The 57,671-nt window shown below is 68.7% G+C and carries 45 protein-coding genes and 1 pseudogene (2 of these 46 only partly in view); 16 read left to right on the forward strand and 30 right to left on the reverse strand.

Features of this window, described 5'->3' with window-relative positions:
- The 4 genes from eat to HEP73_RS13695 form a co-directional block, all read left to right on the forward strand.
- A protein-coding gene (gene eat, locus HEP73_RS13680) for an ethanolamine permease (RefSeq protein WP_458309622.1) crosses the window boundary here: on the forward strand, nt 1–749 show its 3' portion. It extends 619 nt beyond the left edge of the window; 749 of the gene's 1,368 nt are visible here — the last part of the coding sequence; the start codon falls outside the window, past its left edge; the stop codon is at nt 747–749.
- A gap of 49 nt (nt 750–798) precedes the next feature.
- Nucleotides 799–2,193, forward strand: a complete 1,395-nt coding sequence (locus tag HEP73_RS13685; RefSeq protein WP_185820399.1) for an ethanolamine ammonia-lyase subunit EutB — start codon at nt 799–801, stop codon at nt 2,191–2,193.
- An 11-nt stretch (nt 2,194–2,204) separates the two neighbouring features.
- Nucleotides 2,205–3,032, forward strand: a complete 828-nt coding sequence (eutC, locus tag HEP73_RS13690) for an ethanolamine ammonia-lyase subunit EutC (RefSeq protein WP_185820400.1) — start codon at nt 2,205–2,207, stop codon at nt 3,030–3,032.
- Between the two features lie 525 nt (nt 3,033–3,557).
- Nucleotides 3,558–4,739 carry a putative acyl-CoA thioester hydrolase gene (locus HEP73_RS13695; RefSeq protein ID WP_185820401.1) on the forward strand — a complete coding sequence of 394 codons (1,182 nt, stop codon included), beginning with the start codon at nt 3,558–3,560 and terminating at the stop codon, nt 4,737–4,739.
- A 125-nt stretch (nt 4,740–4,864) separates the two neighbouring features.
- Here the strand turns inward: HEP73_RS13695 and HEP73_RS13700 are convergent, their stop codons facing one another.
- The 6 genes from HEP73_RS13700 to efp form a co-directional block, all read right to left on the reverse strand.
- Nucleotides 4,865–5,566, reverse strand: a complete 702-nt coding sequence (locus tag HEP73_RS13700) for an isoprenoid biosynthesis enzyme family protein (RefSeq protein WP_185820402.1) — start codon at nt 5,564–5,566, stop codon at nt 4,865–4,867.
- A 22-nt stretch (nt 5,567–5,588) separates the two neighbouring features.
- The gene (locus tag HEP73_RS13705) at nt 5,589–6,326 is read right to left on the reverse strand and encodes a phosphoglycolate phosphatase (protein ID WP_185820403.1); all 738 of its coding nucleotides are present in this window, start codon (nt 6,324–6,326) and stop codon (nt 5,589–5,591) included.
- Nucleotides 6,327–6,375: 49 nt separating this feature from the next.
- Entirely contained in the window at nt 6,376–7,095 is a 720-nt protein-coding gene (gene ubiG, locus HEP73_RS13710; RefSeq protein ID WP_185820404.1) for a bifunctional 2-polyprenyl-6-hydroxyphenol methylase/3-demethylubiquinol 3-O-methyltransferase UbiG, read from the reverse strand.
- Nucleotides 7,096–7,147: 52 nt separating this feature from the next.
- Complete coding sequence (locus HEP73_RS13715; RefSeq protein ID WP_185820405.1) at nt 7,148–8,482, reverse strand: TRZ/ATZ family hydrolase; 1,335 nt, start codon at nt 8,480–8,482, stop codon at nt 7,148–7,150.
- A 26-nt stretch (nt 8,483–8,508) separates the two neighbouring features.
- The gene (locus HEP73_RS13720) at nt 8,509–9,156 is read right to left on the reverse strand and encodes a TMEM175 family protein (RefSeq protein WP_185820406.1); all 648 of its coding nucleotides are present in this window, start codon (nt 9,154–9,156) and stop codon (nt 8,509–8,511) included.
- Between the two features lie 176 nt (nt 9,157–9,332).
- A complete protein-coding gene (gene efp / locus HEP73_RS13725; RefSeq protein ID WP_003466096.1) occupies nt 9,333–9,899 on the reverse strand; it encodes an elongation factor P in 567 nt (188 codons plus the stop codon).
- A gap of 91 nt (nt 9,900–9,990) precedes the next feature.
- Between efp and epmB the strand changes: the two are divergent.
- Together epmB and HEP73_RS13735 are read left to right on the forward strand one after the other, a co-directional pair.
- Nucleotides 9,991–11,030, forward strand: a pseudogene (epmB, locus tag HEP73_RS13730) (EF-P beta-lysylation protein EpmB).
- 248 nt (nt 11,031–11,278) lie between these two features.
- The gene (locus HEP73_RS13735; RefSeq protein WP_255423502.1) at nt 11,279–12,298 is read left to right on the forward strand and encodes a glycoside hydrolase family 43 protein; all 1,020 of its coding nucleotides are present in this window, start codon (nt 11,279–11,281) and stop codon (nt 12,296–12,298) included.
- A 117-nt stretch (nt 12,299–12,415) separates the two neighbouring features.
- Here HEP73_RS13735 and HEP73_RS13740 read toward each other — a convergent pair whose 3' ends face one another.
- From HEP73_RS13740 to HEP73_RS13750, 3 genes are all read right to left on the reverse strand, one after another.
- Entirely contained in the window at nt 12,416–14,554 is a 2,139-nt protein-coding gene (locus tag HEP73_RS13740) for a putative bifunctional diguanylate cyclase/phosphodiesterase (RefSeq protein WP_185820408.1), read from the reverse strand.
- Nucleotides 14,551–15,441, reverse strand: coding sequence for a phosphate/phosphite/phosphonate ABC transporter substrate-binding protein (locus HEP73_RS13745; RefSeq protein WP_185816623.1), 891 nt, complete (start codon nt 15,439–15,441; stop codon nt 14,551–14,553). Before HEP73_RS13745 ends, HEP73_RS13740 begins: the two co-directional genes overlap by 4 nt.
- 234 nt (nt 15,442–15,675) lie before the next feature.
- Complete coding sequence (locus HEP73_RS13750) at nt 15,676–16,440, reverse strand: RNA methyltransferase (RefSeq protein ID WP_185820409.1); 765 nt, start codon at nt 16,438–16,440, stop codon at nt 15,676–15,678.
- 115 nt (nt 16,441–16,555) lie between these two features.
- On the opposite strand from HEP73_RS13750, the gene HEP73_RS13755 reads away from it, so the two are divergent.
- Nucleotides 16,556–17,383, forward strand: coding sequence for an inositol monophosphatase family protein (locus tag HEP73_RS13755; RefSeq protein ID WP_185813211.1), 828 nt, complete (start codon nt 16,556–16,558; stop codon nt 17,381–17,383).
- Between the two features lie 168 nt (nt 17,384–17,551).
- Here the strand turns inward: HEP73_RS13755 and secF are convergent, their stop codons facing one another.
- The 7 genes from secF to HEP73_RS13790 form a co-directional block, all read right to left on the reverse strand.
- Nucleotides 17,552–18,517 (reverse strand): protein translocase subunit SecF, encoded by a 966-nt coding sequence (gene secF, locus HEP73_RS13760; protein WP_185820410.1) that lies wholly within the window; start codon nt 18,515–18,517, stop codon nt 17,552–17,554.
- A 171-nt stretch (nt 18,518–18,688) separates the two neighbouring features.
- Nucleotides 18,689–20,533 carry a protein translocase subunit SecD gene (secD, locus tag HEP73_RS13765; RefSeq protein ID WP_185820411.1) on the reverse strand — a complete coding sequence of 615 codons (1,845 nt, stop codon included), beginning with the start codon at nt 20,531–20,533 and terminating at the stop codon, nt 18,689–18,691.
- Nucleotides 20,534–20,589: 56 nt separating this feature from the next.
- Nucleotides 20,590–20,934: a preprotein translocase subunit YajC gene (yajC, locus tag HEP73_RS13770; protein ID WP_145700623.1), complete on the reverse strand. Its 345-nt coding sequence runs from the start codon at nt 20,932–20,934 to the stop codon at nt 20,590–20,592.
- Between the two features lie 486 nt (nt 20,935–21,420).
- Nucleotides 21,421–22,557 (reverse strand): tRNA guanosine(34) transglycosylase Tgt, encoded by a 1,137-nt coding sequence (gene tgt, locus HEP73_RS13775; protein ID WP_185820412.1) that lies wholly within the window; start codon nt 22,555–22,557, stop codon nt 21,421–21,423.
- A gap of 233 nt (nt 22,558–22,790) precedes the next feature.
- A complete protein-coding gene (locus tag HEP73_RS13780) occupies nt 22,791–24,614 on the reverse strand; it encodes a S8/S53 family peptidase (RefSeq protein ID WP_185820413.1) in 1,824 nt (607 codons plus the stop codon).
- A gap of 285 nt (nt 24,615–24,899) precedes the next feature.
- A complete protein-coding gene (gene queA / locus HEP73_RS13785; protein ID WP_185813216.1) occupies nt 24,900–25,961 on the reverse strand; it encodes a tRNA preQ1(34) S-adenosylmethionine ribosyltransferase-isomerase QueA in 1,062 nt (353 codons plus the stop codon).
- A gap of 119 nt (nt 25,962–26,080) precedes the next feature.
- Nucleotides 26,081–26,512, reverse strand: coding sequence for an Lrp/AsnC family transcriptional regulator (locus HEP73_RS13790; protein ID WP_053837440.1), 432 nt, complete (start codon nt 26,510–26,512; stop codon nt 26,081–26,083).
- A 128-nt stretch (nt 26,513–26,640) separates the two neighbouring features.
- On the opposite strand from HEP73_RS13790, the gene HEP73_RS13795 reads away from it, so the two are divergent.
- The 5 genes from HEP73_RS13795 (at nt 26,641) to HEP73_RS13815 (ending at nt 30,971) form a co-directional block, all read left to right on the forward strand.
- Entirely contained in the window at nt 26,641–28,137 is a 1,497-nt protein-coding gene (locus HEP73_RS13795; protein WP_185820414.1) for an aminotransferase class III-fold pyridoxal phosphate-dependent enzyme, read from the forward strand.
- Nucleotides 28,138–28,150: 13 nt separating this feature from the next.
- Nucleotides 28,151–28,450 (forward strand): hypothetical protein, encoded by a 300-nt coding sequence (locus HEP73_RS13800; RefSeq protein ID WP_185820415.1) that lies wholly within the window; start codon nt 28,151–28,153, stop codon nt 28,448–28,450.
- 98 nt (nt 28,451–28,548) lie between these two features.
- Nucleotides 28,549–29,478: an alpha/beta hydrolase gene (locus HEP73_RS13805; RefSeq protein ID WP_185820416.1), complete on the forward strand. Its 930-nt coding sequence runs from the start codon at nt 28,549–28,551 to the stop codon at nt 29,476–29,478.
- 123 nt (nt 29,479–29,601) lie between these two features.
- Entirely contained in the window at nt 29,602–30,234 is a 633-nt protein-coding gene (upp, locus tag HEP73_RS13810; RefSeq protein ID WP_185820417.1) for a uracil phosphoribosyltransferase, read from the forward strand.
- A gap of 326 nt (nt 30,235–30,560) precedes the next feature.
- Nucleotides 30,561–30,971 carry a LuxR C-terminal-related transcriptional regulator gene (locus tag HEP73_RS13815; RefSeq protein ID WP_185820418.1) on the forward strand — a complete coding sequence of 137 codons (411 nt, stop codon included), beginning with the start codon at nt 30,561–30,563 and terminating at the stop codon, nt 30,969–30,971.
- 182 nt (nt 30,972–31,153) lie between these two features.
- Here the strand turns inward: HEP73_RS13815 and HEP73_RS13820 are convergent, their stop codons facing one another.
- Nucleotides 31,154–32,239: a hypothetical protein gene (locus HEP73_RS13820; protein WP_185820419.1), complete on the reverse strand. Its 1,086-nt coding sequence runs from the start codon at nt 32,237–32,239 to the stop codon at nt 31,154–31,156.
- Between the two features lie 164 nt (nt 32,240–32,403).
- Between HEP73_RS13820 and HEP73_RS13825 the strand changes: the two genes are divergently transcribed.
- The gene (locus HEP73_RS13825) at nt 32,404–32,859 is read left to right on the forward strand and encodes a hypothetical protein (protein ID WP_185820420.1); all 456 of its coding nucleotides are present in this window, start codon (nt 32,404–32,406) and stop codon (nt 32,857–32,859) included.
- A gap of 153 nt (nt 32,860–33,012) precedes the next feature.
- On the opposite strand, the gene HEP73_RS13830 is transcribed toward HEP73_RS13825, so the two are convergent.
- The 7 genes from HEP73_RS13830 to rsmD all read right to left on the reverse strand — a co-directional run bounded on the left by HEP73_RS13830 (nt 33,013) and on the right by rsmD (nt 39,815).
- Nucleotides 33,013–34,743: a glycoside hydrolase family 9 protein gene (locus HEP73_RS13830; RefSeq protein ID WP_185820421.1), complete on the reverse strand. Its 1,731-nt coding sequence runs from the start codon at nt 34,741–34,743 to the stop codon at nt 33,013–33,015.
- A 114-nt stretch (nt 34,744–34,857) separates the two neighbouring features.
- Nucleotides 34,858–35,748 carry an MBL fold metallo-hydrolase gene (locus HEP73_RS13835; protein ID WP_185820422.1) on the reverse strand — a complete coding sequence of 297 codons (891 nt, stop codon included), beginning with the start codon at nt 35,746–35,748 and terminating at the stop codon, nt 34,858–34,860.
- 54 nt (nt 35,749–35,802) lie between these two features.
- Nucleotides 35,803–37,548, reverse strand: coding sequence for a gamma-glutamyltransferase (ggt, locus tag HEP73_RS13840; RefSeq protein ID WP_185820423.1), 1,746 nt, complete (start codon nt 37,546–37,548; stop codon nt 35,803–35,805).
- Nucleotides 37,545–37,829 (reverse strand): YfhL family 4Fe-4S dicluster ferredoxin, encoded by a 285-nt coding sequence (locus HEP73_RS13845; protein ID WP_179563903.1) that lies wholly within the window; start codon nt 37,827–37,829, stop codon nt 37,545–37,547. Before HEP73_RS13845 ends, ggt begins: the two co-directional genes overlap by 4 nt.
- Nucleotides 37,830–38,174: 345 nt before the next feature.
- A complete protein-coding gene (locus HEP73_RS13850) occupies nt 38,175–38,669 on the reverse strand; it encodes a hypothetical protein (RefSeq protein ID WP_185813226.1) in 495 nt (164 codons plus the stop codon).
- Between the two features lie 37 nt (nt 38,670–38,706).
- Nucleotides 38,707–39,213: a pantetheine-phosphate adenylyltransferase gene (coaD, locus tag HEP73_RS13855; RefSeq protein ID WP_184411109.1), complete on the reverse strand. Its 507-nt coding sequence runs from the start codon at nt 39,211–39,213 to the stop codon at nt 38,707–38,709.
- Nucleotides 39,210–39,815, reverse strand: a complete 606-nt coding sequence (gene rsmD / locus HEP73_RS13860; RefSeq protein WP_185820424.1) for a 16S rRNA (guanine(966)-N(2))-methyltransferase RsmD — start codon at nt 39,813–39,815, stop codon at nt 39,210–39,212. The genes coaD and rsmD overlap by 4 nt, the downstream gene beginning before the upstream one ends.
- Before the next feature lie 213 nt (nt 39,816–40,028).
- Here rsmD and htpG point away from each other — a divergent pair, with 213 nt between their 5' ends.
- Both htpG and HEP73_RS13870 read left to right on the forward strand, forming a co-directional pair.
- On the forward strand, nt 40,029–41,933 hold the full coding sequence (gene htpG / locus HEP73_RS13865) for a molecular chaperone HtpG (RefSeq protein WP_185820425.1): 1,905 nt from the start codon (nt 40,029–40,031) through the stop codon (nt 41,931–41,933).
- Nucleotides 41,934–42,110: 177 nt separating this feature from the next.
- Entirely contained in the window at nt 42,111–43,136 is a 1,026-nt protein-coding gene (locus HEP73_RS13870; RefSeq protein ID WP_185820426.1) for an Ldh family oxidoreductase, read from the forward strand.
- A 422-nt stretch (nt 43,137–43,558) separates the two neighbouring features.
- Here HEP73_RS13870 and HEP73_RS13875 read toward each other — a convergent pair whose 3' ends face one another.
- The 4 genes from HEP73_RS13875 to HEP73_RS13890 all read right to left on the reverse strand — a co-directional run bounded on the left by HEP73_RS13875 (nt 43,559) and on the right by HEP73_RS13890 (nt 54,210).
- Complete coding sequence (locus tag HEP73_RS13875) at nt 43,559–46,447, reverse strand: TonB-dependent receptor (protein WP_185820427.1); 2,889 nt, start codon at nt 46,445–46,447, stop codon at nt 43,559–43,561.
- Between the two features lie 573 nt (nt 46,448–47,020).
- Nucleotides 47,021–48,613, reverse strand: coding sequence for a glycoside hydrolase family 27 protein (locus tag HEP73_RS13880; RefSeq protein ID WP_185820428.1), 1,593 nt, complete (start codon nt 48,611–48,613; stop codon nt 47,021–47,023).
- A 56-nt stretch (nt 48,614–48,669) separates the two neighbouring features.
- Entirely contained in the window at nt 48,670–51,093 is a 2,424-nt protein-coding gene (locus tag HEP73_RS13885) for a glycoside hydrolase family 127 protein (RefSeq protein ID WP_185820429.1), read from the reverse strand.
- A 207-nt stretch (nt 51,094–51,300) separates the two neighbouring features.
- Nucleotides 51,301–54,210 (reverse strand): TonB-dependent receptor plug domain-containing protein, encoded by a 2,910-nt coding sequence (locus HEP73_RS13890; RefSeq protein WP_255423503.1) that lies wholly within the window; start codon nt 54,208–54,210, stop codon nt 51,301–51,303.
- A 91-nt stretch (nt 54,211–54,301) separates the two neighbouring features.
- Here HEP73_RS13890 and HEP73_RS13895 point away from each other — a divergent pair, with 91 nt between their 5' ends.
- The gene (locus tag HEP73_RS13895; protein ID WP_185820430.1) at nt 54,302–54,568 is read left to right on the forward strand and encodes a hypothetical protein; all 267 of its coding nucleotides are present in this window, start codon (nt 54,302–54,304) and stop codon (nt 54,566–54,568) included.
- Nucleotides 54,569–54,652: 84 nt separating this feature from the next.
- Here HEP73_RS13895 and HEP73_RS13900 read toward each other — a convergent pair whose 3' ends face one another.
- Together HEP73_RS13900 and HEP73_RS13905 are read right to left on the reverse strand one after the other, a co-directional pair.
- Nucleotides 54,653–56,974, reverse strand: coding sequence for a S9 family peptidase (locus tag HEP73_RS13900; protein ID WP_185820431.1), 2,322 nt, complete (start codon nt 56,972–56,974; stop codon nt 54,653–54,655).
- A 19-nt stretch (nt 56,975–56,993) separates the two neighbouring features.
- Nucleotides 56,994–57,671, reverse strand: partial view of a family 43 glycosylhydrolase gene (locus HEP73_RS13905; protein WP_185820432.1) — the 3' end only. Its footprint extends 915 nt past the window's final position; 678 of the gene's 1,593 nt are visible here — the last part of the coding sequence; its start codon lies beyond the right edge, outside the window; its stop codon occupies nt 56,994–56,996.

Here is a 57,671-nt window from a genome sequence, read left to right on the forward strand (position 1 = left end):
CGATCGAGGGCGCGGCGATGGCCGCCGAGGAAGCCAAGGATCCCCGGCGCACCATCCCGCGCGCCTACATCGCCGGCATCCTGACCCTGGTGACGCTGGCGTTCGGAGTGATGATCATGGCCGGCGGTGTCGGCGACTGGCGCACCCTGTCCAACATCAACGATCCGCTGCCGCAGGCGATGAAGGCGGTGGTCGGGCACAACTCGACCTGGCTGCACATGCTGGTGTGGATCGGCCTGTTCGGCCTGGTGGCCAGCTTCCACGGCATCATCCTGGGCTATTCGCGGCAGTTCTTCGCGCTGGCGCGCGCCGGCTTCCTGCCGCACGGCCTGGCCAGGCTGTCGCGCTTCCGCACCCCGCACCGGGCGATCCTGGCCGGCGGCGTGGTCGGCGTGGCGGCGATCTACAGCGACGGGCTGGTGCAGGTGCAGGGCATGTCGCTGACCGCGGCGATGATCACCATGTCGGTGTTCGGCGCGATCGTCATGTACATCATGAGCATGCTCAGCCTGTTCAAGCTGCGCCGCGCCGAGCCGCAGCTGGAACGCAGCTACCGCGCGCCGGGCTATCCGCTGGTACCGGCGCTGGCGCTGCTGCTGGCGCTGGTGTGCCTGGCGGCGATGGTGTGGTTCAACGCGCTGCTGGCGCTGGTATTCCTGGGCCTGATGCTGCTCGGTGCCGGCTGCTGCGCGCTGAGCCTGCGCGGCAACGGCGGCATCGCCGCCGCCGAGGCCAGCGGCGAGGCATGATCGAGGACACGGCGCCCGCCGCGCGCGGGCGCCTGCAGGAGAACCCGGTATGAGCGGTTTCGCACATAGCGTCGGCGGCCAAACCTGGCGCTTCGACGACCTCAAGGACCTGCTGGCCAAGGCCACGCCGGCGCGCTCGGGCGACCGCCTGGCCGGGCTGGCCGCGACCAGCGAGCCGCAGCGGGTGGCGGCGCAGATGGCATTGGCCGACTTGCCGCTGCGGCACTTCCTGCACGAGGCGGTGATTCCCTACGAAGACGACGAGGTGACCCGGCTGATCGTCGACAGCCACGACGCGGCCGCGTTCGCGCCGGTGGCGCATCTGACCGTCGGCGGCTTCCGCGACTGGCTGCTCAGCGAAGCGGCCGACGAGGCCGCGCTGGCGGCGCTGGCACCGGGCCTGACCCCGGAGATGGCCGCGGCGGTGTCCAAGCTGATGCGGATCCAGGACCTGGTGCTGGTGGCGCAGAAGATCCGCGTGGTCACCGCGTTCCGCAACACGCTCGGATTGCGTGGGCGCCTGTCCACGCGCCTGCAACCCAACCATCCCACCGACGACCTGGCCGGCATCGCCGCCAGCGTGCTCGACGGGCTGCTGTACGCCAACGGCGATGCGGTGATCGGGATCAACCCGGCCAGCGACAACACCCAGACCATCTGCGAACTGCTGAAGATGCTCGACGCGGTGATCGCCGGCTACCAGATCCCGACCCAGGCCTGCGTGCTGACCCACGTCACCACTTCGATCGAGGCGATCGAACGCGGCGTGCCGCTGGACCTGGTGTTCCAGTCGATCGCCGGCACGCAGAAGGCCAACGCCAGCTTCGGCATCGACCTGGCGCTGCTGCAACAAGGCTACGAGGCCGGGCTGAGCCTCAAGCGCGGCAGCGTCGGCGACAACGTGATGTATTTCGAGACCGGCCAGGGCAGCGCGCTGTCGGCCGACGCGCACCACGGCGTGGACCAGCAGACCTGCGAGGTACGCGCCTACGCGGTGGCGCGCCGCTTCAAGCCGCTGCTGGTCAACACCGTGGTCGGCTTCATCGGCCCCGAATACCTGTACGACGGCAAGCAGATCATCCGCGCCGGCCTGGAAGACCACTTCTGCGGCAAGCTGCTCGGCGTGCCGATGGGCTGCGACATCTGCTACACCAACCATGCCGAAGCCGACCAGGACGACATGGACGTGCTGCTGACCCTGCTCGGCACCGCCGGGATCAACTTCATCATGGGCATCCCCGGCTCCGACGACGTGATGCTCAACTACCAGACCACCTCGTTCCACGATGCGCTGTACGCGCGCCAGGCGCTGGGCCTGCGTCCGGCGCCGGAGTTCGAAGCCTGGCTGGAACGGCTGGACATCCTGCGCCTGGACAACGGCCGCTTCCGCCTCGGCCACGAGCCGCCGGCCGCGTTCCGGCGCGCGCTGGCGCAACTGAACTGAGCCGGCCGCGCATGCACGACGACAGCGACCGCCCTGCCCGCGCCGATCCCTGGGCCGCGCTGCGCCGGCTGACCCCGGCGCGCATCGCCCTGGGCCGCACCGGCACCAGCCTGCCGACCGCGGCGCAGCTGGATTTCCAGTTCGCGCATGCGCAGGCGCGCGACGCGGTGCATCTGCGCTTCGATCCGGCGCCGCTGGCCGCCGCGCTGGACGCACGCGGCCGCGATCACGTCGTGCTGCGCAGTGCCGCGGCCGACCGCCACGTCTACCTGCAGCGCCCCGACCTGGGCCGGCGGCTGAGCGAGGATGCGGCCAGCGAACTGCGCGGCCGCATCGCGATGCAGCGCCGCAGCTACGACCTGGCCGTGGTGGTGGCCGACGGGCTGTCGGCGCTGGCGGCGCATCGCCATGCCACGCCGATGCTGGAACGCATCGACGCGCTGGCCGCGGCCGAAGGCTGGACCCTGGCGCCGGTGGCGCTGGTCGAACAGGGGCGTGTGGCGATCGGCGACGAGATCGGCGAACTGCTGGATGCGCGCATGAGCGTGGTGCTGATCGGCGAGCGCCCCGGCCTCAGTTCGCCGGACAGCCTTGGGCTGTACTTCACCTACGCCCCGCGCGTGGGCCTCAACGACGCCTGCCGCAACTGCATCTCCAATGTGCGCGAGGCCGGCCTGAGCTATGCGCAGGCCGCGCACAAGCTGGCCTGGCTGATGCGCGAGGCGTGCCGGCGGCAGCTGTCGGGCGTGCAATTGAAGGACCAGGCCGACACGCCGGCGCTGTCGGCCACCGACGAGGCGGCGCCCAAGTCGCTGGGCAATTTCCTGATCCCGGAGTGAGCCGCGCCCTGCCCGTCCACGCGATGAGCAGGGCCGGCGCAGACGCATCGGTGCGCGCGCACGCCATATCCAGGCAAGCATCGGCGCTGCGCGCGGCCCGGCTTGCGCAACGCGTCTTCATCGACGCTGCCGGCACCGGCGCCATCCCCCGAATCCTGGCCAGACACCCCTCAGGCGTCGCGCAGCGCCGTGGCGCAACGCAGCAGCCGGAGCGAAGCACTAGCGCTGCCGCCGGCTGACCTGGGATCCGCTTCCGCCCAAGCACAGCAATCCATCACACAAGCTGTGCCGGCGGACCCAATACCTGGAAACGCCTACGGCGCCAAACCGTGATCGCTCCGCCACAACCGCGATTTGGCTGCGGCATCGAACGGCAGCACGCCGAGGCGCGCCTAGCATTCGCGCCGGCCACGCCATGGCCGCCGATCGCCTCCATGCGGCCGTCGAATGACACCGGTATCAATCCGTCGACGACGTTGCAGCCGGGGCGCAGCAGGTCCCATCCCAAACCCGAGAGCACACGCCATGACCGCATCGCGCTGGTTCCAGATTCCCGCCACCCTCGCCCTGGCCGGCGGCGCCATCGCCACCGCCTGGGCGCTGACCGGTACCGCCTCCCGGCCGCAACTGACCAGTTCGGAAGCGGCCAACCAGACCGTCGCCAAGCACCTGGCCCAGGCCGGCACCATCGGCGCACTGACGACCGACAACTGGAACCCCAGCGCCGGCGTCGCCCTGCTCACCGCCGACTACGCGGTCGCCGTCGACGGCTCCACCCGCTACCGCACCGTACAGGCCGCGGTCGATGCCGCGGTCGCGGCTGGCGGCACGATGCGGCGCTACATCAGCGTCAAGCCCGGCACCTACAGGGAAGTGGTCTGCGTGCCCGCGGCGGCGCCGCCGATCACCCTGTTCGGCCTGGGCAGCGCGCCGGCCAACACCACCATCAGCTTCGGCAACGCCAACCCGACGCCGAAACCCAGCGGCAGCGCCACCCATCCCTGCGCCAGCAACGCGTCCAGCACCACCGTCGGCACCTCCGACAGCGGCACCGTCACCGTGCGCGCGGCGCAGTTCCAGGCGCGCAACCTGGCGATCGTCAACAGCTACGTCGAGGACACCTACGCCAGCAGCAACCAGTCGGCGGTGGCGCTGGCGCTGCGCGGCGACAAGGCGGTGCTGGAGAACGTAGTGCTCACCGGCAACCAGGACACTCTGCTGGTCAGCGCCGGCAGCGCCAACGCGGTGATCCGCGCGTTCTTCAAGGGCGGCAGCATCGAGGGCGACACCGACTTCATCTTCGGCTCGGGCGTGGCCGTGTTCTCCGGCAGCACCATCCGCTACACCGCCGTGCGCCGCGGCGCCGGCAACGGCGGGGTGATCTTCGCGCCCAGCACCCGCCCCGGCAGCGGCTACGGTTTCCTGGCCGTGGCCAGCACCTTCGATGCGGTCGGCAGCCCGTCGGCGAACACCGTGTACCTGGGCCGCGCCTGGGACGAGAGCGTCGGCAGCCTGTCCAACTACGTCAACGGCAGCTCGCCCAACGGCAAGGTGGTGATCCGCGAGTCCAGCCTGGGCGCGCATGTGCGCAAGAGCGCGCCATGGAACGCGTCCACGGTCGGCCGCCCTTACTGCAGCAGCGGCTGCACGCAATCGGCCAACCGCTTCTTCGAGTACGCCAACAGCGGCGCCGGCAGCGCCAACTAGGGCGCCGCCGCCGCTCCCGCTCGGGCACGCCACGAACACACCGCAGGAAGCCAACATGCGTCAGCGCCCGGGGACGACGCGGCCCCGGGCGCGCGCAGGAACGCGGCTGCGGCCGTGCCCGGCGCTCAGCCCAGGCCGGCCCACCAGGCGCGCCACAGCGTGGCCATCTGGCTCGGCGGCTTGCGCGCGGCGCGGGCCTGCTGCGCGATCCGCGCACGCGCCAGCGCCGACACGATGCGCCGCGGCCGCGGCCCTTCCACGCGCCGCGGCCAGCGCTGCAGCAAGGTCTGCGCCCAGCGCTGCTGCGCCTGCGCCGCCTCGCCGCCGCGCAGCGACAGCGGCACCGCGGCGATGCCGGCGTCGGCCAGCCGCTGCGCCAGTACCTGCGTGGCCAGCGCCGCCGCCGCGTCGCGCTGTCCCTCGAACAGCGCGCATTCGACCTGCGCCGCGGCCAGCGCGAACGCCTCCAGGCGCTCGTAGGCATGCGCCGGATCGGCCGCGGCCGCGCGCGAGGCGAGCAGCCCCGGCAAGGCCTCGGCCAGTTGCGCCCATGGCGCGGCGACCGGCTCCAGCACCCGTCCCAGCGGATGCCGTGAGCGCTGCCCGGCCCAGCTGCGCAATTCCTCGCCCCACCACGCCAGCTTGGCGTCGGCCGGCAACGGGTCGCCGGCGATGTTGAGGATGTCGTCGAATTCCTGCAGCAGCGCGAACCAGGCCACCGCGCGCGTGCGCTGCTGCTCCGGCACGAAGGTCTCGGCCACCGTCCATTCCGGCCAGCGGCTGCGCCATTTGTCGAGGAAGGCATCCAGGGCGGAGGTACTGCTCATGCGATCGCGGAATTCCGGAAGGTCAGGGGTGTTGCGACGCGCCGGGCCAGGCGCTCGCATCGAACAGGTCGGACGGCGCGGCGACCAGCGCATCGGCGCGCCAGGCCAGCGGATCCTCGCCGTCCAGGCGATAGCCCCACAGCACCGCCACCGAGGCCATGCCGGCGGCGCGCGCAGCGAGGATGTCGCGTTCGTCGTCGCCGACGTAGACGACCTGCTGCGGCGGCACGTCGATGCGCTGCGCGGCGACCTGCAGCGGCAGCGGGTGCGGCTTGCGCTCGGCCAGCGTGTCGCCGCCGATCAGCACCGCGCAACGCCGTTCCCAGCCCAGCTGCGGCAGGATCAGCCGCGCCAGGTATTCGGGCTTGTTGGTGACGATGCCCCAAACGCAGCCGGCGTCCTCCAGCCGCTGCAGCAGCGCCGCGATGCCGTCGAACAGCTGCGAATGCCGGCCGATCAGCATTTCGTACTGGCGCAGGAAATCGGGAATCAGCGCATCGCGCTCCGCGGCCGGCAACTCGGGAAAGGCGACGCCCAGCATCGCCCGCGAGCCCTTGGACACCACCGGACGCAGCTGCTCCAGGGTCAGCGCATCGCGCCCGCGGTCGGCCAGCAGCGCATTGGCCGCGGCCAGCAGATCCGGCGCGCTATCGAGCAGCGTGCCATCCAGGTCGAACAGCACCGCGCGCGGGAAATTCCGCGATGCCGCGGCCTGCGGCGGCTGAGCGCCGCGATCCTGGCTTCGAGAATCGGAAGGCATCACGCGCACGCACACCTGCTGTTGCCAATCCCGAATCCCGACTCCCGAATCACGGCTTCACCGCACACGCCAGGTAATTCACCTCGGTGCGCGTGGACAGCCGCGCGCGGTTGCGCCACGGCTCATACAGCATGCCGCTGACGTCGTGCAGCTGCAGCTCGGCCTGGCGCAGCCAGGCCGCCAGTTCGGCCGGCTTGATGAAATCCTGGTAGCGGTGGGTGCCGGTGGGCAGCAGCCGCGCCACGTACTCGGCGCCGACGATGGCCAGCGCGAACGCGGCCGGGGTGCGGTTGAGCGTGGACAGGAACAACTGGCCGCCGGGCTTGAGCAGGGTCGCGCAGGCGCGCACGATCGCCGCCGGATCGGGCACGTGCTCGAGCATCTCCATGCAGGTGATCGCGTCGAAGCTGCCCGGGCGCTCGGCGGCCAGGTCCTCGACCGACTGCACGCGGTAGTCGACCTCTACCCCGGATTCGAACTGGTGCAGCCGCGCCACCTTGACCAGTTCCGGCGACAGGTCGATCGCGGTGACCTGCGCGCCCTCCTTGGCCAGCGCCTCGCTGAGCAGGCCGCCGCCGCAGCCCACGTCGAGCACGCTGGCGCCGCGCAGCCGCAGCCGCTCGGCGACGTAGCGCAGGCGCACCGGGTTCAGCGCGTGCAGTGGTTTCTGCGGGCCGTCGGCGTCCCACCAGCGGGTGGCCAGCGCGCCGAATTTGTCCAGTTCGGCCTGATCGAAATTGGCGGACGTATTGGAAGCGGAAGCGGTCATAACGGCGTCTCGGTTGGGCCGCGCGCGGATCGCGGCACGGCAGTAAAGCGGATCAGGCGTGCACGCTGCGGATGCGTTCGCGCCATTGCCGCGCGTTGGCGACCAGCGCGTCGGTATCCATGTCCACCAGCACGCGCTGCTCGAGCTTGCGCTGGCCGGCGATCCACACATCGCTGACCTGCTGCCGGCCGGCCGCATAGACCAGTTGCGACAGCACGTTGTGCAGCGGCTGGGTCTCCAGCGCCGACAGGTCCACGCAGATCAGGTCGGCCTGCTTGCCGACCTCGATCGAACCGATCTTCTCGCCGAAGCCGAGCGCGCGCGCGCCGCCCAGCGTAGCCGCGCGCAGCGTGGTGGCCGCGTCCAGCGCGGTGGCGTCGTTGGCCACCGCCTTGGCCAGGATCGCTGCGGTGCGGTTCTCGCTGAACATGTCCAGGTCGTTGTTGCTGGCGCAGCCGTCGGTGCCGATCGCCAGGTTCACGCCCGCGCGCTGCAGCGCGCAGGCCGGGCAGAAACCGGAGGCCAGCTTGAGATTGGATTCGGGGCAATGCACCACGCTGACCCCGCGCTCGGCGCACAGGTGGATCTCGGCGTCGGTGAGCTGGGTCATGTGCACCGCGATCAGGCGGTCGTTGACCAGGCCCAGCCGGTCCAGCCGCGCCAGCGGGCGCTGGCCGTACTGCTTGAGCGAATCGGCGATTTCCTGCGCGGTCTCGTGGGTGTGCAGGTGCACCGGCACGTCGAGCTGGTCGGACAGCATCCGCACCCGCTCGAAGTTGGCGTCGTTGACCGTGTACGGCGCGTGCGGGGCGAAGGCGATGCCGATCAGCGGATCGTCGCGCCACTGGTCGTGCACCTCGCAGGCGCGTTCGAAGTATTCGTCGGAGGTCTTGGCCCAGGCGGTCGGGAAGTCGATGATCACCGTGCCTACCCGCGCGCGGAAACCGTGCTGCTTGTACACCGCGGCCTGCACGTCGGAGAAGAAGTAGTTCTCGTTGGCGCAGGTGGTGCCGCCGCGCAGCATCTCGGCGATCGCCAGCGCGGTGCCGTCGGCGACGAACTCCGGGCCGATCACCGCGGTCTCCACCGGCCAGATGTGCTGCTGCAGCCACACCATCAGCGGCAGGTCGTCGGCGATGCCGCGCAACAGCGTCATCGGGTTGTGGGTGTGCGCGTTGACCAGGCCCGGCAGCAGCGCCGCGTCCGGGCGCGACACGGTGCGCGCGGCGGAAAAGCGCGCCCGCGCCTCGGCGATCGGCAGCACCGCGACGATCTCGCTGCCGCGCACCGCCACCGCGTGGTCTTCCAGCACCACCGCATGCGGCTCGATCGGTACCACGTAGCCGGCTTCGATCAGCAGGTCGCAGGATTCGGGGATGGAGGTCATCGCAATGCTCTGGGGAAAGGAAAGAATCAAGTCGCCGCGGCGGCCTGCAGGATGCGCCGCCGGTACACGCGCATCACCACCCACTGCAGCACGAACACCGCCACGAAGCCCAGCCGCCCGAGTACCGGAGCGACCATCGCCAGCGGGATGCACAGCGCGAACACCACCGGCGCGACCGCCACGCGCAGCGTCATCGCCCGCGCCTGCAGCGCGCCCAGCCGCTGCACCAGGCCCTCCTTGCGCACCGCGTAGGCATGCATCAGGAAGGCGGCCACGCCGATCGCGGCAAGATGCGCGCAATACACCGCGAACGCCTGGTGGCTGCCGAAATAGTCCGAATACAGCGCGGTTGAAAACGGCAGCAGGCCGATCAGTAGCAGCTGCAGCACGTTGAGCCAGATCAGCCGGTCGTCGAACTGGCGGATATGCCGGCACAGCTGCAGGTGCGACTTCCAGAACAACGCGGTGACCAGGAAGCTGACCGCGAAGCCGATGAACAGCGGCAGCATCTGGTCCAGCGCGGCCAGGATGCCGCCGGCGGCCTCGACCTGAGCATGCCCCGGCACCTTGATCTCCACCGCCAGCAAGGTAATGGCGATGGCGAACACCGCATCGCTGAAGAACACGACGCGGTCGTGCGGGTACTTGGCATCGGCGCTGTCGGCGTGGCTCATGGTCGCGGGAATTCCTGGAAACGGAACGGATCGGCCGCGATCGCCGCACGGCGATTCGGCATTGCATGGGTGTGGCGGCCGCACGCGGCGAACGCATGCGACCGGTGCCGTCCACCGCAGCCGCTGGCGGCTGCCGGCGGGCGGCCACGTGCCGCCCGGCCGCGCGGGCCGTCGGCTTACTTGACGCGCGAGAAGTACTCGCCCGAGCGCGTATCGACCTTGATGATTTCGTCCTGGCCGACGAACAGCGGCACCCGCACCACGGCGCCGGTTTCCAGCGTGGCCGGCTTGCCGCCGCCGCCGGAGGTGTCGCCGCGCACGCCGGGGTCGGTCTCGACGATCTTCAGTTCGACGAAGTTCGGCGGGGTGACCTGGATCGGGGTGCCGTTCCACAGCGTCACCACGCAATCCTCCTCGCCCTTGATCCACTTGGCGGCGTCGCCGACGCCGGTCTTGTCGGCCTGCACCTGCTCGAAGGTTTCCTGCTGCATGAAGTGCCAGTACTCGCCGTCGGTGTACAGGTACTGCATGTTGGTGTCGACCACGTCGGCCGCTTCCAGGCTGTCGGTCGCCTTCATGGTCAGTTCGACCACGCGCCCGGACTTGATGAAGCGGTACTTGATGCGGGTGAAGGCCTGGCCCTTGCCCGGCTTGACGTATTCGGTATCGGTGATGATCGCGGGCTCGCTGTTGACCAGGATCTTCATCCCGTTCTTGACGTCGTTCATGCCGTAGCTGGCCATCTGAAACTCCTCGGGTAAGGCAAACCCGCCGCGTTCGGCGGCCGGCCGGATAGAATGGAAAGCCCCGCCGCAACCGGCGGGCACTCGTTTTATGACCGCATATGATAACCGCAGCCCCCGCCCGATGCAGCCGTCCCCGTCCCCGCCGTCCTGGCCGCGCCGCGCTGGCAGCAGCTGTGGCGCGATGCCGTGCGCGACCCGCGCGAGTTGCTGGCGCTGCTGGGGCTGGACCCGCAGGCGCTCGGCGTCTCCGAACAGGCTGCGACGCAGTTCGCGCTGCGCGTGCCGCGCGGCTTCGTCGCACGCATGCGCCATGGCGACCCGCACGATCCGCTGCTGCGCCAGGTGCTGCCGATCGACGCCGAACTGCGCCGGGTGCCGGGTTTCGCGCTGGACGCGGTCGGCGACGCGGCGGCCAAGAAGGCCGACGGGGTGATCCAGAAATACCGCGGCCGCGCGCTGCTGGTCGCCACCGGCAGCTGCGCGGTGCACTGCCGCTACTGCTTCCGCCGCCACTTCCCGTATGCCGAGGAAACCGCCGCGCGCGACGGCTGGCGCGAGGCGGTGGCGGCGATCGCGGCCGATCCGGACATCGACGAGGCGATCCTGTCCGGCGGCGACCCGCTGTCGCTGGCCACGTCCAAGCTGGTCGAACTGACCGAGGCGCTCGCGGAAGTTCCGCATCTCAAACGCCTGCGCATCCATAGCCGCCTGCCGGTGGTGCTGCCCGAGCGCGTCGATGCGCCGCTGCTGGCCTGGCTGCGCGCGCTGCCGTGGCCGGTGGCGTTCGTGATCCACGCCAACCACGCCAACGAATTCGACGCCAGCGTAGATGCCGCACTGGCGCAGCTGCGCGATGCCGGCGCGCAACTGCTGAACCAGGCGGTGCTGCTGCGCGGGGTCAACGACAGCGTCGCCGCACTGGCCGCCTTGAGCGAGCGCAGCTTCGCCGCCGGCGTGCTGCCCTACTACCTGCACCAATTGGACAAGGTCGAAGGCGTGGCCCATTTCGAAGTGGACGACGCCACCGCGCGTGCGCTGCACCAGGCCCTGGCCGCGCGGCTGTCCGGGTATCTGGTGCCGAAGCTGGTGCGCGAGATCCCTGGCGATACCGGCAAGCGCGCGCTCTGAGGGGCCGGGATTCGGGATTTGGGATTTGGGATTGGGGATTCGGAAAAGCGGGTTCCGGTGCGCGATATCCTGGAAGAGCTGGGATTGGGGATTCGGGATTGGGGATTCGGAAAAGCGGGTTCCAGTGCGCGATAGCCTAAAAGGGCGCAAATGGCGTCTCTAATGGGGGGCTTACCGGCTTTCGCTTCTCCGAATCCCCAATCCCGAATCCCCAAATCCCAGCTCTCAAAGGGACCTCGATGAATGCCTTGACCAAGACCTGGCGCCGCCGGCGCTGCCGTTTCGGACTCGCGGCGCTGCTTGTGGCGGCCGCAAGCGCAGCGGTCGCGGCGGAGCCGACCCCGGCCGCCGGCTCCAACCCGATCGTCCGCGACACCTTCACCGCCGACCCCGCGCCGCTGGTGGTCGGCGACACGCTGTATCTGTACGTCGGCCACGACGAGGCGCAGCGCGACGAGATGTTCACCATGCGCGAGTGGCTGGTGTATTCGACCAAGGACATGAAGACCTGGACCGCCCACGCCCCGATCATGAACGTCAAGGATTTCAAATGGGCCAAGCAGGATGCGTGGGCATCCCAGGCGATAGAAAAGAACGGCAAGTTCTATTTCTACGCGGCGGTGGAGCATGACGCCACGCATCCGGGCAAGGCGATCGCGGTGGCGGTGGCGGACACGCCGACCGGCCCGTTCGTGGACGCGCGCGGCTCGGCGCTGGTCACCAACGAAATGACGCCGAAGGGCACGCACAGCTGGGAAGACATCGACCCGACCGTGCTGACCGACGACGACGGCACCACTTGGATCGCCTGGGGCAACCGCCAGTGCTATCTGGCCAAGCTCAAGCCCAACATGATCGAACTCGACGGGCCGATCCGCGAGATCACCCCGCCGCATTTCGAGGAAGGCCCGTGGCTGCACAAGCGCGGCGATCTGTATTACCTGACCTATGCCTCGCTGGACCGGGCTACACAGCGCGATGAACACGTGTCCTATGCGACCGCGCCCGCCATCACCGGGCCGTGGACCTATCGCGGCGAACTGACCGGTTCGGGCAAGTACAGCTTCACCATCCATCCTGGCATCGTCGAGTTCAAACGGCACTGGTACCTGTTCCTGCACAACGCGACTTTGGCGATCGGCGACTTGAACGGCGCCATCGGCCGGCGTGCGGTGACGGTGGAGTACCTGCATTACAACCCGGACGGCAGCATGCAACCGGTGCGGCAGAGCGAGGCCGGCGTGTCGATTCCAGACGTGATGCGATGATGCACCGCCTTTTGTAGGAGCGGCTTCAGCCGCGACGGGCGTTACTGACGATACCTGTCGCGGCTGAAGCCGCTCCTACAAAAAAAGCGGGCGCGCTCGTGGGAATCGGGACCGCGCCTAGTCGCGCGGCATGCCCTCGTTCGCCAGCAGTTGCCGGAACTCGGCGGCGCTGAGCGGATGGCTGAGCCAGAAGCCCTGCCCCAGTTCGCAGCCGCGCTCGCGCAACAGCTCGAACTGCACTTCCTGCTCGATGCCCTCGGCGACCACGGTGATGCCCAGCGAATGCGCCATGGCGATGATCGCGGTGGTCAGCGCCAGGTCGTCGGGGTCGCGCTGCAGGTCGGCGACGAAGCTCTTGTCGATCTTGACCCCGTCCACCGGCACCTGGCGCAGGTGGCTCAGCCCGGAGAAGCCTGTGCCGAAATCGTCCAGCCACACCTTGACCCCGGTGCGGTGCAGCCGTGCCAGCATGCTCGCGGCCTGCAGCTCGTCGCCGATCACCGCGGTCTCGGTCAGTTCCAGGTGCAGTTGCGCCGCCGGCAGCCCGGATTCGTGCAGGCAGTCGGCGACGATTTCCGGCAGATCGCCGCTGCGCAGCTGCCGCGGCGACACGTTGACCGACACGAACAGGTCGCGGCTGCCGTCGAAGCGCTGCCATTGCGTGGCCTCCATGCAGGCCGCGCGCAGCACCTTGGGGCCGATGCTCTCGATCAGCCCGCTCTGCTCGGCCACGTCGATGAACACCGTCGGCGAGATCGTGCCCAGCGCCGGATGCTGCCAGCGCAGCAGCACCTCCACGCCCACCATGCGCCGGTCCAGGGTGCGGAAGATCGGCTGGTACACCAGCTTCAGTTCGTCGCGGTCCCAGGCGCCGCGCAACTCGTGCTCCATGTGCACGCGCCGCTCCACCGCATAGTCCATCGCGCGACTGTAGAAACGGTGGCAGTTCTTGCCGGCCAGCTTGGCCTGGTACATCGAGATGTCGCCGTTCTTCAACAGCGCCGAAGCGTCCTCGGCATCGCCGGGATAGACGGTGATGCCGATCGAGGTACCCATGAACACCTCGCGGTCCTGGATCCGCAGCGGCTCGCGCAGCTCTTGCACCAAGCGCTCGGCCAGGCCGGTGGCGACCTGCACCACGTGCTCGTCCTCGACCAGGATCACGAACTCGTCGCCGCCGAAGCGCGCCAGAAGCGCGTCGTGCCCACCCAGTTGATCCACCGCCAGCTGGATGCGCCGCGCGAACTGCAGCAGCGCCTCGTCGCCGGCCTCGTGGCCGAGGGTGTCGTTGATCCGCTTGAAGTCGTCGATGTCGGCGAACAGCAGCGCCAGGCGCCGGTGCGAGGCGCGTGCCGACAGCATGCGGTGGTCCAGCGCCTCGCGGAACGCGAGCCGGTTGGTCAGCCCGGTCAGGGCATCGGTATACGCCATGTGGCGCACGTCGCGGTCGTGGCGCGCGATCGCCTCGCTCATGCGCCCGAACGCGCGCAGCAGTTCGCTGACCTCGTCGTGGCGGCCGCTGTCGCGGCGCTCCACCACGTAGTCGCCGGCCTCGATCTGGCGCGCGGCCGCGGCCAGCCAGCGCACCGGCGCCACCAGCGTGCGCTGCACGTAGATCGCCACCATCACCGCGGTCAGCCCCAGCGCCGCCAGCAGCAGCAACAGCCAGCCCAGGTGGCGCTTGCTCAGCGCGTCCAGGCGTTGCGCCAGGTTCTCGCCGGCCTTGCGCTCGTAGACCAGCGCCCGCGTCCAGGACATGCCCACGCGCACCCCGCCCACGCGCTGGTCGCCGATCATGATCGGCATCGACACGTCCAGGATCTCGTCGGACTCCTGCGCCAGCAGGCCGTTGGCCTTGATCGCCGCATCGGCCATCGGGCCGCGCATGCGCTGGCCGTAGCCGGGCAGATCGTCGCTGCCGTCGTGGATCAGGCGCCCTTCGGCGTCGTACACCAGCACGTAGGCCACCGCCACGTAGCCCAGCGCCGCGCGCACCTGGGTGCCGATCGCGTCCAGGTCCGAGTAGTACACCGGATTGGCCAGCGAATCGGACAGCTGCCGCGCCAGGGTTTCGCCGCGGGTACGCATGCTGCGGTCGAACAGGCCGTGGATGACGTTGCCGCTGAGCGTGCGCACCTCGTTCTGCATCGCCGCCTGCCGCTCCAGCATCAACCCCAGGATCGCCATGATCAGCAAAGCGGCCACGCCCATCGCCAGCAGGAACCTGGCCTGCAATCCGAAACGCAGCCTCTTCATTCGACTTCCAGCTTGACCTGCGCAACGCCGGCACGCAGTTGGTCCAGCCGCTTCTGCGAGGCCCGGTCGACCGGGTAGAAGCCGGAGGTGCCGAAGAACTTGTGCAGCGCGGCGCTGCCCTGCGGGTCGTCGGCGGCTTCCAGCAACACCTCGCGCAAGCGCGCCTCCACCGGCGAGGCCAGGTCGCTGCGCACCATCTCCACCGCGCGCGGGAACGGCTCGGTGCGGTAGATCACTCGGAAATCGCGGCGGAACGCCGGCGGCACGCGGCGGTCGTCGTCCCAGTCCAGGTTGCTCAGCGCGCCGGCGTCGACCAGGTGCTTGTGCACGTAGGAGGCGATGTTGAGCTCGGAGCGCGCGAACACGTAGCCGACCGTGTTCGCCGAGGCCTGGTCCTTCGGCGAGAGCAGGATCTCCGGATGCAGATCGTGCTCGAACAGGGTCATCATCGGCACCAGGTAGGCACTGGTGGACAAGGTGCTCTGCAGCGCCAGGGTGCGGCCCTGCAGGTCGTGCAGAGTGTGCACCGGCCCGTCGCGGCGCACGAAGAACACGGTGTGGTAGTCGCGCACGCCGCTGCGCTCGGTCAGCAGCAGCGGCCGCACCCCGCCGCGCTGCTGCAGCGCCATCGCGGTGGCCGCGGTCTCGGTGACCCAGTCGACGCGGCCGCGGCGCAGGTAGCTGCTCATCTGCTGGCTGTCGCGGGCCATCAGGATCTGCCCGGAGGTGATGCCGACGTCGCGCATGCGCGGCACCACGTAGTCCAGCAACGGCTTCAGCTGCTCGTAGTGGGCCTTGGGGTTGTCGCTGATGCGGCCCAGGACCAGCACCGTCGGACGCGCGTGCGCCAGCCCAGGCCAGCAGATCGCCAGCGCCAGCCACACCATGACGAAACGCCACCGCGAGTTTTGCAAACCACATTCCCCATGTAGAGGCTATAAGCCTAGCCGAAAGCGTCAGCCGGCGACAGCTGGTGAAGCCGGGAGTGGGGATTCGGGATTCGGGATTCGGGGCGATCATGCCCCGGCAAGGGAGAGAACTTGCTGTGCGCTGCGCCAAGCGATCCGTCGCCGAAGACCGGTATCCCTGCTTTGCCGGGTCCCGCGTCCCGGGTCCCGAAACTAGCTGCGCGCCTGTCCCGCCAGCCGCGCCATGCGCTGCGCATCGGACAGAATGCCGCGCAGCAGCCGCACTTCCTGCTCGGTCAGCGCGTTGCGCAGGAACAGCCGGCGCAGTTTGCGCATCGCCGAATCCGGCGCGCGGCCCTTGTGGAAGTCGATGTCGTCCAGGGTGTCGGCCAACTGCCCGAACAAGCCCTCCAACTGCGCATGACTGGCCGGCGCCTCGCGGAACCCGGGTTCGGCGGCGGCGGCCGGCTGCCCCGCCTCGCCGCGCAGCAGCGCCAGGCGCAGTTCGTAGGCCAGCACCTGCACCGCCGCGGCCAGGTTGAGCGAACTGAACGCGGGATCGGAGGGAATGTGCACCGCCGCGTGGCACAGCTGCAGTTCCTCGTTGGTCAGGCCGGTGCGCTCGCGCCCGAACACCAACGCCACCTCGGCCTGCTCGGCGGCCGCAGTCACCAGGCGTTGCGCGCCGTCCGCCGGCAGCAGTTCTTCCAGCGACACCCGCCGACTGCGCGCGGTGCAACCGAGCACCAGTTGGCAGTCGGCCACCGCCTCGGCCAGGGTGGCCAGCACCGGCGCCTGCTGCAGCACGTCCTCGGCGCCGGCCGAGCGCCGGTAGCCGTCCTCGTCGAGCGCGCGCTCCGGCGCCACCAGCACCAGCCGCGCCTGGCCCATGGTCTTCATCGCCCGCGCCGCGGCCCCGATATTGCCGGGGTGCTGGGTACCGACCAGAACGAAGCGGATGTGGGCAGAAGCGGTCATGGCAGGAAGATGCGGAGCGAACGGGGCGTAGATGGTAAACTGCGCGGCCGGTCTTCGCGCCGGACTGTTCTTTTCCTCCGCCAGATCCTTCTCCGCCCTCTCGGGAGCCGTTGCCATGCAAAAACCCGCCGTCACCGTCATGGTCAAGGCCGCCCGCCTCGCCGGCAATGTGCTGTTGCGCCATATCAACCGGCTGGAAGCGCTGAACGTGGTGCAGAAGGACCGCATGGACTACGCCAGCGAAGTCGATGCCGACGCGGAGAAGGTGATCGTCAAGGAACTGCGCCGCGCCTACCCCGATTACGGGGTGATGGGCGAGGAAGGCGGCGTGCAGGGCGGCGGCCGCTACATGTGGGTGATCGACCCGCTCGACGGCACCAGCAACTACCTGCGCGGCTTCCCGCATTACTGCGTGTCGATCGCCCTGGTCGAAAACGGCGAGCCGATCGACGCGGTGATCTTCGATCCGCTGCGCAACGAGCTGTTCACCGCCAGCCGCGGCAACGGCGCGGTGCTCAACGACCGCCGCATCCGCGTCAGCGAGCGCAAGGAGCTGAACGGGGCGATGGTCAACACCGGCTTCGCCCCGCGCGAGCGCAAGCGCACCAGCGCCCAGCTCAAGTGCGTGGACGCGCTGATGGTGCAGGCCGAGGACATCCGCCGCACCGGCTCGGCCGCGCTGGACCTGGCCTACGTGGCCTGCGGCCGCACCGACGCCTACTTCGAGGCCGGGGTGAAGGCCTGGGACATCGCCGCCGGCGTGCTGTTGGTGCGCGAGGCCGGCGGCCGCATCACCGACTTCAAGGGCGCCACCCCGGGCCGCATCGACGACCGCGGCACCCCGCAGTACCAGATCGTGGCCGGCAACATCAAGGTCAGCGACGCGCTGCAGAAGCTGATCGTCAACACCGGGTATGCGGCGGAGTTCGACGCGAAGTTTTGATGGGCCGGGATTGGGGATTTGGGATTGGGGATTCGCAAGAGCGGCACCCCATCGCTGATCCCCTCCTCTTCCCAGAACGAAAAAGCCGCGCAGATGCGCGGCTTTTTCGTTGCAGAACCGGGAACCCGCTTTGCGAATCCCCAATCCCCAATCCCGAATCCCGGCCTTTCAGGGCCTGCGCGCCAACGCCTCGACGTCCTTGGTCTTGGGCAGCAGGTCCTGCTTGGTGACCTGGAACGGGCCGATCGACAGCAGCGGCACCGCCACGATCACCGAGGACACCACCACGATGATCGCGCCGATCATGTGGGTCAGGGCCAGGCCTTCCATCGAGTTGCCGCCGTACAGGTACAGCGCCAGTGCCGACAGGAAGAACATCACCGCGGTGATCACGGTGCGCGACAGGGTCTGGTTGATCGAGCGGTTCAGCACTTCCACCGGCTCCACGCGCAGGCTGCGGAAGTTCTCGCGCACGCGGTCGAACACCACGATGATGTCGTTGATCGCAAAGCCCATCACCGACAGCAGGCCGGCCAGCACGGTCAGGTCGAACTCGCGGCCGGTGAGCGAGATGTAGGCCACCGTCACCAACAGGTCGAACAGCGCGGTCAGGCTCGCCACCACCGCGAACTTCCACTCGAAGCGGAAGCCGATGTAGATCAGGAAGCCGACCAGCATGAACACGGTCGCGTAGACGCCGTTCAGCGCCAGGTCCTTGCCGACCTGCGGGCCGACGAATTCGCCCGGCTTCACCGTCGCCGGGTTCTCCGCCGTGCTCACCGCCTTGCGCACCTGCTCGGCGAGGTTCTTGGTCACGTCTTCGTTATTGTGCTCGCCCTGCGGCTGCAGGCGGATCACGATCTCGTTGCCGCTGCCGACGTTCTGCACCTGCGCGTTCTCGAAGCCGGCGGTGGCCAGCTGCGCGCGCACATGGTCGATGTCCACCGGCTTCTGGAAACTGGTCTGCACCAGCGCGCCGCCGGTGAACTCCAACGCGTAGTTGAAGCCCTTGGCGAAGATCACCCCGAGCGAGGCCACCGCCAGCACCAGCATCAGCACCAGGGTCGGACGCCGCCAACGCATGAAGTCGATCTTGGTGTCGTTCGGGATCAGATGAAGCGGGAAGATTTTCATGGAGACATGCTCTTCATAAATTTGGACCCCGCACATGGAGGTGCGGGCTCTTGCGAGGGACTCGCATTTTCACCCCCCCGCACATGGATGCGCGGGCTCTTGCGAAGGACTCGCATTTTTTCATCCCCTGCGCAGCGCCGCGCAGGGTCTTGCGAAGGATGCGCGTGCGGCTCAGATCGCCAGCGACTTGAGCTTCTTGCGACGGCTGTAGATCAGCGTGGCCAGCGCGCGCGACACGGTGATCGCGGTGAACATCGAGGCGAAGATGCCGATGATCATGGTCAGCGCGAAGCCCTTCAGCGGCCCGGTCCCGAACGCGTACAAGGCCACGCCGACGATCAGGCCGGTGAGGTTGGCGTCGAGGATGGTGCCGCCCGCCTTCTCGTAGCCGGCGACGATCGCCGACTTCGGCGGCATGCCCTGCCGCAGCTCCTCGCGGATACGCTCGTTGATCAGCACGTTGGCGTCCACCGACAGGCCGACCGACAAGGCCAGGCCGGCGAAGCCGGGCAAGGTCATGGTGGCGCCGAACAGCGACATCACCGAGACCACGATCAGCAGGTTCATCAGCAGCGCCACCGAGGTGATCGCGCCGAACATGCGGTAGTACACGCCGAAGAACACCAGGGTGAACAGGAACGCGTACAGCACCGCGGTGACGCCGCGCTCGACGTTCTCCGCACCCAGGCTCGGGCCGATCACGTATTCCTCGACGAAGTCCATCGGCGCGGCCAGCGAACCGGCGCGCAGCAGCTTGGCCAGGTTCTCGGCCTCGACCTTCTCCAGGCCGGTGGTCTGGAAGTTCTTGCCGAACACGCCGGCGATGCGGGTCGGCGCCAGCGCTTCTTCCTTGACCCGCACGCTGCGCACTTCCTTGCCGTCGACCATGCTCACGGTCGGGATGCGCTCGATGTAGACCACCGACATCAGCTTGCCGGTGTTGGCGCTGGTGTACTCGAACATGCGCTGGCCCGCGACGTTGTTGAGCGTGACCGACACCGCCGGCAGGCCGTTCTGGTCGTTGCTGACGGTGGCGTTGACCATCTGGTCGCCGGACACCAGCACGCGCTTGTTCAGCAGCACCGGGGCGCCGCTGTCGCGCAGGCGGAACACCTTGGCTTCCGGCGGGATGTTGCCGGTGCGCACCGCGTCCTCGGCGTTGCCTTCGACCACGCCGCGGAACTCCAGCGTGGCGGTGGCGCCAATCATGCGCTTGGCCTCGGCGGTGTCCTGCACGCCCGGCAGCTCGACCACGATGCGGTCCTCGCCCTGGCGCTGGATGATCGGCTCGGCCACGCCCAACTGGTTGACGCGATTGCGCAGCGTGGTCAGGTTCTGCTCGATCGCGCCGGCGGCGATCTGCTTGAGCTCGGCGTCGGGCACGCCGACCGCGATGGTCTGCCCGGTCACGGCATAGCTCAGCGTCGGCTGCGCCTTGCTCAGCGCGGCGCGCGCGGCATTGACGTCGGCGCCCTCGCCCAGCCCGACCTGGATGCTGTTGTCGGCACGGCGCTCGACCGAGCGGTAGGGAATGCGGCTGTCGCGCAGCGTGGTGCGGATGTCCTCGGCGAAGGCATCCAGGCGCTTGTCCAGCGCCGCCTTCTGGTCCACCTGCAACGCGAAGTGCACGCCGCCGACCAGGTCCAGGCCCAGCACCATCGGCTTGCCGCCGATCGCCGACAGCCAGCTCGGCACGGTCGAGGCCAAGTTCAGCGCCACCGTGTAGTTCTCGCCCACCTGCTGGCGCAGGATGTCGTTGGCGCGGGTCTGCGCCTGCAGGCTCGGCAGACGCACCATCAGGCTATCGCCCTCCTTGGCCACCGACTTGGGGGTGATCCCGGCCGTCTTCAGCTCGGCGCTGACCCGCTCGCGCAGGGCCTCGTCGAGCTGGCCGCCGCGGCTGGCGGTGATCTGTACCGAAGGGTCCTTCTGGTAGACGTTGGGCAGCGCGTACAACGCACTGAACGCCAGCACGATCAGGATGAGGAAATACTTCCAGCGCGGAAACTCGAGCATTGCAGGACCCCGCGCAACGCCACGCCGGCGCCGCGCCTAGCAGTAAGAGAAATGAATCAGGCGGACTTCAGCGTGCCCTTGGGCAGCACGTTGCCGATGGCGCCCTTCTGCACGCGGATGCGCACGTTGTCGGCGATTTCCACGGTGATGAAGTTGTCGCCGATGTCGGTGACCACGCCGGCCACGCCACCGGAGGTGATGACCTCGTCGCCGCGACCGAGCTTGTCCAGCATCGACTTGTGCTCCTTCTGCCGCTTCATCTGCGGGCGGATCATCACGAAATACATCACCGCGATCAGGATGATCGGCAGCAGGAACATCTGCATGCCGCCGCCAGCGGCAGGAGCGGCACCGGCGGTCTGCGCCTGGGCTACGGGAATCAGGAAATCGAGCGGGTTCATCGGTGTGTCCTATGGTTTGGGCAGCCCGTCGCCGTTGAGGGCACGGACCGCTGGTTTGTCGCCGGAGGCGGCAAGCAGCCGCCGATTATGCCACGATCTCCCCTTGCCCCCGGAACGACCGTCGCGCCCTCCCTATCTTCCCTCGGGACCATGGCCCCCTTCTCGGGGGAAGGTGCCGCGCAGCGGCGGATGAGGGTACGGGCGCAGCCTCGTGTGCCTTCGATGCCCGCGAGGCTGCGCCCCCGTACCCTCACCCCAACCCCTCTCCCGGTGGGAGAGGGGCTTATTCCTGCTCCGGTGAGAAGGTGGTATTGCAGCCCCTCCTTGGATCAGGCCGCAACGCCTCCCTTCTCCCACCGGGAGAAGGTGCCGCGCAGCGGCGGATGAGGGTATGGGCGCAGCCTCGTGCGCCTGCGATGCCCGCGAGGCTGCGCCCCGTACCCTCACCCCAACCCCTCTCCCGGTGGGAGAGGGGCTTTATCCCTGCTACGAGGGCAGCGGTGTGGCTTCCGCCCCGCGCGCCGCATAGAAGGACCGCCGGAACTGGGCAAAGGTTCCCGCGGCGATCGCCGCGCGCATGTCGGCCATCAGTTTCTGGTAGTACCAGAGGTTGTGCAGGGTGCCCAGCATCGGCGCCAGCATCTCGTTGCAACGGTCCAGGTGGCGCAGGTAGGAGCGGGTATAGCCGCCGCTGCAGGCATGGCAGCCGCAGCCCGGCTCGATCGGCGCCAGGTCGCGCTCGTAGCGGGCGTTGCGGATGCGTACGGTGCCGAACGATGTGAAATAGTGGCCGTTGCGCGCATTGCGGGTCGGCATCACGCAATCGAACATGTCCACGCCGCGGGCCACGCCCTCGACCAGATCCTCCGGCCGCCCTACCCCCATCAGGTAGCGCGGGCGGTCGGCCGGCAGCCGCGGATGCAGGTGTTCGAGCATCGCGTTGCGCTCGTGCTCCGGCTCGCCCACCGCCAGCCCGCCGATCGCGTAGCCGTCGAAGCCGATCGCCTGCAGGCCCTCGATCGAGCGCGTGCGCAGGTCCGCATGCACGCCGCCCTGGACGATGCCGAACAGCGCCGCATCGTTGTCCAGGCCGTCGTGCGCATCGCGCGAGCGCTGCGCCCAGCGCAGGCTCAGCTCCATCGAGCGGCGCGCGACGTCCTCGGTGGCCGGGTACGGGGTGCACTCGTCGAAGATCATCACGATGTCCGAGTCGAGCACCTTCTGGATCCGCATGCTCTCCTCGGGCCCCAGGAACACTTTGGCGCCGTCGGTCGGCGAGGCGAAGGTCACCCCCTGCTCGCTGATCTTGCGCCGATGCGCCAGCGAGAACACCTGGAACCCGCCCGAATCGGTGAGGATCGGCCCGTCCCAGCGCGCGAAGCCGTGCAGCCCGCCGTGATCGCCGATCACGTCCAGGCCCGGCCGCAGGTACAGGTGGAAGGTATTGCCGAGGATGATCTGCGCGCCCAGCGCCTTGATCTGCTCGGGCAGCACGCCCTTGACCGAACCGTAGGTGCCGACCGGCATGAACGCCGGGGTCTCCACCGTGCCGCGCGGGAAGGTCAGGCGGCCGCGGCGCGCGGCGCCGTCGGTGGTATCGAGCTGGAACTGCAATCGGGACATGGTCGGGCGGAAGTCGGCTAGCCGGCTATTGTCGCATTGCCGGAGCGCCGAGGCTCGGGCCGGCGCCTGGCGGCCAGGGCAAGCCCGTGTTTCAAGCGGATGTTCTGCGTTCGCGCAAAGGCCGCAGCTGCACCAGCATGCCCGACTCCGAGGGACCGCCGCGCCGCTGCGCCGCAAGCCCCGGCAGTGCAAAGGTGCCGATGCCGGACCGGCGTCGGCACCCGTTTGCGCCATCAGTAGCCGTAGATCTCGATTTCCGAATAGGCCAGCCAGGAGTACGGGTTGTTGGCCTCGATCTTCAGGTAGCGCGCGCCACCGCTAAGCGCGATGTAGACCGGCGCCACATCGGATTGATCGGCCTCGGTGTAGTAGACCGGCGTGCCATAGCTGACCTGCCCGCCGCCGGTACTGCCGCCGAACACTGCGCCAGGAACGCCGGACGACACCGCGAAGTCGATCGGTTGCGCCACCCCCGCCAGATCGCTGGCCGCGGTGCGCACGGTGATCCGCACCCCGGTCACCGTGCGCAGCTGGCCCAGGTCCAGGGTCACGCTGCCCCAGTTGGTCTGCGCATTCCAGTAGTCGACGTCGCTGAAGAACTTGCCGTCGTACAGCGACACCAGGTTGGCCGAATTGGTCGGCGACGTCGCCGCCACCACCGGCAGGCGCTTGGGAATATTGAATTGCGCGGGCGCGACGTACTGCACCTTCTTCAGCGGCAATCCGGCTTCGCTGTAGCCGGTGGCGGCCAGGCCGGCCTTGATGTAGGCCTCGCGCTCGATCGGCCGGGTCTGGCTGTCGCCGTAGCGCGACGCGATCGCCGCCACGATCGGCGCGGCGAAGGACGTGCCGGACACCGCCTCGGTGCCGCCGCTGTAGATCAGATTGGTGATCTCGTGCGCCGGCGCCCATGCCTCGATGCAGGGACCGACAGTGGAGCCGCTGGCGAATCCGCCCCATTGCGCGCTGTTCTCCGCGCCGCCGAAACGCGAGCCGTCGCGCTGCAGGCCGCCGACCACGACGATGCCATCCATGTCGCGTGCCGTGCCTGCATTGTCGTAGGCCAGCTTGCAGGCGTCGGTCTCCAGCGGCGATCGCCCATCGGTGTAGGCATTGCCCGCCGACTGGGTGATGAAGAAACGGTTGCTGGCGGCGCGGATCCGGCGGCCCCATTTCTGACTCGACGCGAACCAGTTGGCCGACCCGGGATAGGTGTTGAACGACATGTTCAGCACGGCGAACTCGCCGATCCCGTCGGCGTAGCGCGCGGCTGCGTCGAGCGCAGTGGCCACGGTGTCCTCGTTCAAGTCGTTCAAGCCGAATGCCTTGATCGGCTGGCCAGGATTGACCCCGCGCACCAGTTGCCCGTTCTGCCTGGCGCCGACCAACCCGGCCACGGCGGTGCTGTGCAGCGGATTGGGCACGGCCGACGGCGAATCCTGGCGGTACACGACGTTGAGTTCCGGATGCGGCGGGTTGTCCAGCACCGCGTCCAGCAGATAGACCGGGTTGGACGTGGTGAAGGCATCGTTGGTGTTGGTGTACGGCAGGGCCCACGAGGCGATCTCGGCGCCGTTGACGCTATCGCCCGCGGCCGAGAATGTCGCAGCGGATGCCTCTACTCCACGTACCGAGACGACGTAGTCGATCCGTGCCAGCTGCGCGGCCACGCGTTCCGGCATCCACGCATAGACGGTGTTGGAGACCGTCGAGAGCACCCGCTCGATCTTCACCCCTGGCATCCGCGCGATCTGGTCGGCGAAATGCACCATGCCCTTGCTGTTCTGGTGCGGACGGATCGCCGGGTCGATGCTGCGGAAATCCGCGGGGCTGGTCTTCGCGTACAACCGTTCGGTTTCCTGCAGCACGAACGGGTTGAGGTTGATCGCGTAAAGTCGGCGACCTTGCGCGTCGCTGCGCGGCGTGCCCGCCTCTAGCAGCATGCGCTTGGCCGGAAACTTGCCGCCGCCCGCGGTCTGGGTCTGCGCATGCGCCGAGGCTGTCGCCAGGCTCATCAGCAGCGCGGCGAGCAACAGGTCGGTGGATGTCTTCTTCATGGAATCGTCCTTTGAGTGAATGACATGTCCCGCTCATCGGGACATCCGGAGCGCTGGCTCCGCTCATCAAGACGAGATGCTTGCGTCCATCCCCCAACGCCGCGCGGCATCGTCTACGCAAGAAGACGTTGCGCGTCACCCATCACAATCCCGCACGATCGACGTTGCCGGACAGGCGGCTTGCGGCAGTACGCTGCCGCGCGATCTCGCGCGCACGCGCCGATCCGCAGACAGAACGCAAACGCCAGATCGCGCCTTCGGGTACGAATCCCCAATCCCGAATCCCTACTCCCGGCCCCACAACAGCATCGCATCGCCGTAGCTGAAGAAGCGGTAGCGCTGTTCGATCGCATGTCGGTACGCGTCGAAGATGCGTTCGCGGCCGGCGAAGGCCGAGACCATCATCAGCAGCGTGCTTTCCGGCAGATGGAAGTTGGTGACCATCGCATCGACGCTGCGGATGCGGTAGCCGGGCAGGATGAAGATCTGCGTCTCGCCGGCGAACGGATGCAGTTCGCCGTCCTTCGACGCGCTCTCCAGCGCGCGCACCACCGTGGTCCCGACCGCGATCACGCGGCCGCCGGCGGCGCGCGTGCGCCGTACCTGCTCGACCAGGCTGGCGCCGACGTTGAGCCATTCGCGGTGCATCACGTGCTGCGCGAGCGCCTCCACCCGCACCGGCTGGAAGGTGCCCGCGCCCACGTGCAAGGTGACATGGCCGACGCTCACGCCGCGCGCCTGCAGCGCCTCCAGCAACGGCGCATCGAAATGCAGGCCGGCGGTCGGCGCGGCGACCGCGCCGGCCTCGCGCGCGAACACGGTCTGGTAGCGCTCGCGATCGTCCAGCCCAGGCTCGCGGCGGATGTACGGCGGCAACGGCAGGCGCCCGGCCTGTTGCAGCCACGCCTCCAGCGTGTCGGGCACGTGGAATTGCAGCACGTAGAACTCGCCGTCGCGGTCCAGCACCTCGGCCTCGCCGCCGGCATCCAGGGCGATGCGCGCGCCGGCCTTGGGCGACTTGCTCACGCCCAGCTGCGCACGCGCACGCTGGGCGCCGAGCAGGCGCTCGATCAGGATCTCCACGCGGCCGCCGCTGCTCTTGTTGCCGAACAGCCGCGCCGGGATCACCCGGGTGTCGTTGAACACCAGCAGATCGCCCGGCTGCAGCAGCTCGGGCAGATCGCGCACCTGGCGGTCGGCGAACGGCGCCGGTGCCGGCGGCACCAGCAGCAGGCGGCTGGCGGAGCGTTCGGCCAGCGGCGCCTGCGCGATCAGTTCCTCGGGCAGCTCGTAGCGGAAATCGGACTTCTTCAAGGCCGGCGTATCACAGTGCAGGTGGCCGGTCATTGTAGCTGGCCGGGAATGGGGAATCGGGAATGGAGAATCGCAACAGCGGCATCCTGCCCCTGCAGCCATCCGCTTTCGCTTTTACGATTCCCTACTCCCCATTCCCGATTCCCAGCTTTTCACCGCTCGAACTTGGTCGAAAGAATGATCGACGAGGTCGTGCGCTCCACTCCATCGACCGCGCCGATGCGGTCGGTCAGCACGTCCATGTCGTTGACTCCGGGCACCACGCCCAGCGCGATCAGGTCGTAGGAGCCGCTGACCGAATGCAGCACGCGGACCTCGTCGATCTCGCGCAGCGCCTTGACCACCGAGGTCATCTTCTTCGGCAGCACGGTAATCAGAATGTGCGCGCGGATGTGGCCCTGCTCGAAGTCGTCGCGGGTACGTACGGTGTAGCCGCAGATCACCCCCTCGCGCTCCAGCCGCTCGATCCGGCTCTGCACGGTGGTGCGCGACAGGCCGAGCTTGCGGGCGATCTGCGCGGTGGAGGCGCGGGCGTCCTCGCGCAGCAGCGAGAGCAGGCGTTCGTCGGAGGAAGTGATCTTCATACGTGGCCGGATTTCGTCGAATCGACGAAATTATCCGATTTCCTGCACAAATCAACTCTGCCAACCGACGATCCGGTCCCGATAATAGAAGGTCTATCGCTGAACGCCCCGCCTCCAGGAGATCCCGCATGACCGTACTCGGCCCCCTCGCCCCGCTGCGCGCCCATGCCGGCGAACGCCTGACCGCCGGCCTGGACGATGCCAGCATCGAACGCCTGGCCGCCTCGCACCCGCAGCTGCGGGCCGCGCTCGATGCCGCCGCCGCGGACCATCCACGCCTGGCCGCGGAGTTCGCCGACCTGCTCGAACTGGACGAGATCGAGCAGATCCGCACGCTGCAGGCCGGCTTCGTCAACTTCTACGCCGACGACGCGGTGACCCCGTACGTGGCACTGGCCGCGCGCGGGCCGTGGGTGGTCACGCTGAAGGGCGCGGTGCTGTACGACGCCGGCGGCTACGGCATGCTCGGCTTCGGCCACACCCCGGACGCGGTGCTGGAGGCGATGGCGCGGCCGCAGGCGATGGCCAACGTGATGACCCCGAGCCTGTCGCAGCTGCGCTTCGAGCGCGCGCTGCGCGCCGAGATCGGCCAGCAGCGCGGCGCCTGTCCGTACAGCAAGTTCATGTGTCTCAACTCCGGCTCCGAAGCGGTGGGCCTGGCCGCGCGCATCGCCGACATCAACGCCAAGCTGCAGACCGACCCGGGCGCGCGCCATGCCGGTGCCAGGATCAAGCGCCTCGTGGTCAAGGGCAGTTTCCACGGCCGCACCGACCGCCCCGGGCTGTATTCCGATTCCAGCCGCAAGGCCTACGTGCAGCACCTGGCCAGCTATCGCGGCGAGGATTCGGTGATCGCGATCGCGCCCTACGACGTGGAGGCCTTGCGCCGCGCCTTCGCCGACGCCGAGCAGCACGGCTGGTTCGTCGAGGCGGTGTTCCTGGAGCCGGTGATGGGCGAAGGCGACCCGGGCCGCGCGCTGCCGCCGGCGTTCTACGCCGCCGCGCGCGAACTGACCCGCGCCCACGGCAGCCTGCTGCTGGTCGATTCGATCCAGGCCGGGCTGCGCGCCCACGGCGTGCTGTCGGTGGTGGACTACCCCGGCTTCGAACAGCTCGACGCGCCGGACATGGAAACCTATTCCAAGGCGCTCAACGCCGCGCAGTACCCGCTGTCGGTGCTGGCGGTGACCGAGCACGCCGCGCAGCTGTACCGCAAGGGCACCTACGGCAACACCATGACCAGCAACCCGCGCGCGCTGGACGTGGCCAGCGCCACGCTGGCGCAGCTGACCCCGCAGGTGCGCGCCAACATCCGCGCACGCGGCGCCGAGGCAGTGCAGAAACTGGAGAAGCTCAAGAGCGAGCTCGGCGGGCTGATCACCCAGGTGCAGGGCACCGGCCTGCTGTTCTCCTGCGCGCTGGCCCCCCAGTTCAAGTGCTACGGCGCCGGCTCCACCGAGGAATGGCTGCGCCAGCACGGGGTCAACGTGATCCACGGCGGCGAGAATTCGCTGCGCTTCACCCCGCATTTCGCGATGGACAGCGACGAACTGGACCTGCTGGTCGGGCTGATCGGCCGCGCGCTGCGCGAGGGTCCGCGCCTGGCGCAGGCCGCAGCCGCCTGAGGCCGGCTGGCGCATGCTGCAGGACCTGGCCGAGGCGATCGCCCGGCCGCTGTTCGAACTCGTCCTGCAGTTGTTCGGCTACTGGAGCGGGCGCATGCTGCTACCGGTGCTGTCGCTGGGCTGGATCCGCGCCGAAGCCCGCCGCGACCGGCTACCGCGCCGGCCCGGCAAGCGCCGCCACGGCCAACCGTTGCTCTATCGCAACGCCAGCGGCAGCCTGATCGCCAGCGACGATGCGGTGATGATCCTGGGCCTGGCATGCTGGGCGCTGCTGGCACTGGCCGCGTTCCTGCTCTATCGCCTGGCGCAGTGAGTTTCCGCTAGCACGGCTTCATGCGGCCGATTCGACCGGCGCCGCGCTGGCAGCTAGCATTCCCCCCGGTTGTTTCGCTTCGGCTGCCAAGGGGACGCATGAAATCCATCGCCATCGCGCTTGCCGCGCTGTTTGCATCGTTGGCGCCGGGTGTGCGCGCCGCAGCTTGGGAACCAGCGCCCGGACACGTGCAAGTCCCGATATGGCCCGGAACGCCGCCCGACGCACAGCCATTGCCGGGCCCGGAGTTCGTGACCACGCGCAATAAGGTGGCCGGAAAACCATGGACGGCGGCGGAGCGCGTCTCGCGCCCGACGATGACGGTCTATGCGCCGAAGGGCCGCAACACCGGAGCCGCCGTCGTCGTGTTTCCCGGCGGCGGGTACTGGGTATTGGCGATGGATCTGGAAGGGACCGAAGTGTGCGATTGGCTCACCTCGCGCGGCATCACCTGCGTGCTGCTGAAGTACCGCGTGCCGGGCGACAGGCAGCAGCCGCAGTCGGGGCCCTACCCGAAATCGCCCATGGCATTGCAGGACGCGCAACGCACCATAGGCCTGGTACGCCAGAACGCAGCGCAGTGGCATATCGATCCGCACCGGATCGGCGTGCTGGGCTTCTCGGCGGGCGGGCACCTGGTGGCGGCGATCAGCACGCATTTCGAGCGCCGGCTCTACCCCGCCGTCGACGCGGCGGACGAGCAGAGCTGCCGGCCGGATTTCGCTGTGGCCCTGTATCCGGGACACCTGTGGATCGACGACGACAAGTTCGAACTCAATCCGGATGTGCCGGTCGGCGAGCGGACACCGCCGACCTTCCTGCTGCAGGCCGAAGACGACCGCGTGGACGGGATCAATCAGTCGCTGGTCTATTACATCGCCTTGAAGAACGCCGGCGTTCCGGTGGAAATGCATCTGTATCCGCACGGCGGCCATGCCTTCGGCTTGCGTCCCAGCGAGTTCCCGATCACCCGGTGGCCCGCGCTGGTGGACACGTGGTTGCGCACGATCGGCATGACGTCCGGGTAAGTTACCATCCGATTCGTCCGCTCCGCATCTCGCGGCCGCGCTGACGACAGGTAGTCCCGGAATACCTGGCCGTCGTCGCGCCGGCTGCGGCACACTGTGCGCATCCCCCTTGCGAGCGCGCCCATGAAGATCGTCGAAGTCCGCCATCCGCTGGTGCAGCACAAGATCGGCCTGCTGCGCGATGCCGCGCTGAGCACCAAGGGCTTCCGCGAACTGGTCACCGAACTCGGCACCCTGCTCGGCTACGAGGCCACCGCCGACCTGGAGACGGAGACGCACACGATGCAGGGCTGGGCCGGCCCTACCCAGGTGCAGCGCATCGCCGGCGCCAAGATCACCCTGGTGCCGATCCTGCGCGCGGGGCTGGGCATGCTGCCCGGCGTGCTGGCGCTGATTCCAGCGGCGCGGGTCAGCGTGGTCGGCCTGCAGCGCGACGAGGAGACGCTGCAGCCGGTGCCCTACTTCGAGCGCCTCACCGGCCGCCTGGAAGAACGCGACGCGCTGATCCTGGACCCGATGCTGGCCACCGGCGGCACCCTGATCGCCACCGTGGACATGCTCAAGCGCGCCGGCGCGCGGCGGATCAAGGGCATCTTCCTGGTCGCCGCGCCGGAAGGACTGCAGGCGCTGGAAGCGGCGCATCCGGACGTGGAGGTCTATACCGCCGCGATCGACGACCACCTCAACGACAAGGGCTACATCCTGCCCGGCCTCGGCGACGCCGGCGACCGCATCTTCGGCACCCGCGTGGGCTGAAGGCGTGTCGTCGCTGCTGCAGTAGGCCGCATCGCGGCCAGCAGGCAATCGACTGGCGCTGCGGTGTGCTGCGTCGAACGGCGGTTGGGTTAGGCCACGCGGCGCAGGACGCGATTGAATAGGCCCAGCCGCGCTTGGGACAGCGCAAGGAAGAAGAAGCCGGCTCCAGCAGCGGCCTAGCCCGATTTCGCCCCGCGCATGCTCAAGTGCAGACCGTCGTGCGCGCCTGCAATCGCATCGCCAGCCGCTGAGCTCACAACGCGGCAGCGCGCGCGTTCATCCCTTTAGCGCCCCATCACAGGGCGCCACCGGGATGGAGCCGCGCGATGCTTACCTGCAGGGAAAACCAGGTCCTGAACCTGATCGGCCGGCGCCTGCGCTGCCGGCAGATCGCGCGCGTGCTGGCGATCGGCGAATCGACCGTGCGCAAGCACCGCGCCAATATCTGCAGCAAGCTCGGCTTCCACCACACCGCGCAACTGGTCGCGCATGCGCTGCGCACGCGCCCGACGGCGGCGGCCGATATCGGCAACGGTCCGTGGCAGACGCTGCGGCCGCGCGAATGCGAGATCGTGCGCGAACTCTGCCGCGGCCAGACCAGCAAGCAGATCGCGCGGCAACTGCGGATCAGCCATCGCACGGTGGAAAAGCATCGCCAGAACGCGATGCGCACGCTCTACGTGCACGACATGGCGACGCTGATGCGTCTGGCCGAGGACAACAACGGGAACGCATAGGCGGCACTCGCGGCAGTCGCCGATCGCGCAGGTATGCGTGGGAGTTAGGCGCGGCGCGCGTGCGGCCGTGCAAGGACGCGGTCCGCGCAAGGAGCTGATGCCCCTGGCATTTCGGAACCGATGCCGCAGACAGGAACACGTGGATGAAACGGACGCGCCGAAGCCGGCGCGTCCGTCGCGGATTAACGCGCCTCGACCCTGCCTTCCACGTCCACCGCGCGGGTCTGTCCGGGCCAGACGCCGAACAGATCGATGGTGCGCACGCCATTGAGCCACTGGCCGAGCGGCCGCTGCCAATGGAAGTGGCGGCGGTCGGTGGAGCGGATGCCGCGGAACCCCAGCTCCAGGCGCAGGTTGCTCGCATCCAGCGGAATGTCGCCGATGGTGGAGGTCAGCCCGCCGCTGATCGTCACCCGTCGCTGCTGCGCGCCGCGCGGCGTGTCGAACTGCAGATGCGCATCGACGATGTAGGTGCCGCCATGGTTGTTGCGCAGGATCAGGGTGAAGGCGCCCAGATGGGTGATCCAGTTGGGCATCGGCAAGCGCTCGCCGAACGAGGCGAACGCGAAGGCCAGGGGCGCCTGCGTGTCGGCCAGCCGGCCGGCCTCGCTCGGCCACAGGTGCAGGTCCACGCTGCGCTGCGCGCTGGTGGAGACGAACGAGCCGCGGCCGCGCACCTGGCCGAGCATCTTGTCCACCGCGCCGGCGTTGCCGGTGATGGAGAAACTGTTGTCGGCCGACTGCGATGCCACGTTGACCCCGCTGCGCGCGTACAGCACGTCGGTGATCACCCCGAACCCCTGGGCGATGCCGTGGCCCTGCTGCATGCCCGCCTCGTGCGCGCGCGCCAGCAGCCAGTCCAGGTGCTGGGTCAGCAGCGCGGTCGGATCGTTGAGCCCGACCGTTTCCTCCAGCGCGCACTGCGACACCATCGAGCCCTGCCGGCCGAAGCTCCAGGTGACCTTGGTGCCCGCGGTGATCTTGAGCCCGGTCTCCGGATCGGTGACCGAACCGTCCAGTTGCGCGGCCGCGCGCGTCTGCCGCACGTCGCTGGTCATCATGCTCCAGTCGATGCTGAGCGGTTGCCGACGCAACTGCGCCTCGCCCAGGCCCGGCAACGCCGCGGCGATGCGGCGGAAGCTGCCGTTGTGCGGATCGACGATGCCGACCGCGCCGGGCGCGATGTCCGGACTCAAACCCCAGTTGCCCCAGTAGCCGGGATGGCTGTTGCGCACCATCTGCGTGAACTGCGAGTTCCACTGTGTCATGGCGATGTCCCTGCTCGATGCGAATTGCATCGCGGCCACGCTGGCATCGGCGGCAAGCGGTTTGAATTGCACAGAATGCGTAGCGCTGCGCCGTTGCTGGCGCGCTACGCATTCGGAAGAATTTATCGCGCAGGCCGACGCAGCCAAGCTTGCCGAGACGGCGAATGGCCGCCATTGCAGAGGAGCACGACATGCCCTACCAGTTCGAGCAGGCGAGCAGCCCGCAACAGATCGCCGAGCGCCAGTTCGCCTCGGTCTCGCTGGAAGCCGGCCCCACCACCGGCACGCTGTTGCAGTTCACCCCCTTCACCTCGTGCATCGGGGTGGCGGTCAACAACAACGGCATCCTGATCGGCGTGCACCTGTCGTTGTTCGGCGCCGACGGCACGCCGTTCTCGGCCGAAAGTGTGGATGAGGTGATGCGCCTCACCGGCAAAGACCAGCAGCCGGGCGCGCCGTGCATCGTGTTCGGGCAGACGGCGTACTGGGAGAACTCGCTGCCGGCCGCCTACCAGCTGCTGCTGCAGCAATTGCAGCCGAACGAGGTCTACGCGCTGGCCGACCTGACTCCGGGCATCGGCGTGGACAACCTGGGCCGGCCGATCCTCACCGAGTACTGAGCGGCACGCGGTCGGGAATCGATGCACACGGTTCCTGGGGCGACCTGGATCGCCTGCCGATGCCGCGTCGCGATCGGGCGCCGCCATGCATCGCGCGGCACCCCGCCGACACCGACACCACTGAGCGCCGGCATCCGCGGGCGATGCCGGCGCTCAGCGCTGCAGGTTCTGCAGCGCTGCGCTCACGTACACCAGTGGCGCGTTCCAGTTGATCGCCACTTCGTTGCTGGCGTAGCTGCACTCCTGGTCAAGGTAGGACAGCGCCGGCAGCGACGAGGCGTAGGCGTGCTTGCACTCCTTGGCGTCCTGCTGGCCAGGCTGCGGACCGCCGACCAGCAGGCCCGGCACCGGCATGGCGACGCCGTCGGCGATGGAGATGCGATGGTGAATGTGCAGCGGCGAACGCGCGCCGATGCCGGTCACGAACGACATGCCCAGCGGATTGCGCCCCAGCACGTAGTCCAGCTGCGACTGTGCGGCCTGCAGGTACTCGGGCTTGCGTTGCAGCTGATAGGCCTGCAGCAGCAGCATCGCCTGGTTCAGCGCGGTGCTGTTGCTGCCCCAGTGGAAGTCGCCCGGGGCCATCGCCACTTTCCACGCCGAACCCTGCCAGGCATGCAGCAGGTGCGTGGCAACGGTATCGATCTCCTGCGCGATGCGCGCCTGGTCCGCGTGCGCGGTCAGCCGCGTGCGGTGCTGCGCCAGCGACATCCACGCCAGCCCGCCCACCGAACCCCAGTTCGGCACGCTGGCGTGCACGTTGCGCGCCATCGCCGCGTCGTAGAACGCGTCCTCGCCGGTGGCCAGGTACAGCTCGGTGGCGGCCCAGGCGAACTCGTCGTCGAACTTGTCGTCGTTGTAGCCGCCGGTGTGCACGTCCGCAGGCTGCCGGTAGACCATGTCCGGATGCGCCTGCGCCCAGGCCCAGGCACGGCGCGAGGCCTGCAGCATGCGCTTGGACACGCCGTCGAAGCGGTCGTCGAACGGTGCGTAGATGCGGCTGGCCTGGGCCATCACCGCGGCGAAGTCGAGCGTGGCGGCGGTGCTCTTCTGCACCACGTAGCGCGGCGCGCGCGCCTGGTCCGGCATCTGCATGCCGCCGAAGTCCAGGTTGGTCAACTTGTGGTAGACCCCGCCGTCGCCTGGATCCTGCATCGCCAGCAGCCACTGCAGGTTCCAGTCGACCTCGCGCAGGATGTCGGGCACGCCGCCGCCGCTGTCCGGAATGCCCTCCTTCTGCGCGGCGAAGTAGGCCGGGAATTGTTCGTAGGCGGCCAGCAGCGTGTACACGGTGATGCCGGAATTGACCACGTACTTGTTGTAGTCGCCGGCGTCGTACCAGCCCTTCGGCGCGGAGATCACGGTGCCGGCCGGGCGCCCCGGCGAGGCCGCCGAGGCGTGGATCAGCACGTGGGTGTCGGGGTGCCCTTCCGCACGCGCGTGGCGGCCGGCGTACTCGCCGGGCAGCGCGGTGCTGGCGCGATTGAAGTAGTAAGCCTTCAGCGCCGCGCGCGTCACCCCATCGTAGGCGTCGGCGGCGATGGCGAAGCTGTCCGATGGCGCCAGCCCGTCCACGCGCAGGCGATAGCGGCCCGGTTCGCGCAACGCGGAAAAGTCGGCGATGCGTACCGTCTGCTGCGCCGGCGCCCAGGTCGCCGCCGGCCCCAGCGTACCGCGCAGCACCACCTTGCCCGAGTCGGCGCGTTCGACCGCGAAGGCGTCGCCGTGGCCATCGGGCACCACCGCGAGCTTGCTGGCGGCCGGCAGATAGCCGACCTGGTTGAGCCGGATCGGCGACATGGCGGCATCCTCGGAACGCGAGGCGCAGCCACCGACGACCAGGCAGGCGAGAAGCAGGCAACGCAAGGCGGTAGGCAGTTTCATGCGCCGATACTGGCCGGCCGCGATGACGGCTGCAAGCGCCGCGCGGCGGGCTTTCAGCCGCCAGCCGGAATGCCGCGGCGCCTGCGGCGCGTCGGCGCGATCGAGGGCGGCGCCCTAGCCTGCCAGCGACCGCGCCTGCAGCGACGGCACCTCGTGCGTGGTGACGAAACGGCCCTTGCCGTCGCGCGCCAGTTGCGCCAGCGCGCAGTCCGGGTCGTGGGTAAAGAACAGGTGCACGTTGCGCGCCAGCGCGTCCTCCAGGAACGCGCGCTTCTCGTCGATCAGCAGTTCGGCGTTGCGGTCGTAGCCCATCGTGATCGGCACATGCACCCAGGAGCGCCCCGGGATCAGGTCGGCGCAGAACGCGACGCCGCCATGCGCCTGTCCCTCGACCTGCTGCGCGCCGACGATCTCGGCCAGCATCAGCCCCGGCGTGTGCCCGTCGCTGAAACGGAAGCGCACCGCCTCGCCCAGGCTGCGCGAATAGTCGCCATCGACCAGCTCCAGGCGGCCGCTGGCCTGCAGCAGGCCGGGCAATTCGGGAATGAAGCTGGCGCGGTCGCGCGGATGCGGCTGCAGCGCGCGCTGCCAGTGCGCCACGCCGACCAGGAAGCGCGCGTTCGGGAACAGCAGCTCCGGCGCGGCGCCCTCGCGCCATGGTGCCAACAGCCCGCCGGCATGGTCGAAGTGCAGATGGCTCAGCACCACCACGTCGATGTCGGTATGTGCGACGCCGGCCTCGTGCAACGAATCCAGCAGCACGTGGCGGTCTTCCTGGATCCCGTAGCGCTCGCGCAGCGCCGGCGCGAAGAACGCGCCGACGCCGGTCTCGAACAGCACCGTCTTGCCGGCCAGCGGGCGCGCCAGCAATGCCCGGCAGGCCAGTTCTATGCGGTTGCTATCGTCGGGCGCGGCCCACTGCTGCCACATCGCCTTGGGCGCGTTGCCGAACATCGCGCCGCCGTCGAGTTTCTGGGAGTTGCCTTGGATCGACCAGAGTTTCATTGCAGGAATTCGGGATTCGGGATTGGGGATTCGCAAAAGCGTGCGGCGTGCGGCTCAGCGCGCTGGCGCGGCCAGTTGCAGGACCTCGGCACTGCCGACCTCGTTGCGCGGATCGCTGCCGCCGCTGAGCACGTTGTTGCGCTTGTCCCACTCCACCGTCTGCAGATTGCCCCACACGTGGCTGGAACCGCGCCCGCCCTCGGCGCTGTCGCCGGGCAGCTTGAGCGTGTGGCCCATCGCCTGTAGACCCTGCACGGTGGCCGCGTCGAAGGTGCCGGTCTCGGCCTCGATCACGTCCGGCAGCCACTGGTGGTGGTAGCGCGGCAGCGCGGCGACCTGCTGCGCGCTGAGGCCGTCGTCGTAGCCGAGGATGCCGAGCAGGACCATGGTGATGATGCGGCTGCCGCCCGGGGTGCCGAGCACGATGGTCTTGTCGGCGTTCTCCATGAAGGTCGGCGTCATCGAGCTGAGCGGGCGCTTGCCCGGCTTGGGTGCGTTGGCGGCGTAGCCCATCACCCCGAACGCGTTGGGCGTGCCGGGCTTGAGCGCGAAGTCGTCCATCTCGTCGTTGAGCAGCACGCCGGTGCCCTTGGGGATCAGCCCGGAGCCGAACAGCAGGTTCACGGTCTGGGTCGCGCCGACCCGGTTGCCCTCGCCGTCGATGATCGAGAAATGGGTGGTTTCGTCGTCTTCCAGCGGCGTCGGCTGGCCCGACAGCAGGTCGCTGGGCGTGGCCTTTTCCGGATTGATGGTCGAGCGCAGGCCGATCGCATAGTCCTTGCTCAGCAGCACGCGCTGCGGCACCGCGGTGAAATCCGGATCGCCGAGGAAGAAGGTGCGGTCGCGGTAGGCGCGGCGCATCGCTTCCACCACCAGGTGGGTGCGGTGCACCGGATCCATCGCCTTCAGGTCGTAGCCTTCCAGGATCTGCAGCATGCTGGCCAGGGCGATGCCGCCGGACGACGGCGGCGGCGCGGTGGTGATGGTCCAGCCCTTGTAGTCGAAGCGGATCGGCGTGCGCTGCTTGACCGTGTAGCCGGCCAGTTCCTCGGCAGTCCAGTGGCCACCGGCCTGCTTGACCCCGGCCAGCAGCTTCTTGGCGATGGCGCCGCGGTAGAACCCGTCGAAGCCCTTGGCGCCCAGCAACTGCAGCGTGTTGGCCAGTTCCGGCTGCTTGAACAGGTCGCCTTCGGCGATCGGCTTGCCGTTGCGCAGATACACCTCGCGGGTGCCGGGATAGCGCTCCATCACCTTGCGCCGCGACTGGTAGCCCTCGGCCATGCGCCGGTACACCGGGAAGCCGTCGCGGGCGATGCGGATCGCCGGCGCCAGCGACTGCTGCAGCGGCAGCTTGCCGTGCTTGGTCGCCAGTTCCACCAGCGCCGCCGGCAGGCCGGGAATGCCGGCCGACCACGGGCCGTTGACCGAGCGGTCGCGGTCCAGCGCGCCCCTGGCATCCAGGAACTTGTCGGCGCTCGCCGATTCCGGCGCGACTTCGCGCGCGTCCAGCATCACGTCCTTGCCGGTCTTGGCATCGTGCAGCAGGAAGAAGCCGCCGCCGCCGAGGCCGGAGCTGATCGGCTCGACCACCGCCAGCGTCGAAGACACCGCCACCGCCGCGTCGAACGCATTGCCGCCCTCGCGCAGGATCTGCAGGCCGGCCTCGGTGGCCAGGCGGTGGCCGCTGGCGACGGCGGCGCCGGGCGGATGCGCGGCGGCGGCAGCGACCGGCGCCTCGGCCCACGCCGACGGCGTCAGGACCAGGGCGAGCAGCAGGACACGGCGGACGAGGGTTCTCATGCGGCGGGGGGCTCCTGTCGGTAAAACTCGGGATGATCGCGCTGCAGCTGCAGCAGCTTGGCCAGCAACTGGTCGTGGCTCTCCGGGATCGCCGGATCCGGGTCGATGCACTCGACCGGGCACACCACCACGCACTGCGGCTCGTCGAAATGGCCGACGCATTCGGTACAGCGGGCCGGATCGATCACATAGATCGTCTCGCCCATCGCGATGGCCTGATTCGGGCAGGCCGGCTCGCAGACGTCGCAGTTGACGCAGAGCTCGTTGATCTTGAGGGACATTTCGCTGGATTCGGCACTAACAGCACCATCTTACCGGATCGGGCGCTATGGCCCCGGCATCGCGGTCACGTCCGGCGGGACGCTGCGTCGCGCAGGCGACGGCTTGATGCGCCAGAAGGCCGGACCGGCGGCGCGGATGCCTATGGCAGTTGCTTGTGGCGTCCCAGGGAACGCAGCTGCCGCCCTGCTGGACCTAGGCGCGCGCAGGAACTGGATTGGACAATGGATGCCGCTGGCTACATGGAGACGCTGCCGGCGATGGCCGGACGGTCGCGGCCGCAGGCCAGCAGAAGCTGGCCCTGCGTCGGCCGGCGTGCCCATGCAGGCACGCCGGCGCTATGGCGCTTACTTCGCTTCGACGAAGATGTACTCGGCGCCGGTCGGCTGGATCACGGTCTGCACGCGCGCGTTGTCGGCGGCGTTGCCGATGTAGACCACGCGCACGCCCTTCATCGTGTTCGGCTCGACCTTGGCGAAGGCGGCGGCGATCAGGTCGGCCATCTTGGCCGAGGCCGAGGAGCCGAACGCCAGCATGTTGCCCGGCTGGATGCCGCGGCCGATGGCGGTGGTGGCGCTTTCGACCTGGCGATCGTACTTGGCCTGGAAATCCGCATCCGACTCCGGCGGCAGGTAGTACAGGAACGGGCTGTTGGTGATGGTGCCCATGTTCTGCAGCGCCACTTCCTGCAGGTACTTCTTCCAGCCGGCATCGTCGTCCTTGGACGGCGCGGTCAGCGCCGGCTGCGCGTCGGCGGCGGGCGCGGCGGCCTCTTCCTTCTTGCAGGCGGTGAAGCCCAGTGCCAGCGAGGCGATCAGCAGCACGCGTACGGTGTTCTTCATGGATGGCTCCCTTGTTTGTATGTGAATGACGGACGGCTCAGCGCTGCGCCGCGGCCTGGCGGGCCTGGACCAGCGCCTGCACCACCGACGGCGGCACGAAGCCGGACACGTCCCCGCCCAGCCGCGCGATCTCGCGCACCAGCGACGACGAAATGAAACTGTGTTGCTCGGCCGGGGTGAGGAACAGCGTCTCCACCTCCGGGATCAGATGCCGGTTCATGCTCGCCATCTGGAACTCGTATTCGAAATCCGACACAGCACGCAGGCCGCGCAGCAGCACCCCGCCGCCGACCGAGCGCACGAAATGCGCCAGCAGCGTGTCGAAGCCGATCACCTCCACGTTGCGGTGCCCGGCCAGCGCCTCGCGGGCCAGGTTCACGCGCAATTCCAGCGGCAGCGTCGGCCCCTTGGACGGGCTCTGCGCCACGCCCACCACCACCTGTTCGAACAGCGGCGCGGCCCGGTTGACCAGGTCGATGTGACCGTTGGTGATCGGATCGAAGGTCCCGGGGTAGACGGCGATGCGGCTGTGGGCCACGGTCATGCGTTGGATACCGCGTGAAGGTCGCCGGGAAGTGTAGCAGCGGTGCGCCGGTACAGGGCAGCGCGGACCTCGCGGCTGCCGCCCTCGCGGTACAGCGCCCACTGCGCCGGCACGGCCGGCGCCTGCCCCGCCGGCGACTCCAGGTACAGCCAGGCGTCGGCCGCCAGCCGCGCCGGCAGCCGTTGCAGTACCGCCTCCCACAGCCCGTCGGCGAACGGCGGGTCGACGAAGGCGATGTCGGCCGGGGCGTCGGCCCCCGGCACCTGCAGCCAGCGCAGCGCGTCGTCCTGCACCACCTGGATCTGCTCTTGGGCTTGCAGCCTGGCGACGCTGGCGCGCAGGCCAGCGGCCAGCGCCGGGTCGCGTTCGACCAGGCAGGCCGAGGCCGCGCCGCGCGACACCGCCTCCAGGCCGAGCGCGCCGCTGCCGGCGAACAGGTCCAGCACGCGCGCGCCAGGCAACGCCGGCAGCAACCAGTTGAACAGGGTCTCGCGGACCCGGTCGGAGGTCGGGCGCAGCCCCGGCAGGTCCGGCACCGGCAACCGCGTGTTGCGCCAGCGCCCGCCGATGATGCGCACCTGGCCCGCGCCGGCGCGGCTCATCGGCGGCCTCGCGACGGCCGGGAATCGGGAGGCAAGGGGCAAGGGATCGGCATCGACGGCGGCGGCACGGAACGGGGCCAGGATGATAGACCAGGGCCATGGCGCCCGCGCGCGCCGCCTGGCGCTTGAAGCCGGGCCTGGCCGCCACCATGTCCGCTGGCAGAGTCGCGCCCTCCTCCGCGCGGCCAGCCATCACCCATGGAGCAAGCACCGATGAGCGTGGAAACCCAAAAAGAAACCCTGGGCTTTCAGACCGAGGTCAAACAGCTGCTGCAGCTGATGATCCATTCGCTGTATTCCAATAAAGAGATCTTCCTGCGCGAGCTGATCTCCAATGCCTCCGACGCGGCCGACAAGCTGCGCTTCGAGGCGCTGGTCAAGCCGGAACTGCTGGACGGCGATGCGCAGCTGCGCATCCGCATCGGCTTCGACAAGGACGCCGGCACCGTCACCATCGACGACAACGGCATCGGCATGAGCCGCGAGGAGATCGTCTCGCACCTGGGCACCATCGCCAAGTCCGGCACGTCCGATTTCCTCAAGCACCTGTCCGGCGACCAGAAGAAGGATTCGCACCTGATCGGCCAGTTCGGCGTGGGCTTCTACAGCGCCTTCATCGTCGCCGACCAGGTCGACGTGTACAGCCGCCGCGCCGGGTTGCCGGCCAGCGAGGGCGTGCACTGGTCCTCGCGCGGCGAAGGCGAGTTCGAGGTCGCCACCATCGACAAGCCCGAGCGCGGCACCCGCATCGTGCTGCAGCTGAAGGAGAGCGAGGACAGCTTCGCCGACGGCTGGAAACTGCGCGGCATCGTGCGCAAGTATTCCGACCACATCGCGCTGCCGATCGAGCTGCCGAAGGAACACCACGGCGAGGACAAGGACAAGCCGGAAACCCCGGAGTGGGAAACCGTCAACCGCGCCAGCGCGCTGTGGACGCGGCCGCGCACCGAGATCAAGGACGAGGAATACCAGGAGCTGTACAAGCACATCGCGCACGACCACGAGAACCCGGTGGCGTGGAGCCACAACAAGGTCGAGGGCAAGCTCGACTACACCTCGCTGCTGTACGTGCCCGGGCGCGCGCCGTTCGACCTGTACCAGCGCGACGCCTCGCGCGGGCTCAAGCTGTACGTGCAGCGCGTCTTCATCATGGACCAGGCCGAACAGTTCCTGCCGCTGTACCTGCGTTTCGTCAAGGGCATCGTCGATTCCAGCGACCTGCCGCTGAACGTGTCGCGCGAGATCCTGCAATCCGGCCCGGTGATCGACTCGATGAAGTCGGCGCTGACCAAGCGCGCGCTGGACATGCTGGAGAAGCTGGCCAAGGACGAGCCCGAGCGCTACAAGAGCGTGTGGAAGAACTTCGGCCAGGTGCTGAAGGAAGGCCCGGCCGAGGACTTCGCCAACCGCGAGAAGATCGCCGGCCTGCTGCGCTTCGCCTCCACCCACAGCGGCGACGCCGAGCACAGCGTGGCGCTGGCCGACTACGTGGCGCGGATGAAGGACGGCCAGGACAAGCTGTACTACCTGAGCGGCGAGAGCTACGCACAGATCAAGGACAGCCCGCACCTGGAAGTGTTCCGCAAGAAGGGCATCGAAGTGCTGCTGCTCACCGACCGCATCGACGAGTGGCTGATGAGCTATCTCACCGAGTTCGACGGCAAATCCTTCGTCGACGTGGCGCGCGGCGACCTGGATCTGGGCAAGCTCGACAGCGACGAAGAGAAGCAGGCCATGGAAGAAGCGGCCAAGGCCAAGCGGGGCCTGGTCGAACGCATCCAGCAGGCGCTGGGCGAGGACGTCTCGGAAGTGCGCGTGTCGCACCGCCTGACCGATTCGCCGGCGATCCTGGCCATCGGCCAGGGCGACCTGGGCCTGCAGATGCGGCAGATCCTGGAAGCCAGCGGACAGAAGCTGCCGGAGAGCAAGCCGGTGTTCGAGTTCAACCCGGCGCACCCGCTGATCGAGAAACTCGACGCGGAAGCCGACGGCGAGCGCTTCGGCGACCTGGCGCGGGTGCTGTTCGATCAGGCGGCGCTGGCGGCTGGCGATAGTCTGAAGGATCCGGCTGCGTATGTGCGTCGGCTCAATAAGCTGTTGTTGGAGTTGTCGGCGTAAGCCTGCTGCACAAGCCAAGCATGTGGAAGAACGAAGCCGGCGCCCTGCCGGCTTTGTTTATTGGCTTGACCCTTCATAGTCAGCCATGAAGAATCCCACGGTGTTTTGGCAACCCGAGGGTTTTCACGAAGCGCAGCACGGGCGAGAATCCGGGTCACTCTATTTCGTGCTTTTCCGATGAATGCCAGCGATCCCGTCGCACTGTCCCTGGACCAAGCCACCGCATTGGTCGAACGTATCCTGCGCCATGCCGGCTTCGGCCCGGCGCATGTGCGAACCCTTACCGCCACGATCGTCGCGGGCGAACGCGATGGCTGCGCGTCGCATGGGCTGTACCGGACCCTGGGATGCGTGGCGACGCTGCGCAACGGCAAGGTCGCTGGCGGTGCCGAGCCGGTCGTGCACGATCAGGCGCCCGGGATCGTCCGCGTCGACGCATGCGGCGGCTTTTCGCTGCTGGCATTCGAGCGCGGCCTGCCCTCGCTGATCGAAAAGGCGCGAGGCAATGGGCTGGCGGCGCTGGCGATCAACCATTGCGTGCATTTCTCCGCGCTATGGCCGGAAGTCGAACGCATCACCGAGGCCGGGTTGGTCGCGCTGATCTGCAATCCCAGCCATGCCTGGGTCACGCCGGCCGGCGGCCACACGCCGTTGCTGGGAACCAACCCGCTCGCGTTCGGCTGGCCGCGCGTGGACGCGCTTCCCTTCGTGTTCGATTTCGCCACCAGTGCGGTAGCGCGCGGCGAGATCGAATTGCACCGCCGCGCCGGCCTGCCGATTCCCGAAGGCTGGGGCGTGGACGCCACCGGCAAGCCGACCACCGATCCGAACGTGGTCGCCGGCGCTGGTGGTGCGATGCTGACCTTCGGCGGACACAAGGGATCGGCGCTGTCCGCCATGATCGAACTGATCGCCGGGCCGCTGATCGGCGACCTCACCAGCGCCGAATCGCTGGCGCACGACGCCGGCGCCGGCGCCTCCCCGTACCACGGCGAACTGATCCTGGCCTTGGACCCGGTGCGGTTCCTGGGCGCGGAGTGGGCCGGGCACATGGCACGCGCCGAGGCGTTTTTCGCCGCCTACCAGGACACCGGTGCGCGGCTGCCCTCGCAACGTCGCTATCAGGCGCGCGCACGTAGCGTCCTTGAGGGTGTGCGGATTCCGCGCAACCTGCACCAGGACCTGCTGAAGTTGCTGGAGTAAGCCGGCGCAGCGCGGCTGCGGCGCGAGCGCTAAGCGGCGCCCGACGTCACGGCTGCGCAGGCAACAAGGCGCCGCACCAATCGATCCGAAAACCTTGGCCGTCCAGCGTCAACGACAACCAGACATAACGCCCATCAACGGGATTGTCCGGATTCCTGCGGTCGCAGATGTACCGGCAGCCTTGCACTCGCCGAACCAATAGTCGGCGCCGTCACGGTCGCGCGGCAGGCCGGCGCCATGAGCGTTGATCGCCACACCGTAGCGATCGTTCCACAGCACCCCACGGGGGATCTGCCCGGCGCCAGCGGCAGCCATATAAGCGCTGCCGCCAGCATCGCGCGCCACTACATCGAGGCACGCGTGCAGACGCCGACCGGGAACGACATCCGCAACGCCCCGGTTCGGACTGGCCTAACGCAGGCTTAGAACTTCACCGTCGCCCGCGCCCAGTAGTAGCGGCCGAGCAGATCGTAGGTGGCCACGTCGGTGTTGGCGTTGCCGACGTTGTTGGCGTAGTACAGCGGCGGCTGCTTGTCGGTGAGATTGTCAACGCCGAACTCGACACGGGTGCGCCACTGCGCGAACTGATAGCCGACCTGCGCGCTGTGGTAGACGTAAGCGCCGATGCCACGCACCACGCCGGCCTCGCCGACGTCGGCCGACAGGTTCTGCCGCGCGTCGGCGCTGCCGATCTCGGTGGCGCCGATGTAGCGCATGCGGTAGTTGGCGCTCCAGTTGCCGAGGTTCCAGCCCAGGGTGCCCAGCGCGCGCCAGCGCGGGAAGTTGCCGTAGGCCTGGGTGTACTTGCCGGCGTTGTGGATGGTGACGGTGTTCGGGTCGGTGCTGTCCGGATTGACGTCGTAGCGGATCGTGTAGGTGCCGTTGAGGCCGGCGTTGAAGCTGCCCCAAGCGGTGTCCGGCAGGCGGTAGTTGAGGCTGAAGTCGGCGCCGCTGGCCCACAGCTTGCCGAGGTTTACGGTGGGCTCGGCGACGTAGTTGATGGTGCCGTTGTCGTTGCGGTGGATCAGCGCGCAGAACGCGCTGCCCGAGTTGGCGTAGCACTGGTTGAACACGGTCTGCGCAGACACCTGGGTGATGGTGTCCTGCAGGTTGATCTTCCACAGGTCCGCGCTCATCGACAGGCCATCCAGCCAGCCCGGATCGTAGACCACGCCGAAATCGTAGGACTTGCCGGTCTCCGGCTTGAGCTGGTAGCCGGCCACCACCGCACCGGACGCCTTGGCGCCGATCTGGTTGTCGGCCTGCTGGTAGCTGCCGTCGGTGGGCACGTTGACGCAGGCGCCCTCGTGGCCGCCGGTGTAGCCGTTGCACGGATCGTTGACCGTGGCCGAATCGCCGACCACGCCGGAATACAGTTCGTTGATGTTCGGCGCGCGGAACACCTGCGACACCGTGCCGCGCAGCAGCAGGTTCTCGATCGGACGGTACTCCAGCGAGACCTTGCTGTTGGTCTTGCTGCCGACGGTGTCGTAGTCGGAGAAGCGGCTGCCGATGGTCAGGTTCAGCGAATGCACCAGCGGCAGGTCCGCCAGCAGCGGGAACAGCGCCTCGGCATAGGCTTCCTTGACGCTGAAGCTGCCGCCGAGCACGGTGGCGCAGTATTCGATCACCCCGCACATGCCGTTCTCGTCGCCGGTCCACAGCGGATCGGCGGCGGTGGAGGTGCTTTCCTTGCGGTAGGACACGCCCGCGGCCAGGCTCACCGTGCCGGCCGGCAGGTCGAACAGGTTGCCGTTGGCGTTGGCCTCGAACTGCTTGACCGTGTAGACGCTGGTGACGATCGGGTTGACCACCAGCGCTTCCAGCGCGGCCTTGTTGCTTTCGCTGTTGAGGTTGAACACGTCGATCGGGGTGCAGCCGGCGATCGCCGCACCGGCGCTGCCGCACTTGACCGTGCCGTCGCTGTCCAGGAACGAAGGGCCCACCGCGGCGTTGAAGCCGGCGTAGTCGAGGAAGCCTTGGTTGATCGATTTCTGCTTGACCTTGCCGTAGTTGACGCTGGCATCCCACTGCCAGGAGCTGTCGCCGAAGCTGCCGCGCAGGCCGGGATTGATCTGGAAATTGTAGGTGTTGTATTCGTAGCGGCGGTTGCCCAGCACCGTGGCGCGGCTGTTGAAGCTGTTGTACGAGGTGCCGGTGCTGCGGTCGGTGCCGAAGTTGACGCCGAACGGGTTGTAGTAGCTGTCGGCGGAGACCAGGAAATTGTCGCCGTTGGCGAAGATCGGAATCGGCGCGATGATCGAGGACGAAGTGGTCTTGCTGAAGTAGGTGTTGACGTAGCCTTCGAGGTGATCGTTGAAGCGGAAGCTGCCGATCACGAAGGCGTTGGTGCGTTCCTGCGGGGTCTGCAGCAGGTTGTACGGCTGGTAGTTGTAGGAGTCGGCGGAGGCGTTGTAGCAGTGGTACTGGCCGGCATTGGTCGGGCTGCCGCTGCCGCCGTTGAAGGTGACCCGCGAGCAGCCGTTGCTCGCCGCCAGCGCCTTGGACTGGGCGGAACCTTCGTCGAAGCTGATGCTGCCGGTCGGCGTGGCCGAGGACCCCTGCTTCACCGGCACGCCGTCGATCAGCGACAGCGCATCCTTGGAATAGCCGCGCTCGCCGGCCGAGACCGGATCGATGTTGTGGTAGGACAGGCCGGCGACGATGCTGCCGCGATCGCTGGTCTTGCCGGCGGTCAGGGAGAAGTTGCGGCGGTTGCCGTCGCTGCGCGAGCTGGTGCCGAAGTCGGTACTGGCCTCGATGCCGTCGAAGCCCTTGCGCAGGATGAAGTTGACCACGCCGCCGATCGCGTCCGAGCCGTACACCGCCGAGGCGCCGTCGCTGAGCACTTCCACCCGCTCGATCATCGTCGCCGGGATCGCATTGACGTCGTTGCTGGCCAGGCGCGTGCCGTTGACCAGGATCAGCGTGCGCTTGTCGCTCAGGCCGCGCAGCGAAATGGTCGAGGCGCCGGTGCCGCCGCCATTGTTGGTGTTGGGATTGGTCGCGTTGCCGGCGATCGACGGCAGTTCCTGCACCAGATCGCCGAGCGTGGCCTTGCCGGTCGCCTCGATCTGCGCGCGGTTGATCGTCACCACCGGATTGGCGGTCTCGGTATCGACGCGGCGCAGGCGCGAGCCGGTGACCACGATGCTGTCCAGGGTCTGGGTCTTGCCGTCGTCCGCGCTCGCCTCCTGTGCCAGCGCCGACCAGGAGCTGCCCAGCGACAATGCGGCGACCACGGCCAGGGCCAGCGGCTGTTGCACCGGTGCGCGGCGATGGGAAGGATGGGGTGCGTGCGGGAACGACATGGAGATCTCCTGAGCGATGGCGACACGTGGCGTAAGCGAAAACGATGGGCCGAACGGCTCCACGCCGGCCTGCGCCAGCGACGGAACATGCAATGAGGGCGACGCTGCACAGCGACGCCGGTGATACGCATCCTGCGCCGCGGCCTCAACAAGGCCGGACACAATCTCGGGGATGCTGGTTGTCCTTCGCACGCAGCGCGTGCGCAGATCCCCGGTCCTGCGGTGGGTGGCGAAGGGCGGCGGCGGATCCTGTCCCGCGCACCGGCCATTGGCCGGAAACAAAGTTCATCACGTTTTAACGATGCGATCACAATGTGCCCGGAACCACGGCCGGCGTCTTGTCGCAATTAGCGGTTCTGCATGCGGAATAGCGCATGGTCGCGGCACGGCGGCGCGATGGGGCGCCCGACCGGCATGCACGCCCGTTGCTTTCGGTTCAGCCTGGGAGTCGGTGCACGCCGGCGCTTCGCTGCGATATATCGCCAAGCCCCGCCACGCACGAAACAGGCAGGACAAGCGCGTAGGCAAGACGGACCGCGCCCGCAGTGGCGCGCCCCCGCCTTCCCGTCGAACTCAATGCAGGTGCGCAGCAGCCGGCGGCGACAGCCGCAGCAACACCACACCATGCGCAGCGACCTGCACACTGCGCAGCTCGCCGGCAGGCCGGCTGCCGCCGCGCCACAGATCGCGCCAGCGGCGTCCGCGCAGCGCGGTGCCTGCATCCTCCGCGGTCAGCGCCACCCGATGCGGCTGCGCATCGCGATTGAACACGCCGAGCGCGACGCCGCCATCGGCCAGCGGCTTGCGCCAGATCTCGATCGCACCGTCCTTGCGCACCGCCCTGCCCTGCACGCCCAGCGCATCCTGGTCGATCGCCAGCACGTCGCGGTTGCGCAGCAGCGCCAGCGTCGCCGGCGTCATCTGCCGCAGGTCGTTGCCGAGCAGCAACGGCGCCGCCGACAGCGCCCACAGCGCCAGGTGTGTGCGGTACTCGTCCACGCGCATGCCGCCGTTGCCGACCTCGAGCATGTCCGGATCGTTCCAGCCGCCCGGCCCGGCATCGGCGGGATCGCCGTTGCGGTCGAAACCGATCGAGGCCATCTTCGCGTAGCTGTCCTCGATGTCGCCGGTAGTGCGCCACAGGTGGCCGCCGACCTCGCGCCCCCACTGGCCGACATGGTCGCGGCCATACTGGCACAGGCTGTAGACGATCGGCCGCCCGGTCGCGCGCAGCGCCTGGCCCATCTGCAGGTAGGCGCGGCGCACCTGTTGCGGCTCGCGAAAGATGCCTTCGCCGGAGCACAGGTCGTACTTGACGTAGTCCACGCCCCAGCCGGCCCAGGTGCGCGCGTCCTGTTCGACGTGGCCGTAGCTGCCGGTGTAGCCGGCGCAGGTCTTGGGTCCGGGCGAGCTGTACAGGCCCAGCTTCAGGCCCTTGCCGTGCACGTAGTCGGCCAGCGCGCGCATGTCGGGAAAGCGCGCGTTCGGCTGCAGCACGCCGTCGCGGTCGCGCTGGCCCTGCCAGCCGTCGTCGATGTTGACGTAGACGTAGCCGGCATCGCGCAGCCCGGAGGCGACCATGGCGTCGGCGATGCGGCGCACGGTGGCGTCGTCGATGTGCTCGGCGAAGCGGTTCCAGCTGCTCCAGCCCAGCGGCGGGGTCCGCGCCAGGCCATCGCTCGGTAGCGCTGCGTAGTCCGGCAGCGGCGCGACCGGGAATGCCAGCCGTGCCGCGTCGGCCTCGCTGCCGCGGCGTGCGCGCACATCGACCTGCTCATCCCAGATGCGCCCGGCCACGTGCAGCTGACCGTGCTCCAGGGTCGCGGTCCACGGCTGCGCCGGCAGCCGCGGATTGCCGTTGTCGATCTGGAAATGCGCCACGTCGCCGTCGATGCGCAGTTGCTGCATCGGCACATCGCCGTACCAGTCGGTGGTGATGCTGCCCTGCGCCTGGCCGTCGCGCTGGACGATGCGCAGGTAGCGCGGACCGGGAAACGACGGCCCCTGCGCGATCACCCAGATGCCGTGCAACGGGCTGGCCGGCGCCACGATCGCGGCCGGTGGCGGCGCATGCGCGCAGCCGCCACTGCCGGTCACTGCGAGCGCGAACAGGCCACGCCACAGCCAGCGGCGGGCGGGAGAAGCGAAGCGCGAGCACGACGCCATCGATGGCTCCTGCCGGGGCGCGACGCCAGCGCCGCGTGCGTGCGCTGCCACAGCCGTCACGCGCTCGCGGCCGGGATCAACCAGCCACCGAACAGCGGTCCGGCGGTATCGCCGTGCTGCGGCTCGATGCGGAAGGTCAGCTGCTTGGCGCCGGTCAGCGCCGGCGGCAACGCGTAATCGCGATCGACGAAGTCGATGACCTGGCTGCGGTCCACCTGTACTTCCACCGCCAGCTTGCCGTCGATCAGGATGTTGAAGCGGCCCTTGTCGCTGCCCCAGAAACGCAGGCGCAACGCCAGCGGCTGCGCACTGCCTTTCATCTGGAACTCGACGAAGCCCTTGCCGCGTACGTCGCGGCATTGCTGGCGGCGGTAGGCGCCGCCGAAGGAGGTATCGCTGCGCAGCTTGTGCGCCTGCTCGGAGGCCTCGTCACCGAACTGGATCATGTCCACCGCGGTGGCCTGCAGCGCGGCGCGCTCGGCCTGCTGGCGCGCGCGCCGCGCCGCTTCCTGCGCCCACTGCGCCGGCGCCAGGCGCTTGAAGTAAAGCGCGCTGCGGCGTTCGTACTGCGCGTAGAACGGCACGAAGGTCAGCCCCGGCGGCTGCGTGGCGGCGGCCAGGAAATGCCCGGACTGCGGCAACTCGGCGAACCCGGCCAATGGATCGGCCGCGGCCACCAGCGCCGGGTCCGGCGCATCGTAGGGATCGGCGACCGGGCCCAGATCGGCGGCCAGCGCCAGCGGACCGCGCATCACCACCACCGTGTCGGCGTCGCCGGCGGCATGCTCCAGGCGCAGCGGCATCGCCAGGTCCAGTTCGATCACGTCGCCGCTGCGCCACTGTCGCTCCAGCGCCAGGTAACCGTCGGCGGCGGTGCCGCGCTGGGTCTTGCCGTTGACGCGCAGCGTGTAGCCGCCCTGGCACCAGGCCGGCAGCCGCAGCAGCAGGCGGCGCGGCGTGCGTGCGCCGGCGCGGCGCAGTTGCAGCCGCACCTTGCCGTTGTCGGGCACGCCGCTGTCCAGCTCCAGCGCCAGGTCGCGCTCGGGCCAATCCAGGGTCGAGGGGATGTACAGGTTGACGTACAGCGACGCCGCATCCTGCCAGTAGATCGAGTCGCCGAACTGCGCGTGCGCCTCCATGCCGCTGCCGACGCAGCACCAGAACGAATCGAACTTGTCGGAGAAGCCGCGCTCGCCGCCGCTGATCATCGGCGTCATGTAGGTGAACATGCCGGTGGCCGGATGCTGCGCGGCCATCGTGTGGTTGTGCAGGGTGCGCTCGTAGTAGTCGAAATAGCGCGCCTGCGGCGTCCACTGGTACAGGTGCCGGGTCAGCTTGAGCATGTTGTAGCTGTTGCAGTGCTCGCAGGTCTGCTCGGTCAGGAACGCGGCGATGGTGTCCGGTTCCTGGAAATACTCGCGGTCGGCATTGCCGCCGATGACATAGCTGTAGTGGCCGGTCACCGTCTCCCAGAAGAAACGCGCCGCCGCCGCCGCATCGGCATCGCCGGCGACCTCGAACTGGCGTGCCTCGCCGATGAACTTGGGCACCTGGGTATTGGCATGGATGTGCGGCAGCTCGTCGCGGCCGGCCGCGGCCGGATCGATCACCTTCTCGTGGCGCAGGCGCTTGCCCAGCGCGATCCAGCGCGGATCGCCGGTGCGCGCGCCCAGTTCGATGTAGGACTCGTTGAGGCCGCCGAACTCGGTGTCCAGCAGGGTCTGCATCTGCGCGTGGTCGAGCGCGTCGAACACCCCGCCCAGATAGCCGGCCAGCGGCAGCAGCACCTGCAGCGCCTGCGCGTTGCCGGCCAGTTCGTGCGCATCGAGCAGGCCGGCGAACAGCTTGTGCACCGTGTACAGCGGCGACCAGCTGCCGTTGAGATTGAACTTGCTGCCCTTGATGATGCCGCGGCGCACTTCCTCGAACACCACCTTGCCGTTGTCGATGGCGCCCTTGTCGTTCTTGCGGGTGAGCCCACCGACATAGCCGTCCGCATCCTTGGCCTGCGCACGCGCCAGCTCGGCGACGATGTAATCGATGCGCTGGCGCAGCGCCGCATCGCGGGTCTGCGCATGCATCTTGGCCAGCGCGCTGAGGTAGTGGCCGAGCGTGTGCCCGGCGATGGTGTCGCCCTCCCAGCCGCCGTAGACCTCGCCCTTGGGCGGCAGGCCAGCGTACTGCAGGAAGTTGTGCAGCAGGCGGTCCGGTTCCAGTTCCAGCAGATAGCGGCGGTTGGTCTGCAGCGAATCCAGGAACAGCGACGGCTTGAGCGTGACCTGCTTGAGCGGCAGCGCCTGCACGGCGCCGGCGCTGGACGCGGCGGCATCCAGCGGGAAGCGCAGCAGTCCCGCGGCCACCGCGAGCGCGCTCCATTGCAGGAACCGGCGCCGCGACGGATCCAGCGCCGCCATATCGGCGTCCGCGGACGCGCTATGCGCGCAGTGCGCGCTGTGGACGTGTCCGGAGCGCGCGTTCATCGGGCACCGCGCGAAGGGATGGCCACGGGGAACCGAGAGGAAATGCGAGACGGCATTGCTTGCTCCTTTGCGCTTGGCGGCGGCAGGCGCAGGCCCGACCGCGGCCACGAACGGGCGGCCTGTCGCCACTGTGTCATCGATACGTCATCGCGTCTTGTCGCCACGGCTGCGCGAACATGCGGATTTGTGCCGAATCGCGTCTGGCCTTCACAGCGCCAGGCGGATCCCGCCGTAGTACATGCGCCCGATCACGTCGTACACGCCGGCGTGGTAGCCCAGCTCGAAATTGGCGCCGCCCGCCTCCGCCCCCGGCACCCGCGGCGGCGCGCGATCGAACAGGTTGCTGACCCCGCCGAACACTTCCAGCCCCGACTTGAGCCGGTAGTAGCCGGACACGTCGCTGTAGAACACGTTGCCGGTCCACACCTTCTGGTACTCGGTATCGGTGATCTGGGTGCTGCTGCGCATCTTGGAGAAGTGGCGCAGCGACCAGGTCGCGCCGGCATGCGCATTGGACCAGGTGCCGCGCAGCACGCCCTTCCAGGACGGCGAGCCGAACACGCCGGCGAAGCGGGTGACCTCCTCCGGCTGGTCCGGATCCAGCGTGTAGTCCTGGCGGATCAGGTGGGTGTAGTTCAGGTCGAACGACAGCGCGCCGGCATTCTGGCCCCAGCGCTCTGCCAGGTCGTAGCGGTACTGCGCGAAGAAGTCGACGCCGCGGGTCAGGTAGCGCGACAGGTTGAGCTTCTGGGTGACCGCGTTGAGCAGGTTGCCGTCGGCATCGCGGCTGACGAAGGAGCAGAACTGGTTGTCCAGGGTCGGCGCGTCCACGCACTTGTTGATGATGGTCTGCGCCGGGAACGAATCGATCGCGCCGCGCAGGTCGATGTTGTAGTAGTCCACCGACAGCGAGAAATCCTTCAGGAAACGCGGGCGCAGCACGATGCCGACGGTGCGGGTCTTGGCGGTTTCGTTGGCCAGGTCCAGGTTGCCCTTGGTGATGATGTCGCGATACAGCCAGTAGGTGCTCTTGTCCGACGGATTGAGCTGCGCGCAGTTGGCCGCGGTGTACTGGGTGCGGTCGGTGCGGTAGCGCTGGTTGTAGGTGTTGCACGGATCGGTGACCCACATGCCGCCGATGCTGCTGGCGGTGTACAGCTCGCCGATGTTGGGCGCGCGCACCGCCTTGCCGTAGGTGCCGCGCAGGGTGATGTCCTGGATCGGCGCCCAGTCGATGCCGAACTTGTTGGTGACGGTGCGGCCGGCGGTGTTGTAGTCGGACACGCGCACCGCCGCGTCCACGCCCAGGCGCTGCGCGAACAGCTTGTCGGCCAGCAGCGGCAGGTGCAGCTCGCTGTAGAGTTCCTTGACGTCGTACTGGCCGACCAGCGGCAGCTGGGTGGTGCCCAGGCTGGCGTTGTAGGCCGGATTGGCCGGATCGTACTGGGCGATCGCGCCGATGTCGTTGCGCTCCTTGCGGTACTCGCCGCCGAACGCGATCTGCGCCTCGCCGCCGGGCAGGTCGAAGATGCCGCCGGAGGCGTAGGCCGACAGCACCTGCTGGGTCATGGTGGTGGTGGCCCAGTCCGAGGTGTAGCGCAGGTAGCCGATCTCCTGCGCGGTCAGGCGCTTGAACGGATTCAACGGCACGCAGCCATTGCCCGGGTCGGTGAGCGTGCTGCGGCAGACCGCGCTGCCGTCGGCGGCGGCGGTGGAATCCACCGCAAGGTAATAGCGCTTGTAGGACACCGTATCGATGTCGCGGTTGCGCTGCTCGGTGCGGCCATAGGAGTAGTACGCGCTGTAGTTCCAGGCGCGCCCGCCCAGGCTGAAGTCGCCTTCCAGGCCGACCACGCCCTGCAGCAGCTGGCGCCGGTACTGGCTACCGCCCTGCCCCAGTTCGTCGTCGAAGTGCCGCGCGAAATAGACCCCGTCGGTGATCGTGCCGCCGTTGGCCGCGCGCATTTCGTCGGTGATGAACGGGCTGTCGGCCGGCACCGCCTCGCTGCCGAACGCGCTCAGCGCGCGCCACGCCGATTGCGAGGTGGTACGCGAATAACCGACGTTGGCGAAGAAGCGCAGGCTGTCGCTGAAATCGAAGTTGAGCGTGGCGCGGCTGGCGAAACGATCCGACGGCACCGCCAGATACCACGAGTCGTAGCGGCCGCCGTACTCGCCGCCGTCGGTGAGCAGGCTGCCCAGCGCGGTGGATGGATCGGCCAGGCTCAGCGGCACGCTGTTGACGTAGCCGCCCGGGCCGAGCACCGGCGCGCGCAGTTGGCCATCGGCGGTCATCGCGTAGTGGCGGCCGCCGAGGATGAGCTGCGCGTCCTCGGCGTTGTTGATGTTGCGGTTGTTGTCGGAGATCCAGTAGCGCTGGTTGCGGTTGTTGCGCGTGTACATCGGGTAGCCCATGGCGGTCCACGGCCGGTCCTGGCCGGAGACCGAATCGGGTTCGCGCTCGTAGAAACCGTAGACGGTGACGTTGCCGCGGTTGTCGGCGAAGTTGTGCCCGAACAGCGCATCGACGCTGCTGCTGCGCATGTCGCCGCGGCTGGAGATGCCATAGCGAGCGCTGGCGTCCAGGCCCTGGAAGTCCTTCTTCAGGATGAAATTGGCCACGCCGGTGACCGCGTCGGCGCCATACAGCGCCGAGGCGCCGCCGGTGATGACTTCCACGCGTTCGACCAGGCTGGACGGAATATTGCTCACGTCCACCGCCGAGGTGCCCGGGATCGCCGGCACCTGGCGGCGGCCGTCGACCAGCACCAGGGTGCGCTGGGTGCCCATGCCGCGCAGGTCCAGCGCGTTGATGCCGGGATTGCCGGCCAGGTTGCTGGTCTGGCTGGTCTGGGTCAGCGCCAGGCTCGGCAGTTGGTTGACCACGTCTGCGATCTCGGTATAACCGGCCGCGCGGATCTGCTCGGCGCCGATCACGGTCAGCGGCGTGGGGCCGTCCAGCGCATCGTTGCGGCGAATGCGCGAACCGGTGACGACCACGCTGTCCAGGGTCTTGGCGTCGGCGGCGCTGTCGCTGCCATCGGCCGCCGCGGTGGCGGGGTCGCGCACGGTAGCCGCCTCCTGCGCCGCCGCCGGCAGCGCGGCGAGCAGCGCCATGCCGATCGCAGCGCACAACAGCGTGCGCCCGTGTCCGCGTCGATCGCGACAGGCGGAGGCCGGAGGGGGGGAAGGCAAACGAACGTCGCGCATGGGTTGTCTCTCGGTTGAGCGGCCTGCACGCAAAATCCAGGCCGCACGACGCCGCGCCCGCGCTGCGCATGGCAACGAGAACCCGCATCGATCGATGGAGGCCGTGCATCCCCGCACGGCGCAGAATGCGGTGCGCGTGTCGCGCATCGGAAAACCGTTGCGCGTCTTCGCGCTCCAGGAAAACCCGTTGCGCGTCGCTACGTACCGCAACTGCAGAGTTTCACGTCGGCAGGGTCAGCGTCTTGTGGAAAAACGTCGCCTTTGACGTGGAAATTTGTCGATATGTTGCGATGTGTCGCAATGTCCGCCACACGCCGCGCGCCACCTCACGCCGGCACGCGCGCAACTCTCAGTGCGCGACGGGCGCCGATGCCGCCGCCTGCCGGTTCCAGTCCGGCGTCGGCGCCTGCTGCAGCCAGCGCACGAAGAAGTCCGCCAAGCGGCGCCGGCCGTAGTCGCCGCCGGCGCCATGATCGCCGCCCGGCACCACCAGCAGATCGAAATCCTTGCCGGCCTTGATCAGCCGATCGGCGACCTGGAAGGTGCTGGCCGGATCGACGTTGTGGTCCATGTCGCCGGTCACCAGCAGCAGATGCCCCTGCAGGCGCGCGGCGTTGTCGACATTGGACGAGGCCGAATACCACGGCCCGACCGGCCAACCCATCCATTGCTCGTTCCACCAGATCTTGTCCATGCGGTTGTCGTGGCAGCCGGAATTGGCCACCGCGGCGACGTAGAACTCCGGATGGAACAGCAACGCGCCGAGCGCGCTCTGGCCGCCGGCGGAGGTGCCGTAGATGCCCACGCCCTGCTCGATCGCGTACCACGGATACTGCGCCGCCACGGCGCGGTGCCAGGCGATGCGATCGGGGAAACCAGCGTCCTTGAGGTTGCGCCAGGCCACGTCGTGGAACGCGCGCGAACGGTTGTTGGTGCCCATGCCGTCGATCTGCGCCACGGCGAAGCCGAGCGCGGTCAGCGCCGGCACGCGCGCGCTGAAGGTCTTGGGCACGAACGAGCCGTGCGGCCCAGCGTAGATGTTCTCGACCACGCGGTAGCGCTGCCCGTCGGCCTGCGCCTGCGGCCGATGGATCACACCCCAGATCTCGGTCTTGCCGTCGCGGCCGGGCGTGTGGAACGGCAGCGGCGGCAGCCAGCCAGCCGCACGCAGCCGGGTCAGGTCGGCGCGCTCGACCTGCCGCACCAGCGTGCCGTCGTCGCTGCGGCGCAATTCCAGCACCGGCCCCAGGTCCACCCGCGAATACAAGTCGAGCAGCCAGCGTCCGTCTGGCGACAGCACGACCTCGTGGTCGGCCTGCTCCGGGGTCAGCGCGGTCAATCCGCTGCCATCCAGGCCGATGCGATAGGCGTGACGGTAGTACGGATCCTCGCCGGGGCTCATGCCTGAGGCGATGAAGTAGATCTGCTGCGCGGCCTCGTCGACGCGCTCGACCTTGCGCACCACCCATTCGCCGCGCGTGACCTGGCGCGGGGCGGCGCCGCTGCGCGTGTCGTACAGGTACAACTGCTCCCAGCCGTCGCGCTCGGACGCCCACAGGGTATGCGCGCCATCGGCGAAATCGTGGCGATAGCGTTTGCCGCCATTCTCGTGAGTGCCGCTGAGATCGGAATATTCGATGAAGGTCGGCGAGGTTTCCTCGATCAGCGTGCGCGCCTGCGCGCTGTGTCCATCCGCCTCGATCACCCGGTAGCGCTGGTGGCCGCGTTCGTTGTACTCGAAGGTGAAGCCGCTGCCGTCGCTGCGCCACTGCGGCCAGCTCAGCGCGAACGCATTCGGGAACAGCGCTGCCGGCACAGCCTTCGCCTGCCGCGAGGCCAGGTCGAACAGCACCGGCTGCAGCACCGGCAGCGGATCGCCGGGCTTGGCGTAGATCTGCTGATGCAGCTTGGGCTGCAACTGGTCCGGCGGCGCCGACTCGATGTAGTACACCGTGCGCGGCGCTGCCGGCTTGATGCGGTAGGCGACCAGCCGGGTCGAATCCGGCGACCAGGCGATGCTGTCCGCCGCGTAATACTCGGCGGTGCTGCCATCATGGCTGAGCGCGACCGGGCTGCCGCCAGCGGCCAGCGCGACCACCACGTTGCCGGCCTCGACCCAGGCCCGCCACTTGCCGTCCGGCGACGCCTGCGCATACGCCGGACCCTGCTTCAAAGGGATGCTCATGTCGTAGGAATCGGGCGGCAACGCGCCCATCTCGGTGCGCGTGCAGCGGTACTGCGGCAGATCGCACTGCCAGCGCACGCGATCGCGCTCGAACACCAGCCGCTGCGCGTCCAGCTTCACCTCGTCCAACCGCAACGCCGCCGCATCGACCGGCTTGCCGCTGGCCGCGGACATCGCCGCCGCCAGCCGCGCGTGATCGAACGCAGGTTCGTTGCGGCCGTCGGCGACCGCGACCCGGCGGTACTCGATCGCCGGTGCGGCGCCGCTGCGCGCCAGCGAACGCCGATACAGGAAATGCCCGGCGTCCAACCACAGCGGCTGCGACGGCTGGCGATCGACCAATGCCTCGTAGCGTTGGCTCAGCGCCTGCGCGCGCTGATAGTCGTCCGCACTCGGCGCGGCCAGCGCGCAGGGCGCCAGCGCCGCCAATACGAGCAGCAGTAAGCCCGGTGCGGCGACGCGCCGCCCGTTTCGATCCGTCTTCATCCGTCGACCACCCGATGCATCAAAGCGTGTCGCAGCGCTGCGCATCCGCAACGCCGGCCTGGGCCAGGCGCTGCGCGCGCGTGGCCCACATTTCCCATTCCTGCACCGCCAGCGCGGCATAGCGGCCGTCGCCGCCGGAGGCATCGAACACCGCGCGCACGCAGCGCGTGGTCACCGGCGCGAAACGCAGCGTCTGCACGCGGCCGGCAACCGTGCCGCTCTTCGCCTCCGCCAGCGGCAACCACTGCCCGTCCTTGCGGTATTCCAGATGCCAGCGCGCCGGCGGCGCCACGCCTTCGTTGGCGCCGGGTGGATGGTCGGCCCAGAACACGATGCGGCTGCGCTGCAGCGTCACCGGCTGCGTCCAGCTGTACTGGATCCACTGCTGCGGCGGATTGTGCGCGGTCCAGCTGCCCCACATCTGCGGCGGCAGCGGATTGCGCTTGACCACGCCGTCGTTGAGCGCGGCGATCCAGTATTGATGCGGGATGTCCGGGCCGTTGGAAGCGCTGGCGGAGGCGTAGCGGGCCACGTTGCGCTGCAGCGGCTGCGGCGGCTGCGGCGCACGCGTGGCCAGCACCGGGCGAATGCGTGCCGGCCGCTGGGTGTCGTCCCAGTCCAGCCGGTCGATCGCCACGCTGCGGCGGAAGTGGCCGCCGCCCTTGGCATCGGCGGTGTGATAGACCAGATACCACTG

The sequence above is a fragment of the Xanthomonas sp. GW genome, from assembly GCF_014236815.1.
Lineage (GTDB): Bacteria > Pseudomonadota > Gammaproteobacteria > Xanthomonadales > Xanthomonadaceae > Xanthomonas_A.

Coding starts and splice junctions, on each gene's coding strand:
- HEP73_RS13880 (WP_185820428.1), bottom strand. CDS start 48,613: ATGGCGTCGTGCTCGCGCTTCGCTTCTCCCGCCCGCCGCTGGCTGTGG.
- HEP73_RS13700 (WP_185820402.1), bottom strand. CDS start 5,566: ATGAGCAGTACCTCCGCCCTGGATGCCTTCCTCGACAAATGGCGCAGC.
- HEP73_RS13780 (WP_185820413.1), bottom strand. CDS start 24,614: ATGAAGAAGACATCCACCGACCTGTTGCTCGCCGCGCTGCTGATGAGC.
- HEP73_RS13835 (WP_185820422.1), bottom strand. CDS start 35,748: ATGAAACTCTGGTCGATCCAAGGCAACTCCCAGAAACTCGACGGCGGC.
- HEP73_RS13895 (WP_185820430.1), top strand. CDS start 54,302: ATGGGTTGTCTCTCGGTTGAGCGGCCTGCACGCAAAATCCAGGCCGCA.
- ubiG (WP_185820404.1), bottom strand. CDS start 7,095: ATGACCGCTTCCGCTTCCAATACGTCCGCCAATTTCGATCAGGCCGAA.
- coaD (WP_184411109.1), bottom strand. CDS start 39,213: ATGACCGTGGCCCACAGCCGCATCGCCGTCTACCCCGGGACCTTCGAT.
- yajC (WP_145700623.1), bottom strand. CDS start 20,934: ATGAACCCGCTCGATTTCCTGATTCCCGTAGCCCAGGCGCAGACCGCC.
- HEP73_RS13790 (WP_053837440.1), bottom strand. CDS start 26,512: ATGAAGATCACTTCCTCCGACGAACGCCTGCTCTCGCTGCTGCGCGAG.
- HEP73_RS13695 (WP_185820401.1), top strand. CDS start 3,558: ATGACCGCATCGCGCTGGTTCCAGATTCCCGCCACCCTCGCCCTGGCC.
- rsmD (WP_185820424.1), bottom strand. CDS start 39,815: ATGAGCCGCGCCGGCGCGGGCCAGGTGCGCATCATCGGCGGGCGCTGG.
- HEP73_RS13685 (WP_185820399.1), top strand. CDS start 799: ATGAGCGGTTTCGCACATAGCGTCGGCGGCCAAACCTGGCGCTTCGAC.
- HEP73_RS13830 (WP_185820421.1), bottom strand. CDS start 34,743: ATGAAACTGCCTACCGCCTTGCGTTGCCTGCTTCTCGCCTGCCTGGTC.
- ggt (WP_185820423.1), bottom strand. CDS start 37,548: ATGAGAACCCTCGTCCGCCGTGTCCTGCTGCTCGCCCTGGTCCTGACG.
- HEP73_RS13820 (WP_185820419.1), bottom strand. CDS start 32,239: ATGACACAGTGGAACTCGCAGTTCACGCAGATGGTGCGCAACAGCCAT.
- HEP73_RS13875 (WP_185820427.1), bottom strand. CDS start 46,447: ATGTCGTTCCCGCACGCACCCCATCCTTCCCATCGCCGCGCACCGGTG.
- HEP73_RS13750 (WP_185820409.1), bottom strand. CDS start 16,440: ATGACCGCTTCTGCCCACATCCGCTTCGTTCTGGTCGGTACCCAGCAC.
- HEP73_RS13755 (WP_185813211.1), top strand. CDS start 16,556: ATGCAAAAACCCGCCGTCACCGTCATGGTCAAGGCCGCCCGCCTCGCC.
- secF (WP_185820410.1), bottom strand. CDS start 18,517: ATGAAAATCTTCCCGCTTCATCTGATCCCGAACGACACCAAGATCGAC.
- HEP73_RS13805 (WP_185820416.1), top strand. CDS start 28,549: ATGAAATCCATCGCCATCGCGCTTGCCGCGCTGTTTGCATCGTTGGCG.
- HEP73_RS13845 (WP_179563903.1), bottom strand. CDS start 37,829: ATGTCCCTCAAGATCAACGAGCTCTGCGTCAACTGCGACGTCTGCGAG.
- secD (WP_185820411.1), bottom strand. CDS start 20,533: ATGCTCGAGTTTCCGCGCTGGAAGTATTTCCTCATCCTGATCGTGCTG.
- HEP73_RS13815 (WP_185820418.1), top strand. CDS start 30,561: ATGCTTACCTGCAGGGAAAACCAGGTCCTGAACCTGATCGGCCGGCGC.
- HEP73_RS13900 (WP_185820431.1), bottom strand. CDS start 56,974: ATGAAGACGGATCGAAACGGGCGGCGCGTCGCCGCACCGGGCTTACTG.
- HEP73_RS13800 (WP_185820415.1), top strand. CDS start 28,151: ATGCTGCAGGACCTGGCCGAGGCGATCGCCCGGCCGCTGTTCGAACTC.
- htpG (WP_185820425.1), top strand. CDS start 40,029: ATGAGCGTGGAAACCCAAAAAGAAACCCTGGGCTTTCAGACCGAGGTC.
- HEP73_RS13850 (WP_185813226.1), bottom strand. CDS start 38,669: ATGAAGAACACCGTACGCGTGCTGCTGATCGCCTCGCTGGCACTGGGC.
- HEP73_RS13715 (WP_185820405.1), bottom strand. CDS start 8,482: ATGACCTCCATCCCCGAATCCTGCGACCTGCTGATCGAAGCCGGCTAC.
- HEP73_RS13795 (WP_185820414.1), top strand. CDS start 26,641: ATGACCGTACTCGGCCCCCTCGCCCCGCTGCGCGCCCATGCCGGCGAA.
- HEP73_RS13885 (WP_185820429.1), bottom strand. CDS start 51,093: ATGAACGCGCGCTCCGGACACGTCCACAGCGCGCACTGCGCGCATAGC.
- HEP73_RS13745 (WP_185816623.1), bottom strand. CDS start 15,441: ATGGTGTGGCTGGCGCTGGCGATCTGCTGGCCTGGGCTGGCGCACGCG.
- eutC (WP_185820400.1), top strand. CDS start 2,205: ATGCACGACGACAGCGACCGCCCTGCCCGCGCCGATCCCTGGGCCGCG.
- upp (WP_185820417.1), top strand. CDS start 29,602: ATGAAGATCGTCGAAGTCCGCCATCCGCTGGTGCAGCACAAGATCGGC.
- tgt (WP_185820412.1), bottom strand. CDS start 22,557: ATGTCCCGATTGCAGTTCCAGCTCGATACCACCGACGGCGCCGCGCGC.
- HEP73_RS13890 (WP_255423503.1), bottom strand. CDS start 54,210: ATGGCGCTGCTCGCCGCGCTGCCGGCGGCGGCGCAGGAGGCGGCTACC.
- efp (WP_003466096.1), bottom strand. CDS start 9,899: ATGGCCAGCTACGGCATGAACGACGTCAAGAACGGGATGAAGATCCTG.
- HEP73_RS13870 (WP_185820426.1), top strand. CDS start 42,111: ATGAATGCCAGCGATCCCGTCGCACTGTCCCTGGACCAAGCCACCGCA.
- HEP73_RS13740 (WP_185820408.1), bottom strand. CDS start 14,554: ATGAAGAGGCTGCGTTTCGGATTGCAGGCCAGGTTCCTGCTGGCGATG.
- HEP73_RS13705 (WP_185820403.1), bottom strand. CDS start 6,326: ATGCCTTCCGATTCTCGAAGCCAGGATCGCGGCGCTCAGCCGCCGCAG.
- HEP73_RS13825 (WP_185820420.1), top strand. CDS start 32,404: ATGGCCGCCATTGCAGAGGAGCACGACATGCCCTACCAGTTCGAGCAG.
- HEP73_RS13720 (WP_185820406.1), bottom strand. CDS start 9,156: ATGAGCCACGCCGACAGCGCCGATGCCAAGTACCCGCACGACCGCGTC.
- queA (WP_185813216.1), bottom strand. CDS start 25,961: ATGACCGGCCACCTGCACTGTGATACGCCGGCCTTGAAGAAGTCCGAT.